Annotated in this window: 49 protein-coding genes (1 of these 49 running past the window's edge); 27 read left to right on the top strand and 22 right to left on the bottom strand. The window is 60.8% G+C overall.

The annotated features are described in order from the left end of the window. Positions 1-262 carry the 3' portion of an alpha/beta fold hydrolase gene (locus ACM6HV_RS02400; protein WP_414903341.1) on the top strand. It extends 569 nt beyond the left edge of the window, so 262 of the gene's 831 nt are visible here — the last part of the coding sequence; its start codon lies beyond the left edge, outside the window; its stop codon occupies positions 260-262. A gap of 129 nt (positions 263-391) precedes the next feature. Here ACM6HV_RS02400 and ACM6HV_RS02395 read toward each other — a convergent pair whose 3' ends face one another. Further along, complete coding sequence (locus ACM6HV_RS02395) at positions 392-784, bottom strand: GFA family protein (protein WP_414903339.1); 393 nt, start codon at positions 782-784, stop codon at positions 392-394. Positions 785-877: 93 nt separating this feature from the next. Between ACM6HV_RS02395 and ACM6HV_RS02390 the strand changes: the two genes are divergently transcribed. From ACM6HV_RS02390 to ACM6HV_RS02380, 3 genes are all read left to right on the top strand, one after another. Then, positions 878-1,546 (top strand): class I SAM-dependent methyltransferase, encoded by a 669-nt coding sequence (locus tag ACM6HV_RS02390; protein ID WP_414903337.1) that lies wholly within the window; start codon positions 878-880, stop codon positions 1,544-1,546. A gap of 216 nt (positions 1,547-1,762) precedes the next feature. Further along, complete coding sequence (locus ACM6HV_RS02385) at positions 1,763-2,266, top strand: VOC family protein (protein ID WP_414903335.1); 504 nt, start codon at positions 1,763-1,765, stop codon at positions 2,264-2,266. Between the two features lie 35 nt (positions 2,267-2,301). Further along, positions 2,302-3,135 carry an AraC family transcriptional regulator gene (locus tag ACM6HV_RS02380; protein ID WP_108182963.1) on the top strand — a complete coding sequence of 278 codons (834 nt, stop codon included), beginning with the start codon at positions 2,302-2,304 and terminating at the stop codon, positions 3,133-3,135. A gap of 15 nt (positions 3,136-3,150) precedes the next feature. Here the strand turns inward: ACM6HV_RS02380 and ACM6HV_RS02375 are convergent, their stop codons facing one another. Continuing rightward, positions 3,151-3,738, bottom strand: a complete 588-nt coding sequence (locus tag ACM6HV_RS02375) for a LysE family translocator (protein ID WP_145595564.1) — start codon at positions 3,736-3,738, stop codon at positions 3,151-3,153. 295 nt (positions 3,739-4,033) lie between these two features. Between ACM6HV_RS02375 and ACM6HV_RS02370 the strand changes: the two genes are divergently transcribed. Then, positions 4,034-7,729: a hypothetical protein gene (locus ACM6HV_RS02370; protein WP_414903332.1), complete on the top strand. Its 3,696-nt coding sequence runs from the start codon at positions 4,034-4,036 to the stop codon at positions 7,727-7,729. 42 nt (positions 7,730-7,771) lie between these two features. On the opposite strand, the gene ACM6HV_RS02365 is transcribed toward ACM6HV_RS02370, so the two are convergent. Next, positions 7,772-10,018: an ATP-binding protein gene (locus ACM6HV_RS02365; RefSeq protein ID WP_414903330.1), complete on the bottom strand. Its 2,247-nt coding sequence runs from the start codon at positions 10,016-10,018 to the stop codon at positions 7,772-7,774. After that, entirely contained in the window at positions 10,015-10,629 is a 615-nt protein-coding gene (locus tag ACM6HV_RS02360) for a biliverdin-producing heme oxygenase (RefSeq protein WP_414903328.1), read from the bottom strand. Before ACM6HV_RS02360 ends, ACM6HV_RS02365 begins: the two co-directional genes overlap by 4 nt. Before the next feature lie 274 nt (positions 10,630-10,903). Between ACM6HV_RS02360 and ACM6HV_RS02355 the strand changes: the two genes are divergently transcribed. Beyond that, entirely contained in the window at positions 10,904-11,524 is a 621-nt protein-coding gene (locus ACM6HV_RS02355) for a LysE family translocator (RefSeq protein ID WP_108182969.1), read from the top strand. Here ACM6HV_RS02355 and ACM6HV_RS02350 read toward each other — a convergent pair. Further along, the gene (locus ACM6HV_RS02350; protein WP_414903325.1) at positions 11,521-11,934 is read right to left on the bottom strand and encodes a VOC family protein; all 414 of its coding nucleotides are present in this window, start codon (positions 11,932-11,934) and stop codon (positions 11,521-11,523) included. The genes ACM6HV_RS02355 and ACM6HV_RS02350 overlap by 4 nt on opposite strands. A gap of 184 nt (positions 11,935-12,118) precedes the next feature. Between ACM6HV_RS02350 and ACM6HV_RS02345 the strand changes: the two genes are divergently transcribed. After that, complete coding sequence (locus tag ACM6HV_RS02345) at positions 12,119-13,201, top strand: bifunctional transcriptional activator/DNA repair enzyme AdaA (protein ID WP_414903323.1); 1,083 nt, start codon at positions 12,119-12,121, stop codon at positions 13,199-13,201. Positions 13,202-13,240: 39 nt separating this feature from the next. Then, positions 13,241-13,861, top strand: a complete 621-nt coding sequence (locus ACM6HV_RS02340) for a DNA-3-methyladenine glycosylase family protein (RefSeq protein ID WP_414903321.1) — start codon at positions 13,241-13,243, stop codon at positions 13,859-13,861. An 89-nt stretch (positions 13,862-13,950) separates the two neighbouring features. Here ACM6HV_RS02340 and ACM6HV_RS02335 read toward each other — a convergent pair whose 3' ends face one another. The 3 genes from ACM6HV_RS02335 to ACM6HV_RS02325 form a co-directional block, all read right to left on the bottom strand. Continuing rightward, on the bottom strand, positions 13,951-15,048 hold the full coding sequence (locus ACM6HV_RS02335) for an extracellular solute-binding protein (RefSeq protein WP_414903469.1): 1,098 nt from the start codon (positions 15,046-15,048) through the stop codon (positions 13,951-13,953). Between the two features lie 2 nt (positions 15,049-15,050). Next, positions 15,051-16,172 carry an agmatine deiminase gene (gene aguA, locus ACM6HV_RS02330; RefSeq protein WP_414903319.1) on the bottom strand — a complete coding sequence of 374 codons (1,122 nt, stop codon included), beginning with the start codon at positions 16,170-16,172 and terminating at the stop codon, positions 15,051-15,053. Between the two features lie 98 nt (positions 16,173-16,270). Then, positions 16,271-17,155 carry a LysR substrate-binding domain-containing protein gene (locus ACM6HV_RS02325; RefSeq protein WP_414903317.1) on the bottom strand — a complete coding sequence of 295 codons (885 nt, stop codon included), beginning with the start codon at positions 17,153-17,155 and terminating at the stop codon, positions 16,271-16,273. Between the two features lie 208 nt (positions 17,156-17,363). Between ACM6HV_RS02325 and ACM6HV_RS02320 the strand changes: the two genes are divergently transcribed. Beyond that, positions 17,364-17,852, top strand: a complete 489-nt coding sequence (locus ACM6HV_RS02320; protein WP_414903315.1) for a GFA family protein — start codon at positions 17,364-17,366, stop codon at positions 17,850-17,852. A 73-nt stretch (positions 17,853-17,925) separates the two neighbouring features. On the opposite strand, the gene ACM6HV_RS02315 is transcribed toward ACM6HV_RS02320, so the two are convergent. The 3 genes from ACM6HV_RS02315 to ACM6HV_RS02305 all read right to left on the bottom strand — a co-directional run bounded on the left by ACM6HV_RS02315 (position 17,926) and on the right by ACM6HV_RS02305 (position 20,667). Then, on the bottom strand, positions 17,926-19,212 hold the full coding sequence (locus ACM6HV_RS02315) for an ATP-binding protein (protein ID WP_414903313.1): 1,287 nt from the start codon (positions 19,210-19,212) through the stop codon (positions 17,926-17,928). Further along, positions 19,213-19,920 carry a response regulator gene (locus ACM6HV_RS02310; protein WP_027613172.1) on the bottom strand — a complete coding sequence of 236 codons (708 nt, stop codon included), beginning with the start codon at positions 19,918-19,920 and terminating at the stop codon, positions 19,213-19,215. Positions 19,921-20,052: 132 nt separating this feature from the next. Beyond that, complete coding sequence (locus tag ACM6HV_RS02305) at positions 20,053-20,667, bottom strand: tRNA-(ms[2]io[6]A)-hydroxylase (RefSeq protein ID WP_414903310.1); 615 nt, start codon at positions 20,665-20,667, stop codon at positions 20,053-20,055. Positions 20,668-20,826: 159 nt separating this feature from the next. Between ACM6HV_RS02305 and ACM6HV_RS02300 the strand changes: the two genes are divergently transcribed. Next, on the top strand, positions 20,827-21,690 hold the full coding sequence (locus tag ACM6HV_RS02300) for a universal stress protein (RefSeq protein WP_041067371.1): 864 nt from the start codon (positions 20,827-20,829) through the stop codon (positions 21,688-21,690). A gap of 49 nt (positions 21,691-21,739) precedes the next feature. Here the strand turns inward: ACM6HV_RS02300 and ACM6HV_RS02295 are convergent, their stop codons facing one another. Beyond that, complete coding sequence (locus tag ACM6HV_RS02295; protein WP_041067373.1) at positions 21,740-22,210, bottom strand: DUF1289 domain-containing protein; 471 nt, start codon at positions 22,208-22,210, stop codon at positions 21,740-21,742. A gap of 467 nt (positions 22,211-22,677) precedes the next feature. Here ACM6HV_RS02295 and acnB point away from each other — a divergent pair, with 467 nt between their 5' ends. Continuing rightward, positions 22,678-25,287 (top strand): bifunctional aconitate hydratase 2/2-methylisocitrate dehydratase, encoded by a 2,610-nt coding sequence (gene acnB / locus ACM6HV_RS02290; protein ID WP_047293641.1) that lies wholly within the window; start codon positions 22,678-22,680, stop codon positions 25,285-25,287. A gap of 161 nt (positions 25,288-25,448) precedes the next feature. Here acnB and ACM6HV_RS02285 read toward each other — a convergent pair whose 3' ends face one another. The 3 genes from ACM6HV_RS02285 to ACM6HV_RS02275 all read right to left on the bottom strand — a co-directional run bounded on the left by ACM6HV_RS02285 (position 25,449) and on the right by ACM6HV_RS02275 (position 28,884). Next, entirely contained in the window at positions 25,449-27,101 is a 1,653-nt protein-coding gene (locus tag ACM6HV_RS02285) for a SulP family inorganic anion transporter (RefSeq protein ID WP_414903307.1), read from the bottom strand. 80 nt (positions 27,102-27,181) lie between these two features. Beyond that, positions 27,182-28,462, bottom strand: coding sequence for an HAAAP family serine/threonine permease (locus tag ACM6HV_RS02280; RefSeq protein WP_041067380.1), 1,281 nt, complete (start codon positions 28,460-28,462; stop codon positions 27,182-27,184). Between the two features lie 251 nt (positions 28,463-28,713). Beyond that, on the bottom strand, positions 28,714-28,884 hold the full coding sequence (locus ACM6HV_RS02275) for a hypothetical protein (RefSeq protein WP_186448472.1): 171 nt from the start codon (positions 28,882-28,884) through the stop codon (positions 28,714-28,716). A gap of 473 nt (positions 28,885-29,357) precedes the next feature. On the opposite strand from ACM6HV_RS02275, the gene ACM6HV_RS02270 reads away from it, so the two are divergent. The 4 genes from ACM6HV_RS02270 (at position 29,358) to ACM6HV_RS02255 (ending at position 32,920) form a co-directional block, all read left to right on the top strand. Then, positions 29,358-29,741: a tautomerase family protein gene (locus ACM6HV_RS02270; protein ID WP_414903305.1), complete on the top strand. Its 384-nt coding sequence runs from the start codon at positions 29,358-29,360 to the stop codon at positions 29,739-29,741. A 195-nt stretch (positions 29,742-29,936) separates the two neighbouring features. Then, the gene (locus tag ACM6HV_RS02265) at positions 29,937-30,905 is read left to right on the top strand and encodes a 2-hydroxyacid dehydrogenase (protein ID WP_145595525.1); all 969 of its coding nucleotides are present in this window, start codon (positions 29,937-29,939) and stop codon (positions 30,903-30,905) included. A 157-nt stretch (positions 30,906-31,062) separates the two neighbouring features. Further along, complete coding sequence (locus ACM6HV_RS02260; RefSeq protein WP_108182993.1) at positions 31,063-32,130, top strand: phosphotransferase family protein; 1,068 nt, start codon at positions 31,063-31,065, stop codon at positions 32,128-32,130. 22 nt (positions 32,131-32,152) lie between these two features. Further along, a complete protein-coding gene (locus ACM6HV_RS02255; protein ID WP_414903302.1) occupies positions 32,153-32,920 on the top strand; it encodes an SDR family oxidoreductase in 768 nt (255 codons plus the stop codon). A gap of 1,040 nt (positions 32,921-33,960) precedes the next feature. Here the strand turns inward: ACM6HV_RS02255 and ACM6HV_RS02250 are convergent. The 5 genes from ACM6HV_RS02250 to ACM6HV_RS02230 all read right to left on the bottom strand — a co-directional run bounded on the left by ACM6HV_RS02250 (position 33,961) and on the right by ACM6HV_RS02230 (position 39,613). Then, complete coding sequence (locus ACM6HV_RS02250) at positions 33,961-34,218, bottom strand: DUF1652 domain-containing protein (RefSeq protein WP_041073283.1); 258 nt, start codon at positions 34,216-34,218, stop codon at positions 33,961-33,963. Between the two features lie 134 nt (positions 34,219-34,352). Next, positions 34,353-35,849, bottom strand: a complete 1,497-nt coding sequence (locus ACM6HV_RS02245) for a helix-turn-helix transcriptional regulator (RefSeq protein WP_041073285.1) — start codon at positions 35,847-35,849, stop codon at positions 34,353-34,355. Positions 35,850-36,035: 186 nt separating this feature from the next. Then, positions 36,036-36,929, bottom strand: coding sequence for a LysR substrate-binding domain-containing protein (locus ACM6HV_RS02240; protein WP_095668952.1), 894 nt, complete (start codon positions 36,927-36,929; stop codon positions 36,036-36,038). A gap of 6 nt (positions 36,930-36,935) precedes the next feature. Next, on the bottom strand, positions 36,936-39,149 hold the full coding sequence (locus ACM6HV_RS02235) for a molybdopterin cofactor-binding domain-containing protein (RefSeq protein WP_414903299.1): 2,214 nt from the start codon (positions 39,147-39,149) through the stop codon (positions 36,936-36,938). Next, positions 39,149-39,613: a (2Fe-2S)-binding protein gene (locus ACM6HV_RS02230; RefSeq protein WP_041073291.1), complete on the bottom strand. Its 465-nt coding sequence runs from the start codon at positions 39,611-39,613 to the stop codon at positions 39,149-39,151. Before ACM6HV_RS02230 ends, ACM6HV_RS02235 begins: the two co-directional genes overlap by 1 nt. Before the next feature lie 118 nt (positions 39,614-39,731). On the opposite strand from ACM6HV_RS02230, the gene ACM6HV_RS02225 reads away from it, so the two are divergent. The 9 genes from ACM6HV_RS02225 to ACM6HV_RS02185 all read left to right on the top strand — a co-directional run bounded on the left by ACM6HV_RS02225 (position 39,732) and on the right by ACM6HV_RS02185 (position 49,684). Further along, positions 39,732-40,622, top strand: coding sequence for a LysR substrate-binding domain-containing protein (locus ACM6HV_RS02225; protein ID WP_198758962.1), 891 nt, complete (start codon positions 39,732-39,734; stop codon positions 40,620-40,622). 332 nt (positions 40,623-40,954) lie between these two features. Then, a complete protein-coding gene (locus tag ACM6HV_RS02220; RefSeq protein WP_086792694.1) occupies positions 40,955-41,884 on the top strand; it encodes an amidohydrolase family protein in 930 nt (309 codons plus the stop codon). Between the two features lie 4 nt (positions 41,885-41,888). Continuing rightward, on the top strand, positions 41,889-42,794 hold the full coding sequence (locus tag ACM6HV_RS02215) for an amidohydrolase family protein (RefSeq protein WP_003224037.1): 906 nt from the start codon (positions 41,889-41,891) through the stop codon (positions 42,792-42,794). 289 nt (positions 42,795-43,083) lie between these two features. After that, positions 43,084-44,469, top strand: coding sequence for a UbiD family decarboxylase (locus tag ACM6HV_RS02210; protein ID WP_414903296.1), 1,386 nt, complete (start codon positions 43,084-43,086; stop codon positions 44,467-44,469). An 11-nt stretch (positions 44,470-44,480) separates the two neighbouring features. Beyond that, positions 44,481-45,110, top strand: coding sequence for a UbiX family flavin prenyltransferase (locus ACM6HV_RS02205; protein ID WP_414903466.1), 630 nt, complete (start codon positions 44,481-44,483; stop codon positions 45,108-45,110). Between the two features lie 102 nt (positions 45,111-45,212). Next, positions 45,213-46,253, top strand: coding sequence for a CobW family GTP-binding protein (locus ACM6HV_RS02200; protein WP_414903294.1), 1,041 nt, complete (start codon positions 45,213-45,215; stop codon positions 46,251-46,253). A gap of 248 nt (positions 46,254-46,501) precedes the next feature. Continuing rightward, positions 46,502-47,857 carry a nucleobase:cation symporter-2 family protein gene (locus ACM6HV_RS02195; RefSeq protein ID WP_145595507.1) on the top strand — a complete coding sequence of 452 codons (1,356 nt, stop codon included), beginning with the start codon at positions 46,502-46,504 and terminating at the stop codon, positions 47,855-47,857. A gap of 12 nt (positions 47,858-47,869) precedes the next feature. Continuing rightward, on the top strand, positions 47,870-49,258 hold the full coding sequence (locus ACM6HV_RS02190) for an amidohydrolase family protein (protein ID WP_414903292.1): 1,389 nt from the start codon (positions 47,870-47,872) through the stop codon (positions 49,256-49,258). Positions 49,259-49,474: 216 nt separating this feature from the next. Further along, entirely contained in the window at positions 49,475-49,684 is a 210-nt protein-coding gene (locus ACM6HV_RS02185; RefSeq protein WP_041073306.1) for a hypothetical protein, read from the top strand. Between the two features lie 114 nt (positions 49,685-49,798). On the opposite strand, the gene ACM6HV_RS02180 is transcribed toward ACM6HV_RS02185, so the two are convergent. Together ACM6HV_RS02180 and ACM6HV_RS02175 are read right to left on the bottom strand one after the other, a co-directional pair. Then, on the bottom strand, positions 49,799-51,082 hold the full coding sequence (locus ACM6HV_RS02180) for a Zn-dependent hydrolase (protein ID WP_414903290.1): 1,284 nt from the start codon (positions 51,080-51,082) through the stop codon (positions 49,799-49,801). 142 nt (positions 51,083-51,224) lie between these two features. Next, complete coding sequence (locus tag ACM6HV_RS02175; protein ID WP_414903288.1) at positions 51,225-52,709, bottom strand: NCS1 family nucleobase:cation symporter-1; 1,485 nt, start codon at positions 52,707-52,709, stop codon at positions 51,225-51,227. 624 nt (positions 52,710-53,333) lie between these two features. Between ACM6HV_RS02175 and hydA the strand changes: the two genes are divergently transcribed. The 3 genes from hydA to preA all read left to right on the top strand — a co-directional run bounded on the left by hydA (position 53,334) and on the right by preA (position 57,609). Then, entirely contained in the window at positions 53,334-54,773 is a 1,440-nt protein-coding gene (hydA, locus tag ACM6HV_RS02170) for a dihydropyrimidinase (protein WP_414903286.1), read from the top strand. Between the two features lie 193 nt (positions 54,774-54,966). Beyond that, complete coding sequence (locus tag ACM6HV_RS02165; protein ID WP_414903284.1) at positions 54,967-56,334, top strand: NAD(P)-dependent oxidoreductase; 1,368 nt, start codon at positions 54,967-54,969, stop codon at positions 56,332-56,334. Further along, a complete protein-coding gene (gene preA, locus ACM6HV_RS02160) occupies positions 56,335-57,609 on the top strand; it encodes an NAD-dependent dihydropyrimidine dehydrogenase subunit PreA (RefSeq protein ID WP_041073316.1) in 1,275 nt (424 codons plus the stop codon). Positions 57,610-57,671 lie beyond the last annotated feature (62 nt).

Below are 57,671 nucleotides of genomic sequence, written 5' to 3'. Positions count from 1 at the left end.
CGGCGGCGCCAAGGCGCATTACGACGGGATCGTCGCGTTCTCCCAGACCGATTTCACCGAAGACCTGAAAAAAGTCACCGTGCGGGTGCTGGTGATGCACGGCGAGGATGATCAGATCGTGCCGTACGCGAACTCGGGGCCTTTATCGGCGAAACTGCTGCCAAATGGCACGCTGAAGTCGTATCCGGGCTTTCCGCACGGAATGCCGACAACCGAGGCGCCGACGATCAATGCGGATTTGTTGGCGTTTATTCGCGGCTGACACACATCATTGTGGGAGCTGGCTTGCCAGCGATGGCGGTGGATCAGGCAACATCAATTGTGGATGCGCCGGCCTCATCGCTGGCAAGCCAGCTCCCACAGGGGACCGGGTGATTGGCTTGACTGCGTACTACGCCTCGGTACGGCCCGTCCCTTCGCGATCACGTTCGTAATGGTGCGCCAATGGCAGCGCCGGTAGCCAGGACTCGCGGCGGATGGTCCACAGCTCATAAGTCGGCTTGAACTGGTTCGGCGCGTCCAGCGAGCCGACATTCACTTCAATTTCATCCCCCGAACGTGCAAGTACCGGCGAACCACAGCGCGGGCAAAACACCCGCCCTTGATACTCGCCGAGAGTCCCGCTGACGGTCACCGCCTTCTCGGGAAATATTGCCGATGCGTGAAACAATGCGCCGTGATGTTTGCGGCAGTCGAGGCAATGGCAAATGCCGACGCGGTAAGGTTGGCCCGCAGCTTCGAAGCGCACATCGCCGCACAGGCAACCGCCGGTTAATGGGGTCATGGTGTCTATCCTCTGCCAGACTCTGTTCAGCCTTTGAACATAGCAGCCGTACAAGCGAACGCTCACAATTTGCCCTTTGCCGGAGACAGCGCCATGTCCTCCCCTGAATCCACCTTGTTACAGAGCTGGCACGCCAACGCTGATGCCTGGATCGAGGTGATCCGCAGCGGTGCCATCGAAAGCCGCCAGCAGGTCACCGATCAGGCGATCCTGCTGGCGATCATGGGCCGCCAACCGGAACGCGTGCTGGATCTGGGTTGCGGCGAAGGCTGGTTGTTGCGCGCGCTGGCGGATCGCGGCATTGATGCGGCGGGTGTCGACGGCGATGCAAGTCTGATCGAGGCGGCACGTGCGGCCGGTTCGACAAAGGTGCATGTCGCCCGTTACGCGGCGCTGGTCGACGCCGAGATTGATGTTGGCCGTGATTACGATTTGATCTGTGCCAACTTTTCGCTGCTGCATCAGGACATCATCCCGCTGCTTGCTGCGATGCATGCGTTGCTGGTTCCCGGCGGCGCCATCATCATTCAGACCCTGCATCCGTGGGTCGTGGCGGCCGGCAATTATCAGGATGGCTGGCGTGAAGAATCGTTCGCCGCGTTCAAGGGCCAGTGGCAGCCGATGCCGTGGTATTTCCGCACGCTGTCGAGTTGGTGCAACGCGCTGGACATGGCCGGGTTTCTACTGGTCAGCCTGCAGGAGCCGCAACATCCGCAAAGCCCGGTGCCGCAGTCGCTGTTGCTGATCGCCGAACGGCGCTGACCGGGGCAACTCGAGCCCCTTGTGGGAGCGAGCTTGCTCGCGAATGCGGAGTGTCTGACAGGCTCGTTGCCGCATGTGCCGACGCTTTCGCGAGCAGGCTCGCTCCCACAAAGTTTGGCGTCTAATGCTTCAGTTGTCGATCTACGGCACCGCCAGTCGACCAAGGACTGACTACGCTGTAAATCCCGCGTGTCTAACCTGCCGAGGATGACTGCCATGCAACGTTTCCAGAAAATCACGCCGTGCCTGTGGTTCGACGATCAGGCCGAAGCGGCTGCGAAGTTCTATTGCTCGATCTTCGATCATTCGAAAATTACCGGCCTCACCCACTACAGCAAGGTCGGCGAGGAATTCCACGGCAAGCCGGAAGGCGCGGTGATGACCGTCAGCTTCGAACTCGACGGCCACAGTTTCACGGGGCTCAATGGCGGGCCGATGTTCAAGTTCAGCGAGGCGATTTCGTTTCAGGTCAACTGCCAGAATCAGGAAGAAATCGACCACTTCTGGGGCAACCTGTCGGCCGGTGGCCCGGTCGAGGCCCAGCAATGCGGCTGGCTCAAGGACAAGTTCGGCGTGTCGTGGCAGATCGTCCCCGTGGCGTTCATGCACATGATGCTGGACCCCGACACCAGCAAATCGCAACGGGCGATGCAGGCCATGTTCACGATGAAAAAACTCGACATCGCCGAACTGGAACGGGCCTTTGCCGGCCAGAGCTAATACACTCCGGGTCTGGCCTGCCGGGAACCATAACGATGAAACACGCTGCCGCCAAAAACCCTCAAAAAGCCCCACGCTTCTGGCGGGACGATGCCCTGCCCTTCATCGAAGCGCGGGCCATCGCCGATGGTCGTGAGGTCTGCTACTCACGCCATTCCCATGCGCACTTTTCCATCGGCGCGATCACGGCCGGGCGCAGCATTTATGTGCATGAGCAATCGACATTCGAAGTCGCCGCCGGCACCGTGGTGCTGATGAATCCGGGCGACGTGCACGCCTGCAATCCGATCGATGATCAGCCGTGGTCGTACTTGATGTTGTATGTCGAGACGCCGTGGCTGACGGATCTGCAGCATCAACTGGGGTTCAGTGCGGAGCTTGAGTTTCGGCGGTTTTCCAATACTCATCTGGATGACCCGCGACTGTTTCGTGACCTGCGAGCGCTGTACGCCACACTGGTCGACGAGCAGCAGGACGTACTGCGCAAACACAGCGCAGCGGTGGAGTTTTTCAGCGATCTGCAACTACGCCTGAACCCGGCTGAACCACCGCAGCGTGAACCGAATTTCAAGCTCGAACGCGCTGCCGACTTCATCCGCGAACACTGCACCGACCTGCTCAGCCTGGAGGACATCTGCACGGCGGCACAGTTGTCACCGTCGTATCTGATCCGCGCATTCAAACAGCATTACGGCATGACGCCGCACGCGTTCCTGGTCAACCAGCGCATCCAGTTTGCCCGTGAACGCCTGCGCAGCGGCCAGCTGATTGCCGATGTTGCACTGGAAGCAGGGTTTGCCGATCAGGCACATTTTCAGCGCGCGTTCAAACAGCATCTGGCCGCGACACCCGGCCAATATCGCGGCTGACCATCGACTTCGGGCTCACGGCAACAGCAGATAAACCGCGCTCGCCGCCAGCAACAAGGCCATCAAGCGATTGAACAGGCGCATCCCCGCCGGATTGCCCAGATACCCCCGCAAAAACGTTCCGGCGTACACCCAGCAACCGACCGACAGATAACAGATCACCAGATACACTGCGGCGAACTGCCAGACCAGCCGCGCCTCGCCATCGGCGACAAACGCGCCCATCCCTGCCACACAGGCCAGCCACGCTTTCGGGTTGAGCCATTGCATCACCGCGCCGTACAGCATCGACGGCGCCCGCCCCGTTTCGCCGGCATGCAACTGGCCGTCATCGGCCGCCAGCTTCCAGGCCATGAACAATAGAAATGCCACCCCGGCCAATTGCACCACCCGGGTCAGGAATGGCCACAGTTTCAGGACTTCATGCAGGCCCAAACCCATCAGCACCAGCAATAGCACAAAGCCCAGCGTCGCCCCCGCCACGTGCCGCTGACTGGCCCGAAAGCCGTACTGCGCCCCGGAACTCAGCGCGACGATATTCACCGGCCCCGGGGTTATGGATGCCACCAGCGCAAACGCCGCCATCGACACAATCAGACTCATTACGCACCTGCTGCAATTGGGGAACAAGGCGCCAACAGTAAACAGTGCCGCCGGCTCGCGTATTGAACAAAATCACCCACGACCCGCGCCACAACTCAGGCACTTGAAGCCGGAGAAGAAGTTTCTGTTGCCACTTAATACTTCAAGTAGACATCTCGATACTTTTAATAACAACCTGAAACTTAAAATGAAACACCAACATTGCGCGACGTTTTATATTCCCGACCACTTCACAACCAGCCAATTTAACTTGGCTGGCTGCTGCGCTAAATAACCCGAACCAGAAGAAGTCAATATGGATATTAATCGCAACCTATTTGCAACTGCCCCAGCATCGGCCGACGAAGCTGAACGACTGAACATCGCCGAGGCTCTGGAGAACCGAAACTTCCTTCGACAAGCCTTTCGTGCTGAAGAAGACTTCATGCAACTCGCTACGGAAGTTGTTTCGGGAAGCCGTTTCGACAGTGAACATCTCGCCGGCAAATTATTGCTGCGTTCACTCAGCAAACATCCAGAATTCATTGAATTCATTGCCTCCTTCGACCTGCCTGCCGATCACTTTTTTATGGTCAGAAGCAATGGTGAAGTTTACGCCGCCTATGAAGAGTTCGGCGCTACGGGTTTTTACATCCACTACACCATCATTACCGATGAACTGTATGAGATCGAATCTTTACGGAACGATATCGAACTCTTGTCGAAAACCGCATGGCGTTCTGGCGGCATTATTTCCTCCAGCGCCACCGTGCCACTGCGCAACTGGCTTGCATTTCAGGAAATCGATCCGCCCAACGACTACGCAGACCTTGCAAACCTGATCGACTACCTGAACTTTAAAATGCCCGCGCCGCCAAAATTCGCTAACTACTGGGGTATTTCCGAAGAGACTCAGGATGTCGCCCTGATAGTCGAGCCGGAGCAGTATCCTGTGATCATGCAGGTCGTGCGAAAGTTGATGGCTGACTCGGGGCGGTATTCCGAGCCGTTGATCAACTACCTGACGGATGTGCTGCTCAAGAAGAGAAGCGGCGCCTTGCTGCAGGAAGATCCGCGACTGGCGTGGGAAATTCTGATGCAAACGAGCGAGGCAAAAAGTCTGGCTCAGAGTTGTTTCGATGCACTTCTGATCGAGGGCAAGGCACACACGGTAACGGAGGTCACCCGCAGCCGGTTGCTGCTCGCCGCGGTCGTGCTGGACCTGGACATGGGCTCGGATGAGCGGGTCGAAACTCATCGAAGTCTGCGTTATGAATCGCTGTATGTGCATGAAACCCCGGCGCAGGCGCGGACACGTCTCAAAGGCCATTTTGAGCAGATCAACCGCGTCAGTCCGTTCGCCGCTTACCTGGCAGTGGAACTGGTGCTGGCGGGGCAATCACCGGAGTTTCTGGTCGTTACCCCGCCGACACTGCTGATCGGTTCACCAGGCTGGGTCATGTTGCGCAAGGCGGTCATGCTGACAGAAAGGATCGCTCCCGGCTTGTCGCGCAAACTGTCTTATGAGCAACTGATGAAGTTTGCCGCACTTGCGCCGCTCAGCGATGCACAACGCGCCCTGCATCAATTACTCAATCTGCAGTGCGTGCTGGATTGGGCAAACATCAACGAGGTGATGCTCCGTGAAGACTCGGCATTATCGGAAGAACAAATCGCAACAGCGGCAGTGAATCACTACAACACATATGCCGATGAACTGGAGGCGGCACTGAAGTCTATAACCACTGCGCCGGTCAGCCGAAGGAACCTGGCGCAGCAAACGCTGTTCGATGCCGACATCAACCACCATCAGGAGGTATTTCGTTCACCGCACAATAAAGGGGGACTGATCAGCGACACGGTGATCAATCTTTACCTTGCCGACCAGTTACACCGTAAAAACCTCACCAGCACATCGACCCGGCGCAATTTGCACGACGTGCATCCGACATTGGCCAGCCTTGCGCCAGTCAATCAATTGTATGCCGCAAAGATCAAGGGGCAGCACGAAACCTTCAAGTCGGGAATCAGCACGATGATCCGGCTGGCATTTTCCCGCCTCGGCCTGAGTGATCGAGAAGCACTGACACAGGGCGCATTAACGCTCTATCTGGTGCGCGGCAACCGCAATATCCCCGGGCACAGCGCCGACCACTTCTCGCCGCACGGGGTGGTCATCCTGTGCCGCCACAAATCGAAAAACCATTGCTATGAGTTGTTCCCGTTACAAGGACTGTGCCGCAAAAGCGATCGCCTGGCCGAGGCTTTCGCCAGCGGTCATGTATTTAACGAAGACACAGCAAGCTTCGACGGAGCGACCAACGGCAAGAACGGGAACTTCCCGCGCCTTACCTATCTGGAAAACATCATTACCGAGCACGCGGCGTACTTCCAGGGTGCAACGCCTTCCCAGAGCGAACAAGCAGACATCAATAAACTACTGCCGCGCCGCCACTGGGAACTGGCCGAACATGCAGATGTTCACGAGTTCGGCATGCTGCTTGATCGGTTTGGTCAATTTGCGCCATACGACAAAGAGTCAGCCTGGTACACATCGCCAATGGAAAGTTACCAATCGCCGAGGCTGAAAGACATTGCCGACTTCATTGCGCAAAAGAACCCGCCGATCACCTACGACGAATACTACCGGATGGGCTATGACCAGACTGAATACGAGGAAAAGCAGGAAGCGTACGAGCGCGTTGCCAACATCATTCTGAATATCTTCATTCCATTCAGAGGCTGTATCCAGCAACTGACTTCGGATGATCCGGATAAACGCAGCGGGGCCGCCTTCAGCTGCGTCATCGACGCCCTTGCTGTGTCCTTCGTCTTTATCGGAGCGGCCGGTGCGCTGGCAAAGGCAGTGGCAAGCAGCACCAAGCTGCTGAGCCTGGGGCGCGTGGCCGGCAGTGTTCTGGTGTCAATCTTCAACCCCGTTGACGGTGTTCCCCAAGTGATCGTCGGCGCCGGGAAGCTGGCAGGCAAAGGCGCGCTGAAACTCAGCCAGGCTGGCAGTTCGATCAGCATGACAGCCGCCCGCCAGTTGCGTCGACTGACGACCGCCAGCAGTGGCTCCTACGACCTGGTCAAAGCGTTGAGCAAGTCCGGGGCGGCGGCCGAGATTCGCATGACCCTGCCGACGGTGGCTCATGCGCGGGCACTGTTCAAGGATGACGCTCTGGAAACTGTCGAACAGATCGTCACACGACTGAGTCAGGACGTTGTATCCGTCCCCAAGGGCAGCAATGCGACAGAGCTGCAGCATCTTTTCAATACTGCAACGAGGGAAGCGGCTGCGCCGTCAAAGGGATTCCAGCAACTGGAATCGTTAATAGGCCACGCCGCAGCGAACAACGTATTAATCACGTTCACAAAAAACAAAGGGCCCCGGTTCGATGGAACGAAGTTCACCACAAAAGCCCATGACTATTCCGACACACTCGGGTTCATGGCCGAGCTTGAATCAAAGAAAGTCATCTACCTCAATAATCATCAGCAAAACGTCTTGAAGCTGGATCTTGGCAAGCCGCCCTACACCGACGTGATGCCAGAATCGTCGTTCAACCCGCAGGGTTTCTCCGACAATGCGCAGCGAGCCGGGGCGTGGATGGTCAAAGGCTCGACCTCCGACAACGACCTGACGCACATTGTGGCGATCCTGCGTGAGTATGCGGGCAACAACAAATCCCTGACCGACGCGACCGTGGTTAAAGAGATCAACGCTCGACTGGTTCCTGAATTGGCGGGGTCTGTGCGCGATGTCGGACAGCCAACAAAATATGGTGGCACCATTAGCGGTTTTGCTGCTCTGGAACGACATCTGAAAACGCTCGATGCCGCCCATGAGCACTTCGACAAACACTTGCTGGCGGCCATCGCCGGGTTTCAAGGCTTCGGCGACGGCAATGGTCGTACCGCCAGCGCGGTGTATGCGATCAGCCAGCTGCGCAACCAGCGATTTGTACCGATGCCGAAACACGTGTTCATGTCGTTGAGCGATCTGGGCTGACCACTCAAAATCCGTGCCCCGTTTAACGAGGCACGGATTTTCTCATTCACCGGTAAGCATCGCCGGCACGGTGAACCGAAACTCCGTGCCCTCACCCGGCTCACTGCTGGCCTCGATGCGTCCGCCGTGAGCTTCAACAATCCCCTGCGTGATGTACAGACCCAGTCCGGTTCCGGTCGGGTTGCCCTCCTTCACCGTCCAGTATCGGTCAAACACCCGCGCCAGGTTTTCCTTGGGAATGCCTTCACCGGTATCGCGCACGGTAAACACGATTTCCTTGCCGTCAGACTTGGCCAGCACGCCCACCGAACCTTTGCGCGGGGTGAACTTGATCGCGTTGCCGATCAGGTTCGACAGCACCTGAAACAGGCGCTCCGGGTCGGCATGGATTTTCAGGTCGGGGTCGGCCTGGAACGAGATGCTGATGTCCTTGTCCAGCGCCAGCGGCCCCAGCAGGGATTGCGTTTCCTCAAACATCTGCCCGACGTCCAGGGTCTGCGGGGCGATGGTGTAGCGCCCGGCGTCGATTTTCGAGGTGTCGAGCAAGTCTTCGAGCAGCGTGTTCATCCGCCCGGCGGCCTGCTGCATGGTGTCGATCGCGGTGGAGATGCGCCGCGAGGTGTGCGGGCCATCTGAGCTGAAGGTCTTCTGCATCATGCCGCAGAGCATGGAAATCACGGTCATCGGATTGCGCAAATCGTGGGAAACCACTGCCACCAGCTCATCCCGGGCGCGCACCGCTTCCTGCTCGCGGCGTACCTGCCGGGCCAGGTCGTTTTCCAGTGCGGAGCGGCGCAGGTCATTGGCCGCAAACAGATCCCCGTGGCTCCACTTGGTGGAGATCCCGGCCATCTCGACTTTCCAGATTTCGAACGAGGTGCGCGGGCGCAGACGCAGGCCGGCATCGGAGTTTTCCAGGTCCAGCGGCTTGCGCGGATCACCGCTCCAGTTGATGTTCTCCTTGACCTCGGGGCGGAACCACAACACGCCGTTGTCCACCGGTTTGGGCAGGCTCATGGCGAGCACGCCGCTGGCCACTTGCTGAAACTGCGCGGCCGGCGGATAGACGCTGGCCAAATGATGACTGGCGAACACCGGCTCGCCGGTTTCCTGCAGCCACTTGTGCAGGGCGCGAATGTCTTCCGGTTCCGGGCAGTTCCCGTAACGGTGCAACTGCTTGTCTTCGATGATCGCAATGCCCCCGGCCCCGGCCAGTGCCATCAACACTTGCGGCTGTTGCGCCAGGCCATCGAAGACGTTTTGCGGCGAGTCGATCATGGCCTGATTGAGCAACGCCAGCGCCTCGACCTTTTCTTCACGCTGACGGCTGAGCTCCAGCGCCTCCATCGCGCTGATCTGCAGCGACAGCACCTGACCGATGGTCTGACAGGCGCTGCGCAATTCGTGCGGCACATGCAGCGGCTGGCGGTTGCCACAGCTGATCAGGCCCCAGAGTTTGTCACCCTTGAGCAGCGAGATGCTCATCGACGACAGAACGCCCATGTTTTTCATGTACTGACAATGAATCGGCGAGACACTGCGCAGGGTGGCGAAACTCAGGTCCAGCGGGGTCTGGGTGTCCGGGCGCAGCTTGGGCACCAGCGGCACTGGCTGATAATCGGCATTCGGGATGATCCGCAGCCAGTTGGTGCGATACAGCTCGCGCGCTTGCTCGGGGATGTCCGAAGCCGGGAAGAACAGGCCGTTGAACACTTCCATCGACGGATCGGACGCCTCGGCGATCACCTGACCGTGGCCCTCCTCCTCGAAGCGGTAGATCAGCACCCGGTCGTAACCGGTCATCGCCTGGATTTCCTTGACGCTGATGTCATACAGCGCCTGCAATGTGGTGGCTGCCTGCAAGCGCTGGAGCATGCGTCCCAGATGGGTCTGGTTGCCGGCGACGTTACGCGGCTGGAAGTTTTCGACGTGGATTTCCAGTTCCAGAATCAACACGCCTTGATGACGGTGCAGCAGACCTTCGAACGCGGTGCCGTTGAGGCGGAAATGCAGCGGTCCGGCATCGGCGAACACCGGTTGCTGTAGCGCTTCGCGCACAGCGGCGGCAGGCGCTTCACCCAACAGACTGTGCAGCGGCTGGCCGATCAGCTCCTGCGCCGGACGTGCCAAGAGGGTCTCGACGTTGGCGCTGATCTGAATGATTTCCAGCGCCGGCTCGCTCAGGGTCAGCAGCAGGCCATGGGGCTGGATGGCACCCGGAAAGCGGATCGGTTCGTCGGCACAGTTGGCCAGCAGTTCTTCAAAGGCTTCTTGGTCTTGCGGGTTCATGCCAGTACCTCCCGGCTTTCGAGCCAGCGCTCGAAACAACTGAATGTGGATTGGGCCGCCGCAACCACGGCTTCACGTTCATCCGCACTCAGCGGTCGACTGCCCAGGTAATCAATGAAATCGCGCCAGCGGCGGCCGGTGGCAGCGCCGTAAACGTCGAGGAATGCCGCGCCGTTGTCGGCGTCCAGACGCAACCGCGAAGCGATTTCGCGACGCAGGATCTGCCCGCCGAGGGTTGCCCCTTCCAGCACGTACAGCACACCCAGGCAAGTCGGCCCGGAGTCGATCACGGGCAACGTCTGACACTGTGGCAAACGGGCGATGGTCTCGGTCGTCAGACTCAGAGCCTGCAAATCATCGAGCAAAATCTGCGATTTGAGGCGTGGCGCAAGATCGAAATCCACCGGGATCGCGCCGCTGTCGAGCAATGCGTTTTCCAGTGGCCGATAAAAGCCGTAATAAGCCTGCATCAACCGTACGAAAGCGTTGGAATCGAGGGTATTGGAGAAAAAAGGAAGACGTTTTTCCAGTGCGATGTGCAGTTCGGCAGTGCCGGCTCGCAGATCTTGCAGCACCGGCGGCACATAAACTTCACGGGCCTTTGCTTGCATGTAAATCGCTCTTGGTGGGGCCGCTTCGGGGCCGGCAGGGTGTTTGCAGCTTTGGACGAATATTACACGGCAAACGCCTTTTTCTGACTTGGCGCATAGATTTTTCTGACGAAACCAGCGCCTTCAGACTTTTGAGAGTTCCGCCCAATCGGAAAAGTTCGACTGGATTGAAGGTACTGCCAAGGCTGTACCGCGACAGCGCCGCGAGACTGTATGGGTCAACGCGGCCGCCGCCTGTGATAAAAATGCGGCATCGCTTCTGGAGCCCAAACCCATGGATCTCGCCACGCTTACGCTGTTTCTGCCGGCCTGCTTTGCCTTGAACATGGCCCCCGGGCCGAACAATTTGCTGTCGGTCAGCAATGCCACCCGCTATGGCTATCGCCGGGCCTGCGCCGCCGGTATCGGGCGGATTATCGCGTTCGCCGGGATGATCGCCCTCGCCGGCGCCGGATTGTCAGTGGTGCTGCAGACCTCGGAATGGCTGTTCCATGCGATCAAGATCATCGGCGCGGCGTATCTGCTGTACCTGGCCTGGCAACTGTGGCGCGCCAATCCCGAGGCCGAGCAGCAAATGGCGGGAGCGTCGGTGGGATTCTGGCGCCTGGCGCGTCAGGAGTTTCTGGTGGCGGCGGGCAATCCGAAAGCGATTTTGCTGTTCACCGCGTTCCTGCCGCAATTCGTCGACCCGAGCCGCCCGGTGCCGGCGCAATTCGCCGTGCTCGGCGCACTGTTCCTGCTGCTGGAATGGATCGCGATCGGCGCCTATGCGTGGATGGGCCTGCACATGCGCCGCTGGTTCGCCGAGCCGCGCGGCAAACGGGTCTTCAACCGTTGCTGTGCAGGTCTGCTGTCGGCGGCCGCTTCAGTGCTGTTGTTCGCCAAGCGCGCTTAAGCCTCGGACGGGCCTTTGAGTTCGACCTGATTGCCGTCCGGGTCGAAGCAATACAGCGACAGGCCGTAGCCTTCGGCGCCGAAGCGTCGGGCGGCTTTTTCCACGGTCAGACCGTGTGCCTGCAAGTGCTTGGTCAGCGCAAATTCATCGAACGGCTCGATGCGCAGGCAGAAGTGATCGACGTTGCGCCGCTCGGTACCGGCCGCCCCGCCGCCCTTCCTGCCCAGCTCGCCTTGCAAGTCGACGAGATCGATCATTGAAGTCCCGGCGCGCAGGTGCACCAGACCCAGCGGCTCGTTGTGCCTGACCACCTCGGCACCGAAGACCTGGCGGTAAAAATCGATACTGCGCTGCAGATCGGCGACCCGCAGGACGATGTGATCAATATGTTGAATCGAAAACGGATGCATGAACTCGACACCTCACCCACTCTGTAGGAGCTGCCGCAGGCTGCGATCTTTTGCTTTTGATTTTAAGAAACAAGATCAAAAGATCGCAGCCTGCGGCAGCTCCTACACGGTAGTTCAGAGGTTCTGGAAATTCACTGTCGATTTTTCGGTGGAGCCATCGAAATCCTGGATTTAAGCTCTGGCCATGAACATACAAACCGCACTGCTGCCGCCCCACGCCGAGATGGTTCGCGCCATGCTCGAACGCGACACCGCCTACGAGGGGGTGTTCTTCACGGCCGTGAAAACCACCGGGATCTTCTGCCGCCCCAGTTGCACGGCGCGCAAGCCGAAGCCGGAAAACGTCGAATTCTTCGCTCATGCCGATGAGTGCCTGAGCGCCGGTTATCGCGCCTGCCTGCGCTGCAAACCGCTGGACGCCGCGGCCATCGCACCCGATTGGGTGCAGCGCCTGCTCAAAGCCGTCGATGCCGACCCGGAGGTGCGCTGGAGTGACGCCCAGTTGCTGGCCGAAGGCATCGAACCGCTGAAGCTGCGGCGCTGGTTCAAGCAGCACTTCGGCATGACCTTCCATGCATGGCTGCGCACGCGCCGGCTCGGCATGGCGCTGGGTGGCATTCGCCAGGGCGCCTCGATTGATCACGCGGCATTTGATTCCGGCTATGAATCGCTCAGCGGTTTTCGTGACGCATTCCAGAAATCCTTCCACATCACCCCGGGACGCGCGGCCAACAGTGAACCGCTGCTGTTCACCCGCCTGACCACACCACTGGGGCCGATGATCGCCATGGCCGAACGTCGGGGACTGGTGTTGCTGGAGTTTCTCGACCGCCCGGCGCTGACCCGCGAGGTTGAGGAATTGCAGGCCCGTCACGGCTACGTGGTCGCACCGGGGCACGATGCCCATCTGCAGCAGATCGAACAACAACTGAAGGAATATTTCGCCGGCACCCGCAGCTCCTTCAGCGTGCCACTGCACCTGCCCGGCAGCACGTTCGACCGGCAAGTCTGGAACGAGCTGCTGAACATTCCCTTCGGCCACACCAGCACCTACGGTGCCATCGCGGCACGTTTGGGCAAACCCGGCGCCAGTCGCGCGGTGGGGTTGGCCAACGGGCACAATCGGTTGTCGATCGTGGTGCCGTGCCATCGGGTGATTGGCGCGGATGGCTCACTGACCGGCTATGGTGGTGGGCAGCCGCGCAAGGCGTTTCTGCTGAGGCTGGAAAACGCTGCGGTGCAGATCACACAACCCCTGGCGCTTTGAACACTCTCTCCAAAGGATGGCGATGTTCGCTGAAAGATCATGACTGAGTGCTATCAAGCGGCAAGCGAACATCTGGCCGCACTTGACCCAGACTGGCAGCGCCACATTGCCGCCGTCGGCCCCTGCCTGCATCAACCGCATCCGACGCGTGATCCGTATCAGTCGCTGGTGCGGGCGATTGCCTATCAGCAACTGCACGCCAAGGCCGGGGACGCGATTGTCGGGCGCCTGGTGGCGTTGTTTCCCGGGCAGACGTTTCCCCGGCCTGAACAGATTCTCGCGACCGACTTTGATCAACTGCGCGGCTGCGGCTTTTCGGCGGGCAAGATTGCAACGATTCAGGGCATCGCCCAGGCAACGCTGGACGGCGTGGTACCGGACTACCCCACCGCGCTGGCGATGGACGATGAGGCGCTGATTGAACGTCTGGTCAGCCTGCGCGGGGTTGGCCGCTGGACGGTGGAGATGCTGCTGATCTACAGCCTGGAACGCATGGATATTTTGCCAGCGGATGACTTTGGCGTGCGCGAGGGCTATCGCCGATTGAAGGGGCTGGAGGTGCAGCCAACGCGCAAGCAAATGATCGAGATCGGCTTGGCGTGGAGCCCGTATCGGACGGTGGCAGCCTGGTATTTGTGGCGCGTACCCAAACCCCTGTAGGAGCTGCCGCAGGCTGCTCCTACAGGGGAATGCGTTGCAAAGGTGGGAGCGAGCCTGCTCGCGAAGGCGCCAGTTGATTCAACCTCAAATCAGAGACCTGACTTCAACTTGCTGAACGCCCGAATCAAAGCCCGATTGAACGCCTTGCCATTGTCGTTCTTGCGGTACAGCGAAGCCCGCACCGCCGCCGACGGGTACGTCCCCGGATCATTGCGGATCGACGCATCAACCAAAGCATCCGCCGCCGTGATCGCATTGGCGTAGTGGATGGTGTCAGTGATCGGCGCGATCACCTCAGGCGTCATCAGATAATCCATCAACGCCAGCCCGGCCTGCGGATGCGGCGCATCCTTGGGAATGACCATGGCGTCAAACCAGATCAACGTGCCCTCTTTGGGGATGCGGTAGCTGAGCTGGAACGGCTTGTTCGCCGCTTGCGCCTGCCCTGCTGCAATCGCCACGTTGCCGTTCCACGACATCGCCACGCAGGTGTTGCCGTTGGCCAGGTCGCTGATGTTCAGGTCGTTGTCAAAGTAACGGATGTACGGGCGGATCTTCGCCAGTTGCTGCTCGGCGAGTTTCAGGTCATCGAGGTTCTGCCGGTTGATGTCCAGACCCATGTACTTCATGACCGCCGCGAACACTTCGTTCGGATCGTTGAGCAGACTTACCCCGCAATCGGCAAATTTCGCCACCACGGCCGGGTCAAACAGCATCGCCCAACTGTCGGTCGGCGCCTGCGGCAGACGCTGCTTGATCGCCTGCTCCTGATAACCCACACCCGTGGTGCCCCAGGCGTATATCCCGGCGTAGCGGTTGCCCGGATCGAACACCGCCATGTGCTGGCGAAACTCCTCGCCGACCCCGGCAAAGTGCGGCACTTGCGCCTTGTCCAGCGGCTGGATCGCACCACTCTCGATGGCCCGCGACAGGTGCTGGCCGGCGGTCAGCACCAGGTCATAACCACTGCGCCCGGTGAGCAGTTTGGTTTCCACGGTTTCCAGCGAATCGAAGTGATCGGCGACCACCTGAATGCCGGTCTGCGCTTCAAAATTCTTCAGCGTATCCGGGGCCAGGTACTCGCCCCAGATGTACAGATTGACCACCGGTCTGGCGGCATCGGCGGCCTGCACACACAGGGGTGCAAGCACCAGCAATAACGCTTGAGTCAGTTTGTGCAGGCCCATCATCACACCCCCTTCTTGTAAGGCGTGCCAGCGTATTGCGGCATGGTGATGCACGCGACGTTGCCGCCGCCGAGGAGGATTTCCCGGGAGTTTTCGATGCCGACAATCTGGTGCTGCGGGAACAGTTCGGCGAGCGTCGCCATGGCCACCTGATCGTTGCGATCACCGAACAGCGGCACCACGATCGAACTGTTGCCGGCGTAGTAGTTGATGTACGACGCGCAGATTCTGGTGCCGGCCTGACGGGTATGGGTGCTGTCCTGCTGATCGAGGCCTTCGGCTTCCTCGGCGGTCCATTCCAGCACGTCCGGTTGCGGGAGTTTGTGCACGATCAACTCGCGACCTCGGCTGTCGCGGGTGCTGCGCAGGATGTCGTAGGCCTCCTGATAGATTTCCCATTGCGGGTCATCGCGGTTGTCAGTCCATTGCAGCACCACTTCGCCGGGGCGCACGAAGCACGCGAGGTCATCGACATGGCCATCGGTTTCGTCGAACTTGCAGCCGCGTGGCAGCCAGATCACCTGTTCGGCGCCAAGGTAATCGGTCAGGCGCCGAGTGACCTCGGCCTTGCCCAGATGCTGGTTGCGATTGCGGTTGAGCAGACATTGCTCAGTGGTGAGGATGCTGCCCTGACCGTCACTCTGGATGCCGCCGAGTTCGGCAATCAGCGGTGCGCGGTAACGGTCGAAGCGTTCGATTTCGAGGATCTTGCTGGCGATCTGGTCGTCCTTGTCCCACGGGTAATACAGGCCACCGTCGAGGCCGCCGTAGGCGTTGAACTCGAAGTCGACGCCACGCACTTCGCCGCTTTCATCATTGACCACAAAGCACGGGCCGCTGTCGCGAAACCAGGTGTCGTTGCAGGTCATCTCGACCACGCGCACTTGCGGCGGTAATTGCCGGCGGGCGGTGGCAAATTGCGCGGCGGAGGCGCAGACCGTGACCGGTTCGCTGTGGGAGATCGCGGTGACGATCTGCACCCAGACTTTCTGCGCCGGTTTCGCGCCGTTGCGCCACACGTCGGTGCGCTCCGGCCAGCCGAGCCAGCAGCCGGATTTGGCTTCGAATTCGCCGGGCAGACGGAAGCCGTCGTGTTTGGGGGTGGAGTCGAGCAAACGTGCCATGGTCAAACCTCGTCTTGGGTGGGGAATGACCACAGGCTAAGGTCGCGGACGGCAGGCTCGCCAACGATGATTATTGCGGAACCGTTGAATTCAACTCATCAATCGCTCAGCTGATCGTTGAACCATTCGAGCATCTGCGCCACCGCCGGACGCTCCAGCCGCAGCCGTTCGCAAACCAGCGCGTATTGGCCGAGCGCGGTCATGCTCGCGCTGAACGGCCGCACCAGTCGCCCGCTCAGCAGGTCCTCGTGCGCGGTGAGGTTGTCGCCCATCGCCACGCCCTGCCCCTGCGCCGCCGCTTCCAGCGCCAACCCGGCATGGGCGAAATACAACTGACGCTGCGGGCGCAGATCGCCGGCGTGGCTGGTGAGCCACGTTGTCCAGGTCTTGCCATCCTGATCGTCGTGCAGCAGGCAATGGCGCACCAAGTCCTTCGGCGACTTCAGAGCGCCCTGGTTGAACAGCCCGGGGCTGCACACCGGGAAGAATTGCAGCGCCGGCAACGGCCGCACGAAGTAGGAACTGCTGTCTACAGGTCCGGTGCCGTAGGTGATCGCCAGATCGATGTCCTCGCCGGGCGCGCTGGCGTCGATCGGCTGTTCGTAGAGATGCAGAGTGATGTGCGGATAGCGCGCATAGAAATCAGTGAGGCGGTTCATCAGCCACTTCTGCGCCAGTTCGGCGGTGACCGCCAGACGCACGACCGCCAGCGACGATGGATCGCGCAGTTCATCGCAGGCCTCGCCGATCAATTCGAAGGCCTGCTGCAGGCTCTGCATCAGGCGCCCGGCGGCGATGGTCGGGCGGATCTGCCGGCCTTCGCGGATGAACAGCGAGACGCCGAGCTGCTCTTCGAGCTGACGGATCTGGTGGCTGACCGCGCTGTCGGTGACGCACAGCTCGGCGGCAGCCCGGCCGAAATGCGCGTGGCGGGCGGCGCATTCGAAGGTTCTGAGGGCGGCCAGTGAGGGGAGTCTTCGCATCGGTTGGGGTGCCTTTTTTGGGGACATGCTGACCGGGCCTTGAGCGGGCGTCCAGTGGCTCCGCGTTATCGTTCTTCGCGAGCAGGCTCGCTCCCACATTTTGAAATGCGTTCTCCTGTGGGAGCGAGCCTGCTCGCGAAAGCGTCTGCATGATCGCCACAAATCTTCTAGGCTCAACCGCACCCCTTCAGCCAACCGGAGGCCCCTCATGCACCTCGAAGGCTCTTGCCACTGCGGCGCCGTCACCTTCAGCCTGACCAGCGCCCATCCCTATCCCTATCAACGCTGCTACTGCTCGATCTGCCGCAAGACCCAGGGCGGTGGCGGTTACGCGATCAACCTGGGTGGCGACGCGGCCAGCCTCAAGGTTCAGGGGCGCAAGCACATCACCATCTACCACGCGAAGATGAAGGACGAAGGAGACAAACGTGCCCATCGCAGCACGGCCGAACGGCATTTCTGCTCACAGTGCGGCAGCGGTTTATGGTTGTTCAGCCCGGAATGGCCGGAGCTGATCCACCCGTTCGCCTCGGCCATCGATACCCCGCTGCCGGTACCGCCGCAGCACACACATTTGATGCTGGGGTCGAAGGCGTCCTGGGTCGAGGTGGATGCCAAGCCCAAAGACCAACAATTTGAGGTGTATCCCGAGGAGTCGATTGCGCAGTGGCATGAGCGGTTGGGGCTGGTCAAATAAGTACAGTCTTGTGATGTGATTGATGGCCCTATCGCTGGCAAGCCAGCGATAGGGCCGGAACTGACAGCACAAATCAGTCCAGATGCGCCAAGGTCATCCGGAACGACGCCCCACCCCACACCGATTCCCCGACCTCGACCTGCCCGCCATGGGACTGCGACACCCGACGCACCAACGCCAGCCCCAACCCAAAGCCACCGGTACGCCGGTCGCGGCTGGCATCCAGTCGCGAGAACGGTTCGAAAATTTTCTCCCGGCCTTCCACCGGCACCCCCGGGCCATCGTCGTTGACCCGCACTTCGTAGTAATCGCCGCTGCGCACCAGCGTTACTTCGACCCGCTGCTCGGCATAACGAATGGCGTTGCGCAGCAGATTGATCACCGCCCGCGCCATGAACCGCGGCTCGATGCGCACGGTGTCGAGCCGGCAGTCACCAATCAGCAACTGCACCCCCGCCGCTTCCGCCTCCAGCGCAACGCTGCCGACCACGCTGTCGAGCCAGTTGGCCGCTTGAATGTTTTCGCGTTTGATCACCGTCGCACCGCGTTCGAGGCTGGCGTAGGTCAGCAGTTCGGAGACCATTTCTTCCAACTCGCCGAGGTCGGCGTACATGTCGGCGATCAGTTCGCGGTTCTGGCTGGCGTCCGGCTGTTGCTTGAGCTGGTCGAGTTCAAACGACAGCCGCGCAATTGGCGTACGCAATTCGTGGGAGACCGCGTTGGTCAGCTCGCGCTGATTGGCGATCAGGCTCTCGATACGCGCCGCCATCAGGTTGAAGTGTTCCGCCAGATCGCGGATGTTCGAGCGTTTCGACAGTTGAATGCGCACCGACAGATCGTTATCGCCAAAGCGCTCGGCGGCCAGACGCAGTTTTTCCAGATCGCGCCAGTGCGGGCGTACCCAGAAGAACAGGACGATGCCGATCAGCACCGCGAGCATCGCGTAAGCCACCGCGATGTAGAACGGCATCAGGCTCGGTTCGGGCGGCAGCTTGATGCTGAGCAGTTGCGAGCCACCGTCGATGTTGCTGATGAATTGGGTGTAGTTGTCGCGGATCACCAACAGGTTTTGCGCCAGTTCGGCCTTTTCCTCGGTGCTGAGGTCCAGTTGATCGGCTTCGATCAGCTTCAGCGACAAGCCGTAGTGCGGGCGCAACGCTTCCAGCTGCTGTTCACGCGCCGCGCCTTGCTGATCGCGCATGTGCTCGACCAGTGACCACGCCTGCCCGCGCACCGCCTCACGGTTGTAGGCCTGCATCTGGTTGTCGAGCAACGCGTTGAAGGTGTGTTCGACAGTTTGCAGGGCCAGGACCAGGCCCACCGTCATCACCAGAAACAGCCCGAGGAATAACCGCAGCATCTACAGCTCCCACGCGAATGGATTGAACAGGTAACCCTTGCCCCACACGGTCTTGATGCACACCGGCTCACGGGGATTGTCCTTGAGTTTGTTGCGCAACTTGCTGATGTACACGTCGACGCTGCGATTGAGCCCATCGAAGGCGATACCGCGCATGCGGTTGAGGATGTCATCGCGGGACAGGGTTTTGCCGGCGGCGCTGGCCAGCAGCCACAGCAGCTCGAATTCCATGGTGGTCATTTCGATGATCTCGCCAGCCAGCCGCACTTCGCGGCAGCTGCGGTCGATGCTCAAGCGGCCGAACTCCAGCGCACTGACCACGCCGGCCTCCGGCATCTGCCGACGCTGCAAGGCGCGTAGCCGAGCGAGCAATACCGGCGGTTTGATCGGCTTGATCACGTAATCGTCGGCGCCGGACTCCAGGCCGAGAATGTGGTCGAGGTCGTCTTCCTTGGCGGTGAGGATGACAATCGGCGTGTCCGACACGCTGCGAATTTCCCGACACACGTGCAGCCCGCTCTGCCCCGGCAGCATCAGGTCGAGCACCACCACTTTTGGCTGGAATTCGAGAAACGCGGCCACCGCCAGATCACCGCGATGCACCGCGCGCACCTCGTAGCCATGCTGCTCGAGAAAGTGCGCAATCAGCGTGGCCAGACGTTCATCGTCTTCGACCAGCAGGACTTTGCCAAAACCCAGGTTATCCATAACGACCGTCTGCCAACCCATGTGTGAAATGGTCGACAGTATGGCGGCAATCGTCGGCGAGGCGTTGTTTCGGGCAGCAAAAACCGGCCGCAGGGGCCGGTTTTCGGTGATCTTTCATACTCTTAAGAGTTTTTAACAAGTAGGAGCTGCCGGCACACCACTGTGGAAGCGAAACTCTTCATCCGGCGACTCGATCAGTTCCTGCTCGGCAGCACGCACCCTGTCGATCACCTGAGCGATGTCCTTCGCGTCGCCGTACTGGTAAGCCAGTTTCAGATAACCCTGGAAGTGCCGCGCCTCGCTTTTCAGCAGGCCGAAATAGAACTTGCCGAGTTCTTCGTCCAGATGCGGCACCAGCGCTTCGAAACGCTCGCAACTGCGCGCTTCGATGAATGCGCCGACCACCAGCGTATCCACCAGTTTCACCGGTTCGTGGCTGCGCACCACTTTGCGCAGTCCCGAGGCGTAGCGCCCGGCGTGCAGCTGGCGCAGCTCGATCTTGCGGCGTTTCATGAGGCGCATGACCTGTTCGTGGTGCACCAGTTCTTCCCGGGCCAGACGCGACATCATGTTGATCAGGTCGACGTGGGAATGGTACTTGGCAATCAGGCTCAGCGCGGTGCTGGCGGCCTTGAACTCGCAGTTCTTGTGGTCGATCAGCAGGGTTTCCTGATCGGCCAGTGCGGCCTGGACCCAGGCGTCGGGCGTGCGGCAGCCAAGGAATTCGTGGATTTCGGGAAGGATCATGAGGCTCACGGTAAAAGGTGTACGAGCAAAGGCCGCCGATTATACCGGCCTGCCCGCAGACCACCAGTCGCAGGCGTTGATATGCATCAAGTCGCAGGCGCATGAGCAGCAACTATAGTTGTGCAACGCCGTGCCTTTTCTTTGCTGGAGACTCCGCTCATGCAAGCCATTCGCAGCATTCTGGTGGTCATCGAACCCGAACATTCGGAAAGCCTGGCGCTCAAGCGCGCCAAGTTGATCGCCGGCGTGACCCAGGCCCATCTGCACCTGCTGGTGTGTGACCGCAAGCACGACCACGCCGGCATGCTTGGCGTGCTCAAAGCCGCACTGTTGGCGGATGGCTACAGCGTGACCACCGAACAGGCGTGGAACGAGAGCCTGCATGAGACCATCATCGACGTGCAGCAGGCCGAAGGTTGCGGGCTGGTGATCAAACAGCACTATCCCGACAGCGCGCTGAAAAAGGCCCTGCTGACCCCGGCCGACTGGAAACTGCTGCGCCACTGCCCGACTCCGGTGCTGTTGGTGAAAACATCCACCTCCTGGAAAGACCGCGTGATTCTTGCGGCTGTGGACGTGGGCAATGCCGATGGCGAACACCGGCATTTGCACACCACGATCATTGATCATGGCTACGACATTGCCAGCCTGGCCAAGGCGCATCTGCACGTGATCACGGCGCATCCGTCGCCCATGCTCTCGGCCGCGGATCCGACCTTCCAGCTCAAGGAAACCATCGAAGCGCGGTACCGCGAGCAGTGCAAGGCGTTTCAGGCCGAGTTCGATGTGGACGACGAGCACCTGCATATCGAGGAAGGCCCGGCGGATGTGTTGATTCCGTTCATGGCGCACAAGCTGCAGGCGGCGGTGACCGTGATCGGCACCGTGGCGCGCAGCGGGTTGTCAGGCGCGTTGATCGGCAATACCGCTGAAGTGGTGCTGGATGCACTGGAAAGCGACGTGCTGGTGCTCAAGCCGCAGGAGGTTGAGGATCATCTGGTGGAGTTGGCGGTGAAACACTGAGGATTACGGTGCCTGAACCGGCGCCTTCGCGAGCAGGCTCGCGAAGCTTCTAGGCGCCGAAGGCGTCTTTCAGAAAGCCCGGTGCGATATAGCGCTGATAATGCGCTTCCGACAACAGGAAGAATTCCCGATCAATGGCATCGCGCAGTTCCGGCAGGTTCCAGTCGCGAAACTCCGGCAGCAACACCATCCCGTAGGCCTCCAGATTAATGATCACCCGCGCCCCGCGAGCGATCAGCTGATAGGCCCAGCAATATTCCGACTGATGCGGTACAAAGCGGATCTTGCGCTGTTCCAGCTGCTGGCGCAGACGCGCCGAATCGAAGATCTCGACCTTGCTCGCCATCACTTGTGACAGCAATTGCTCCAGACGCAACCACACCGCACGCTTTTCTTCCTCGCCGTAACCATTCCAGTGGATCACTTCGTGGTGGAAACGCTTGCAGCCACGGCACACCAGATCTCCGTAAACAGTGGAGCAGAGGCCGACGCAGGGGGTCTTGATGGTCTGATTGGGCATAAATTGGCAAAACACTGAAACGCGGAACAGGTCGGCATGTTAGCCCTTTGTCGGCCATTGATCACCCCTCAAACGTCAGGGGCAAGCGCTGGATCGCGGTTTGGCGCGCCCGGGCACAACGCCACCAAAGTCCAATAGAGCGCGACTTACCTTTAAATTTTTTTTGCCGTAGAATCAGCCAGCCTTTTAAGGCGCCAATGTCCGTTAGAAGCTGTTTTCAAAGCGTCACGAGCACAGTCGTTCCTTCAGAGCGGTGTTGGCGAAGGGTTTTTCCAGCGGGGAAAAGCCCAACGCCAACCCTCATCAGCTCCCCGTTCTGCAGGCGTAAAACTTTGAAAGCAGCTTCTGTAAGGAATTGCCGGTAATTCTGGCCTAACGACTCACAACGTCGTGCGGTGCATGAGTACGGCAATTTCGGGATGAGCGTCCCGGACACCCATTTGGGACCACTGATGAGGGTAATAACTGTGCTTGAAGCCTACCGCAAACATATCGAAGAGCGTGCAGCCCTGGGTATCGTTCCCCAGCCGCTTAACGCCGAACAAACTGCAGGCCTGGTCGAGCTGCTGAAGAATCCTCCGGCTGGCGAAGAAGCTTTCCTCGTTGACCTGATCACCAATCGCGTACCACCAGGAGTGGACGAAGCCGCTTACGTCAAAGCCGGTTTCCTGTCGGCCCTGGCCAAAGGCGAAGTCACCTCCCCTCTGCTGGACAAGAAGCGCGCTGTAGAACTGCTCGGCACCATGCAGGGCGGCTACAACATCGTGACCCTGGTTGAACTGCTGGACAACGCCGAACTGGCGCCAGTGGCTGCCGAAGAACTCAAGCACACCCTGCTGATGTTCGATGCCTTCCACGACGTGGCTGAAAAAGCCAAGAACGGCAACGTTCACGCCAAAGCCGTGCTGCAATCCTGGGCTGACGGCGAGTGGTTCAAGAAGCGCCCTGTGCTGGCCGACAAGATCAGCCTGCGCGTGTTCAAGGTCACCGGCGAAACCAACACCGACGACCTGTCCCCGGCACCAGACGCCTGGTCGCGTCCTGATATCCCGCTGCACGCCCTGGCCATGCTGAAAATGGCCCGTGACGGCATCGTTCCGGACGAGCAAGGCAAGACCGGCCCGATGAAGCAGATCGAAGAAATGCGCGGTCAAGGCTTCCCGATCGCCTACGTCGGTGACGTGGTCGGTACCGGTTCCTCGCGTAAATCGGCAACCAACTCGGTGCTGTGGTTCTTCGGTGACGACATCCCTTACGTGCCGAACAAGCGCGCTGGCGGTTTCTGCTTCGGCAGCAAAATCGCTCCGATCTTCTACAACACCATGGAAGATGCCGGCGCACTGCCGATCGAGTTCGACGTGTCGAACATGAACATGGGCGACGTGATCGACCTGTACCCGCACGCCGGCAAAGTCTGCAAGCACGGTACCGACGAAGTCATCACCACCTTCGAAATGAAGACCCCTGTGCTGCTGGACGAAGTCCGTGCCGGCGGTCGTATCCCGCTGATCATCGGCCGTGGCCTGACCGAGAAGGCGCGCGCCGAACTGGGTCTGCCTGCGTTCGACCTGTTCAAGAAGCCGGAAGCACCGGCTGAAAGCACCAAGGGCTTCACCCTGGCGCAGAAAATGGTCGGCAAGGCGTGCGGTCTGGCAGAAGGCAAAGGCGTTCGTCCTGGCACCTACTGCGAACCGAAAATGACCACCGTAGGTTCTCAGGACACCACCGGTCCAATGACCCGTGACGAACTGAAAGACCTGGCGTGCCTGGGCTTCTCCGCTGATCTGGTGATGCAGTCCTTCTGCCACACCGCGGCGTATCCGAAGCCGATCGACGTGACTACCCACCACACCCTGCCTGACTTCATCATGACCCGCGGCGGTGTTTCCCTGCGTCCGGGCGACGGTATCATCCACTCGTGGCTGAACCGCATGCTGCTGCCGGACACCGTCGGTACCGGTGGTGACTCGCACACCCGTTTCCCGATGGGCATCTCGTTCCCGGCCGGTTCCGGTCTGGTCGCGTTCGCCGCTGCCACCGGTGTCATGCCGCTGGACATGCCGGAATCGATCCTGGTGCGCTTCAAAGGCAAAATGAAACCTGGCATCACCCTGCGTGACCTGGTTCATGCCATTCCTTACTTCGCCATCCAGAACGGTCTGCTGACCGTCGAGAAGAAAGGCAAGAAAAACGCCTTCTCCGGCCGCATCCTGGAAATCGAAGGCCTGGAAGGTCTGACCCTGGAACAGGCATTCGAACTGTCCGACGCCTCGGCCGAACGTTCGGCTGCCGGTTGCACCATCAAGCTGTCGAAAGAGTCGATCACCGAGTACCTGCAGTCCAACATCACCCTGCTGCGCTGGATGATCGGCGAAGGCTACGGCGATGCACGTACCCTGGAACGTCGTGCGCAAGCGATGGAAGCCTGGATCGCCAACCCGCAACTGATGGAAGCCGATGCCGACGCCGAATACGCCGAAATCATCGAAATCGATCTGGCCGACATCAACGAGCCGGTACTGTGCGCGCCGAACGATCCGGACGACGCCCGTCTGCTGTCCAGCGTCGCTGGCGAGAAGATCGACGAAGTGTTCATCGGTTCGTGCATGACCAACATCGGTCACTTCCGCGCTGCCGGTAAACTGCTGGATCAGGTCAAGGGTCAGCTGCCAACCCGTCTGTGGCTGTCGCCGCCGACCAAAATGGACGCTCACCAACTGACCGAAGAAGGCTACTACGGCATCTACGGCAAGGCCGGCGCGCGCATGGAAATGCCAGGCTGCTCGCTGTGCATGGGTAACCAGGCACGCGTTGAGCCGAACAGCACCGTGGTCTCGACGTCGACCCGTAACTTCCCGAACCGTCTGGGCGACGGCGCGAACGTCTACCTGGCTTCGGCCGAACTGGCATCCGTGGCTTCGATCCTGGGTCGCCTGCCGACCGTCGAGGAGTACATGGAATACGCTGGCAAGATCGACAGCATGGCGGCCGATGTTTACCGCTACCTGTCCTTCGACCAGATCGCCGAGTTCCGTGAAGCGGCTGCGAACGCCAAGATTCCGGTCGTTCAAGCCTAACGCTGCAACGCAATGAAAAAACGCCGCCCATCGTGAGATGTGCGGCGTTTTTTTTATGCGTGCTCTGTTCCACATCATTCCTTGTAGGAGCTGCCGAAGGCTGCGATCTTTTGATCCTGCTTTTTAAGATCAAGAGCAAAGATCGCAGCCTTCGGCAGCTCCTACAGGGAGGCGTCAGGTTTAAAGGCTTGCTGCACCGCCCCATCGACGCTCAGCCCGCTGAGTATCACCCCGTTGGCCGTTACCTCCGGCAACGCCTCCAACGCGACCAGCGCTTCCTGTTTGAGCCGCGCCAGAATCAGCCGCTTGCCCTCCTGATGCACCCGCAGGAAAAACGCCTGCATCGCCTCGATACTGGTGCCGTCCAGGTCCGGGGTTTCCTCCAGACTGAGGATCACCGTGTGCAGCGGCACTTGCGAATGACGAATCAAATGCAGCGCCGCACCGAGAATCCGCTCCACATTGGCAAAGAACAATGCCTCACTGGGCCGCACAATCAGCACTCCCGGCTCAACCGTCGCCGTTGGATGTCGCTGCAAATCGACAAAATCGTGCCCGCCGTCGATTCGCCCGAGCACCTGAATGTCCGCCGCCGACATCTGTTTGAGCATCAGCAACACGCTGATCGCCACCGACACCAGCAAGCCGTCGAGAATGCCCAGCACCAGCACCGCCCCCACCGCGCACATCACCAGCAGCCGATCCCGGCGCCAGACGAAGTAGCGCCCCAGCGGCTGCAGACTCAAGCCACGCGCCAGCGCATGAATCACGATGGCCGCCAGAATCGGCTCCGGCGTCAGGGCGATCCACGGCAATACCGTCAGCACGATCACCAGCACCACCAGCGCCGCCACGCCACCGGCCCAGCGTGACGTCGCCCCGGCTGCCTCGTTCGCCGACGTCGCCGAATACCCGGCCCCCGCCGGCATGCCATGGAACAATCCGGACAACAGATTCGAGGCCCCCAGCGCCAGCAGATCACGGTTGGAGGTCACACGATCACCGTGTTTGAGGGCGAACGCACTGATCGAGCCGTACGACTCTGCATACAGAATCATCACCAGCGCGAACCCCACCTCCCCCAGCCGCAGCCAGTCGGCAAACGGCAGCACCGGCAGGTTCGGTACTTCCATGCTCAGGTCGATCAAGCCGATCAACTTCACACCGTGGGCCGGCAGGTTCAACCATTGTCCGGCGACGATACCGATCACTACCACCAGCAAACCGCCGGGCACCCGTGGAAAACGGGAGAACAGGCTCAACAACAGCAGAGCCACCGCAGCGACAGCCGCCGCCGGCCAGTTCCATTGCGGCAGTTGTTCGAGCAATTGCGGGGCGAAGCGCACCAGATTGGCGTCGGTCAGGTGCACGCCGACCACGCTGGCGACCTGTTTGAGGATGATCGTCAGCGCCAGGCCGAAGGCGAAACCGCGCAATACCGGTTTGGCGATAAACGAGGTGACGCTGCCGAAACGAAAGATCCCCGCCAGCAAGAACAGCCCACCGGTGACCAGTACCAAGCCGACCGCCAGCGTCGCGCGTAACTGCGGGTCGCCATTGGCCATGGTCGCGGTGGTCGCCGCCAGCACCGCCGCTGACGAAGACGTGGCCGAGACAATGGCAAAGCGGCTGGTGCCAAACAGCCCGTAGCAGAGCAATCCGGCAAACAGGGCAATCACGCCGGCCTGCGGCGCCAGCGCGGCGATGGTCGAATAAGCGACCGCTTCGGGCAAGAGCAGCCCGGCAATCGACAGGCCGGCGAGGATGTCACGCCAGCGATTGGTGGGTTCTACCGGTTGGGCCGTACTCGACAATCCACTGTCTCCAGACGAAAAAAAGCCGCTGTGCGCATCACGCACAGCGGCCACTGTAGCTGAGTCTCCGGCGCTTTGGCTTACGCCGTCAGCGAATAAATCAACGCCGAAATCGCCACCAGACCTACGGCGGTGACAAACACGTTCGACGCCTGACCGCGATAGCGCGCCATCGCCGGTACTTTGCGGATCGCGTACATCGGCATCAGGAACAGAATCGCAGCGATCACCGGGCCACCGATGGTCTCGATCATCCCGAGAATGCTCGGGTTCAGGGTCGCGACGATCCAGCACACCACCAGCATGAACGCCGCCACGATGCGATCCAGCGCCTTGGCGCCCGGACGCTTGCCGCTCTTGACGATCAGGCCCTTGAGGCCTTCGCTGGCGCCGATGTAGTGACCGAGAAACGACTTGGAGATCGCCACAAACGCAATCAACGGCGCCGCGAACGCGATGGTCGGGTTGCTGAAGTGGTTGGCCAGGTACGACAGGATCGACAGGTTCTGCGCCTTGGCTTCGGCCAGTTGTTCCGGCGACAGGGTCAGCACGCAACTGAAGACGAAGAACAGCACCATCACCACCATCAACAGGTGGGCGCGGCAGAGGATCTGCGAGCTGCGCTGATCAGCGTTGACACCGTAGCGACGCTTCTGATCCACCGCAAACGCCGAGATGATCGGCGAGTGGTTGAACGAAAACACCATGACCGGAATCGCCAGCCACAGTGTGTGCAGCAACGCCGACGGTGCCGGCACTTGCGAGGCGGTGGTGAGAATGCCGCCGTTCCAGTGCGGAATCAGGTACACCGCGAGGAACAGCAGCGCAACGATGAACGGATACACCATCAGGCTCATCGCCTTGACGATGGCCTGCTCGCCGCAACGCACAACGGCGAGCAGGCCGAGGATCAACACGAACGACAGCAGCGCGCGCGGTGGCGGCGTGATGTGCAGTTGGTGTTCAAGGAAACTGGCGACCGTGTTGGTCAGGCCGACGCTGTAGATCAGCAGGATCGGGAAGATGGCGAAGAAGTACAGCAGGGTAATCAGCGCACCGGCCTTGATGCCGAAATGCTGCTCGACCACGTCAGTGATGTCGGCGCCTTCGCGACCGGAGAGGACGAAGCGGGTCAGGCCTCGGTGGGCAAAGAACGTCATCGGGAAGGCCAGCAGCGCGAGGATCACCAGCGGCCAGAAGCCACCCAGACCGGCGTTGATCGGCAAAAACAGGGTACCGGCGCCAATGGCCGTCCCGAACAGTCCCAACATCCACGTGGTGTCATGGCGATTCCAGCTCGACAGTTCAGCTGGTGCTGCCGCTTCATAGCGTTCGTCGACGCTATTGGCCTGATCATTCATCCGGTCGGATCTCCGCATTCCGGTCACTTGCCACTCGGTCGGGACGCGTCGGAAAAAACCGACAGACATGCTCCGGCCGAAACAGGGGCGCGATTCTCCGTGATAAATGAGCAGAAGCAAAGACTTAGCTGAGGAATGGTTGTACGGAGCAGATCAGCGGGTTGTCGTTTTCGGGAAAATAGCTGTCGGCTTCGGATACGTGAAATGTCGTTTTTCGACAAGTTTCAGCGACAACTCCACCGGCAAGACGATCAGATTGATCGAGCGAGGAGAAATCCGAGTGACATGCAAAACAGGCCGAACGCCAGCATTCCCCAGATTGGGTACATATCGCCCTTGTTTTTGATGCGCATTCTTTCTTCCCACTCATCGTGCTCACGTTCCAGCTCTTCCATTCTGGCTTTACGATCATAGGTACTCATGTGAATTTTCCTTTTTGGGGTCATGGTCTGACAGTTGTGGAACGCGAACATCAGAACTTGAAGAAAACGCCTGCTACTGCGGTGATTGCTGTCACCACCCCAGCCAATACTGCGAGCGGATACAAATCCTTCTCTCTATTAAGCTTTTTTCTCCTCCGCCGTTAGCTTTTTTCTCTCGGCTACAAGCTTTCTTGACTCATTCTCCAGCCTGTCGAGTTCCAGATTTTCCAGATCGTTCTTGAGCATTCGCCTTCCTTAGCTATTGCAGTCACTGCCCGAGCTGCTTTGTGCCTCATGATTGCTTGTTCATCATCATTCGGGTAGCAGACGCATCTGCCAAATTCGTAGGCAAAATCCGCGAAAAACGTAGGTAGCCTCGTACAAAAACAACGGCGAGCACATCACCCCAAATTTTCAATCTGGCCGACATGTTCTAGCGTGAGAGGAGTCCCCTGCCCACGGAGTCTTTGCCCATGCCCCTCGTCCGCGTCGAAATCAAACAGCACTCTGATCCCACCTTCGCCAAACGCATCGGCGAGCAGATCTACGCCGCCATGCGCAGCACCATCAACGTGCCGGAGCACGACAACTTCCAGATCCTCAACGAGCACGACGGCGAGCATTTCATCTTCGATCCGCAGTACCTGGGCATCCAGCGCAGCGATGGGTTGGTGATCATCCAGATCACCCTCAATGAAGGCCGGACGCTGGAGCAGAAAAAAGCCCTGTACCAGACCATCGCGCACAGCCTGAACAGCCAACTGGGCATTCGCCTGGAAGACGTGTTCATCAATCTGGTGGAGGTCAAAAAGGAGAATTGGTCGTTCGGCAACGGCATCGCCCAATACGCCAGTTGACTGGACTCGTTGGCGCCTTCGTGCAGCCGATCAACGATACCGGGGCGAGCTTCTGACGAAGCGCCCGCGCGCTCCCCGTTTCAGCTCCTACACTGGCTGAAGCGGGGCTGCGGCCGTGATTGCCAAACTGCTCTGGAATCAGCACTCTGACACGATATTCGCGACCGAACCGCCATTGATCACAGGAGCCGCGCAATGCCCGCCACCGTTCTGGTACTGGTTGAAACCATCAATGACTATCTGCCGATTCTCGAGCATCAGGGCTTTCATCTGATCCTCGCGCCAACCCCTGCCGAACGCGCGCAAGCCATCGCCACCCACGGGGCACGGATCGACGCTGTACTGACTCGTGGCCCGCTGGGCCTGACCGCCGAGGAAATCGCCGCCCTGCCGGCGCTGAAGATCATCACCGTGATCGGTGCCGGTTACGAACACGTCGACCTGCAGGCCGCCAGCGATCGCGGGATTACCGTGACCAACGGCGCCGGGGTCAACGCCTCGTCGGTGGCCGACCATGCCCTGGCCATGCTGCTGGCACTGGTACGCGACATTCCGCGCTGCGACGCGGCGGTGCGCCGGGGTGAATGGCCGAAGATCATGCGCCCGTCGCTGGCCAATAAACGCCTGGGGATTCTCGGCCTGGGGGCGGTGGGCATGGCGATTGCCAAGCGTGCTCACCTTGGTTTCGACATGCAGATCAGCTACCACAACCGGCAGCTGCGCAGTGATGTGCCCTATGCGTTCTGCTCCACGCCGACCGAACTGGCGCGGGCCTCGGATTTTCTGATCGTCGCCACGCCGGGCGGGATTGGCACCCAGCATCTGGTGACGCGCCCGGTACTTGATGCTCTGGGCCCGACCGGTTTCATCGTCAATATCGCCCGGGCCAGCGTGATCGCCACGGCGGAGTTGATCAGCGCACTCGAGCAACGACGGATTGCCGGGGCTGCGCTGGACGTGTTCGATCACGAACCGCAGGTGCCCGATGCGCTGAAAACCCTGAACAATGTGATTCTCACGCCGCATGTCGCCGGTCTGTCGCCGGAAGCCACACAAGGTACGGTGGAACTGGTGGGGAAAAACCTGATGGCATTCTTTTCGGGGCAACCGGTGCTGACGCCCGTCATCCTGCCACCGAGACTCAACAACCAGCGCGTGCATTAACAAGCGCCGGCAGTGCCCTGCTGCCGGCGCCTATTCGAAACGCTGATTATCCTGCAACACGCTAACCTATAAGACCGCTGCGCGCTTGTGGCCGCCCTGGTGCGCCATTAGATTAGCCAATGATGTCTGGCCTCCAAAATAAGCAGAAGGGATAAGCATGGCGCTTACTGACCAGTCCACCCGTATCCGCTCTGGCGAAGAACTCGATGCCAGCCTGATCGACCCGTACCTCAAGGCGCACATTCCGGGCCTGACCGGCACGCCGCAGATCAGCCAGTTTCCCGGCGGTGCGTCGAACCTGACGTACCTGCTGGAATACCCGGACCAGGAATTTGTCCTGCGCCGTCCGCCGTTCGGCCACAAGGCCAAATCCGCCCATGACATGGGCCGCGAATTCCGCATCCTCAATCAACTGCGCGACGGTTTCCCCTACTGCCCGAAAGCCTACGTGCACTGCACCGACGAGTCGGTGATCGGTGCCGAGTTCTATGTGATGGAGCGGGTCAAGGGCATCATCCTGCGCTCCGACCTGCCGCCAGAACTGGGCCTTGATGCAGCCAGGACCGAAGCACTGTGCAAGAGCTTCATCGACCGTTTCGTCGAACTGCACCGGGTTGACTACAACGCCTGCGGCCTCGGCGATCTGGGCAAGCCGGAAGGTTACGTCGCCCGTCAGATCAAGGGCTGGAGCGAACGTTACGAAAAAGCCCTGACCCCGGATGCGCCGCACTGGGAAAAGGTCAAGGCCTGGCTCAATGACAAGATGCCGGCCGACCATCCGACCTCAAGCATCGTCCACAACGACTACCGTTTCGACAACGTGATCCTCGACCCGGACAACCCGATGCAGATCATCGGCGTGCTCGACTGGGAACTGACCACCCTCGGCGATCCGCTGATGGACCTGGGCAACACCCTCGCCTACTGGATTCAGGCCGATGACCCGGCCCCCGTGCAACTGATGCGCCGCCAGCCCAGCCACGCTCCGGGCATGCTGAGCCGCCGCGAGTTCGTCGATTACTACGCCGAACGCTCGGGCATCCGCATCGACAATTTCGACTTCTACTACACCTACGGCCTGTTCCGCCTGGCCGGCATCGTGCAGCAGATCTACTACCGCTTCTACCACGGCCAGACTCAGGACAAACGCTTCGCGCAGTTCATTCACATGAACAAACTGCTGGAGCACATGAGCCTGCAGGTCATTGCAAAATCGAGCCTCTGACGGCCCACACCAAGGAACCCCCATGTCCAAGACTCAGTTGTTCGACCTCGACGGCAAAATCGCCTTCGTCTCCGGCGCCAGCCGCGGCATCGGTGAAGCCATCGCCAAACTGCTGGCCCAGCAAGGCGCCCACGTGATCGTCTCAAGCCGCAAGCTCGAAGGTTGCCAGCATGTCGCCGACGCGATCATTGCCGCTGGCGGCAAAGCCACCGCCGTGGCCTGCCACATCGGTGAAATGGAACAGATCAGCCAGGTATTCGCCGGGATCAAGGAACAGTTCGGCCGCCTCGATATCCTGGTGAACAACGCCGCGACCAACCCGCAGTTCTGCAACGTGCTGGACACCGACCTGAGCGCATTCCAGAAGACCGTCGACGTGAACATCCGCGGCTACTTCTTCATGTCGGTAGAAGCCGGCAAGCTGATGCGCGAAAACGGTGGCGGCAGCATCATCAACGTCGCGTCGATCAACGGTATTTCACCGGGGATCTTCCAGGGCATCTATTCGGTGACCAAAGCGGCAGTGATCAACATGACCAAGGTCTTCGCCAAGGAATGCGCGCAATTCGGCATCCGCTGCAACGCCCTGCTGCCGGGCCTGACCGACACCAAATTCGCTTCGGCCTTGGTGAATAATGACGCGATCCTCAAGCAGGCACTGACGCAGATCCCGCTCAAGCGCGTGGCCGATCCGAGTGAAATGGCCGGGGCGGTGCTGTATCTGGCAAGTGATGCATCGAGCTACACCACCGGGGTTTCGCTGAATGTGGATGGTGGGTTCCTGTCCTGAACCAGACTTGCCTGTGTAGGAGCTGCCAAAGGCTGCGATCTTTGACTTTGAAGATCAAGATCAAAAGATCGCAGCCTTCGGCAGCTCCTACACAGGATTGAGCTCAGGCAATGACCTTATGCACCGCCAGCAAAGCCGCCCCAAGCTACTGCGTGACACACCGGGTGGTGGTGATATGGCGCGTGACCTGCTCGTCAACGTACATATCGCCAGACACCTGAGTGTTCTCCAGCGTCTGACAGGTACGCACCGGCGGTGGTGGTGGCGCAGCAGGAGGCGGTGGCGGAGGACTGGCGCAGCCGCTCAATAGCGCGACAGAGAAAGCCAGCGACAACGGCAGATACACGCGTTTCCCAGGATTATTCATAGGACGACCCGCGGTGAATGGAAGAGCCACTTCCGCTATCGCGCACGAATACCGCGGCTGACGGAAGACCTGACCACTCATTCTTTATAGCCGAACACCCTGCAAGCGCCAGTGAAATGGAGGGGGATGAGGGAATTGGCTGTCGATTTTGTGGAGCAGAATCTGTGAGGGAGGGTTACCTCAGCAAGCAATTTATTGACCGGAAGGCCGCCATCGCTGGCAAGCCAGCTCCCACAGTGAAATCGGGTGCCATCAGTTAGAGATTGGTCGGCTGGCAGGCCGCCTTCGCGAGCAGGCTCGCTCCCACAACTTTATTCGTTCACACCCCACGCGGCGAAGCCGCCCCACTCAACACAATGAGCGTTAGCTCGAGTACCGCTCTTGATCTGAGGGCCCGTCGGCAGGCTGAGTGGAGGGATTTATCCGGGGTGGGAGCGCAGCGACCGTTTGGCGCAGCCAAACACAGCGAGAGGAGGTGCAGCGAAGCAAACCGTAGGCGCTGCCCCCCGGATCAATCCCGGAGCGAAGGAACCCGAGCCTGAGCGAGGGCCGAACGTCAGGGTAAAGCCCTTTGGTTACTTTGGGGCTTTTGCCAAAGTGACCCGCCGTAAGGGCGGAACCCTGATCAGCAACACCCGCAGTAACGGATCCACACCCAAAACAGCCAAAAACCCTAAGCCATATCCGGATCCCGAGCAGCCCGCAAAGAATTACTCTCCAACTCATACCGCAACTCATCAATCAACGCCGCCACAGCCTCCGGCGTACGCAACTCATTGAGCTTCAACCCGCTGATCACCAGATCCACCTGTCCCGACTCCCGGTGATACAACTTCACCGTCAGCGAATGATCCCCATCCACTGAACACTCGCACGCCAATGGCGAGAAACTCTGCTCAAGGCTGGCGCGCAACTGCGCAAGATTCATCATGGAGCTTGTTCCTTTAGCTGTTTCGAAGGGAGACGATCCCAAGCCAACAGGCTTGTATCGCACCCCACCAGACTAAGAACTGCCCCACCACGCCAGAACCTGCATTTGCACCTCATCGATTAGTGCATTTGCACCTACCGCTGCCCCTTGGCGCCGCGTTCGCCGGAAAACAGACCCCGCTCCCGCGCCCACACAATCGCCTCGCTGCGACTGTGCACATCGAGCTTGGAATACACCGTCGCCACATGATTGCGCACGGTATTGGGTGCCAGCTTCAACCGGGCGGCGATCTCCTTGTCGGCCAACCCCTCGCAGATCAGCCCCAGCACGTCGCGCTCACGCGCCGTCAGGTCAGTGAACGACACGCTCGGCAGCTGCGGCGAGTTGACCTTCTTCACATTCGCCAGTTTTTCGATCAGCGTCCGGCTGAACCACGAAGCATCCTTCATCACCTCTTCGATCGCCGCCACCAGCTCCAGCTCGGTGCGCTTGCGTTCGGTGATGTCCATCAGCACCAGCAGATAGCACGGCGTGTCCTGAATGTTCACGGTGTCAGCCGACACCGCGCACTCCAGCAGCTCTGCATCCTTCCTGCGCACGCGCACGTCGACCCGATCAATCCGACCGCTTTTGGCCAGGGCGTTCAGCAGCCGGGCCCGCGCACCATCGTCATCGATGAAATGCAGCTGGGTCACGGTTTTGCCCACCACCTCGTCGCTGTCGTAGGCGAGGGTGTCGAGGAACGCCTGATTGACATCAATCACCTGCTGCTCGTCAGCACTGCAGATCAGAATCGGCACCGGGGTCAGGCGGAACGCCTTGGCGAAGCGTTCCTCACTCTGACGCAGCGCCACTTCCGCCTTGTGCCGCAGCTCCATGTCGACGAAGGAAAACAGCATGCAATCCTCATCATTGAGCACCAACGGTTGCCCGGCGACGATCACTTGCTTGCTGCCGCCATCGGGCAGACGCAGTTGAGCCTGCATCTGTGGAATGGTCGCCACATCGCGCAGACGCTGGATCGCCAGATCCTTTTTCTCAGCCTGATCGAAGACATCGATTTCATAGGCCGAGGTACCGATCACCTGATCGCGGGTGTAACCGGTCATCTCCAGAAACCCCGGATTAACCTTGATGTAACGCAAGTCGCTGAGGCGGCAGATCACCGCCGGCGCCGGGTTGGCATTGAAGGTCTTTTCGAAGCGCTGCTCGGCATTGGCCCAATCGGTGACGTCGCTCATGATCAGCACCAGCGACTCCGGCTGCCCTTCGCGGTCGGTCAGTACCATGCTGCGCACACTGTGCACCCAGACGCGTTCCGGGTCATCCATGGCAGACATTTCGACCAACAGGTCGCTGAATACCTCACACCGTGCGACGCGGCTGATCGGATAGTTCTCGGGCGGCAACAGGTGGTTGTTGCGATAACGCAGCGTGAAACGCTTGGCATACTCATCGGCATTAGTGCCCAGCTCGCCGATCCGGCTGACACCGTGCATGGCCAGTGCTGCCTCGTTGGCCCAGAGGATGCTCTGATCGAGCTCCAGCAGAATCACCCCGTCGGACAGCCCGGCGATAATCTGCTGCAACTGGCGACGATTGGTTTCAGTGGTCAGGACTTCCTGGCTCATTGGATCTCCACAGGGAATGCGCGTGTGAAGATTACGACCGCAGGCGTTCGTGATCGTGCCGAACATAAATATGCGCCCCACCACAGTCCCCTGTGGGAGCGAGCTTGCTCGCGAATACGGTATTTCTTTCAAAGAATCTGTCGGCTGACACACCGCCTTCGCGAGCAAGTTCGCTCCCACAAGGGATCAAGGTTGATCTGAGGTTTCCACCAGCTCGCGCAACGTATCGAGAAACAGCCTGAGCACCGGCGAAGCATCATCGGCGCGGTAAGTCGCGTACAGCGGCACTTCCGGCAGCGCCGGCGTCAGCCTGCGAAACACCAGCCCTGCCGGCGCCAGTTGCTCGATCGAAGCCGGCAGCAGCGCCACTCCGAACCCGGCGCGCACCAGGCTGAGCAGCGTCTGTACTTCGATCACCTGCTGGCGGATCTGCGGGGTGAACCCGGCCTGAACGCAGCACTGATAAAGGAAGTTGGCAAACCGCGACTGCTTCAGTTCCAGCGCAACGAACGGTTCCTGCGCCAGATCCGCCGGAGCCAGTACTTCGCGCCTTGCCAGCGGATGATCAGCCGGCATCACCACGTGAATCGGCTCGTAGATCAGCAACTCGTTACGCAGCAACGGATCGTCATAACCGACCCGAAACACGCAGGCGTCTATACGTTTCTCTTTCAATGCCTTGACCTGCGCCGCCGGGGTCATTTCATGCAGGCGCCAGTTCACCTGCGGATAGCGCTCACGAAACAGATGCAGGGCCTTGGGCAGCACGCCGACCATCACCGAACTGATCATGCCGATTTCCAGTTCGCCGAGTTGCCCGCGCCCGGTCTGGCGGGTCAGGTCCAGTGCCCGTTCCAGTTGTTCGAACACCAGCGGCGCCTGCTCCTTGAGCATCTGCCCCGCGGCTGTCAGCTCGACCCGGTGATGACTGCGCTCGAACAGCGGCGTGCCCAACTCCTCCTCCAGCAGACGAATCTGCTGGCTCAGCGGCGGCTGGCAAATGTGCAGGCGCTCCGCAGCCCGACCGAAATGCAACTCATCGGCCAGGGCCATGAAGTACCGCAGCAGGCGCAGGTCCATGGCGGCTTACCCCAGGCTCAGCGGTGTCGACCGTTGGCGCACGCCGGTCAACGCAAACAAGGCGTTGGCAATCGCGGGTGCCACCGACGGACTGCCCAACTCGCCGACGCCACCGGGTTTGCCCGGCTCGCCATCCAGCACCACGATATCGGTGGCCGGCATGTCCGACATGCGGGTCACGCGGTAGTCGTGAAAATTGCTCTGCACCACCCTACCCTGTTGGATGTCGAGCCGGTCGAACAACGCATGACCCAGGCCCCACATCAGGCCGCCGTAGATCTGCTCCTCGACGCCGCCGGGCGACACGGCCAGACCGCAGTCGACCACACACGTCAGCTTCTCGACTTTCGGTTTGCCATCGACCGTCGCGACCCGCGCCACCACGGCGATAAAACTGCTGTAACCCTGAAAGGTCGCAATGCCCAGCGCGGTGCCGGGCGGCAACGGCTGGCCCCACCCGGCGCGTTCGCCAGCCTGTTTGAGCACCGCCACATGCCGTGGCCGCTCCTGCATGTTCGCCAGTCTGAAGGCCAACGGATCGGCGCCCGCCGCGTGGGCCAGTTCGTCCATGAAGCTTTCGATGGCGAACACGTTGGGAATGAAGCTCACCGAGCGATACCAGCCGCTGGGCACCTGGCTTTCGTGCTTGACCCAGTTCAACTGCAGATGCGGCGGACGATAGGCGAAGTCCCACGCGGTGATCGCTTCGGTGGTGCTGTAATCCATGTGATCCGGGCGTTCGAAATAGCCCGGCTCCCACTGCTCCGGCGAGGCCGGTGACACCGCGTGCAGTTGCAGTGCGTTGAGTTTGCCTTGGGCATCCAGCGCACCTTTGACCCGGTGCAGCGTCGCCGGGTGATTGAAGAGTGCGTGCATTTCGTCTTCGCGGCTGTTGAGCAACTTCACCGGCACGCCGGTCTGTTGCGCCAGATACGCCACCTCGAACAACCAGTATTTGGCTTCCCGCGCACCGAAGCTGCCGCCGGACACCAGCTCATTGATAGTGACCTTGTTCTTGTCGATGCCGCATACGCTTTGCGCCGCTTCCAGCGCCGAAGACGGCACCTGCACGCCGCCCCAATAAGTGATCGAATTGTCCTGCACGTGCGCGGTGATGCAGATTGGCTCGAGCGGGTTCTGCACCTTGTACGGCATGCGGTAATCGGCTTCGATCAGCTGCGCCGCGACCGTCCATTGCGCATCGACATCACCACGCGTCATGGCCTTGATGGTTTGGCTGTTCGGGTCGGAAATAGCGGCCGCTTGCGCCGTGACCAGTTCCGCGCTGTCGAACCCGGCCAGTGGCGAATCGCTCCATTTGATCTCCAGCACTTTGCGGCCCTGCTGCGCCGCCCAGAACGTGTCGGCCAGCACCGCGACGCCTTCCAGATTGCCGCCGAGCACGTCCGGGCGCCCGGGGATTGCAAGCACCTGGCGCACGCCCGGTACCTGCAATGCCGCCGCCGAATCGACGCCGAGCACTTTCGCCCCGACTACTGGCGCGCGCTGAATCACCGCCACCAGCATCCCCGGCAACTGCACGTCGATGCTGTACTTGAAGCGCCCGCAGACCTTGGCCGCGGCATCGCGCTTGTGCCGCAGTTTGCCGATGTACTTGAACTGCGCCGGATCCTTCAGCGAGACCTTTTCCGGCACCGGCAGACGCGCCGCCACGCCGACCAGTTCGCCGTAGCCGAGGCTGCGTTTGCTGGGCAGATGAACCACCCGGCCTTCTTCGGTGCTGCAGCTGTCGGGGCTGACCTTCCATTGCTTTGCCGCCGCCGCGATCAGCAGCGCCCGCGCCGTGGCCCCGGCCATGCGCAAGCGCTCGTATTCGAGAGAAACACTGGTGCTGCCGCCGGTGGAAAAGACTTTCCAGACCGGGTGAATGTAGGTCTCGAAGAACGGATCTTCCGGGGTGATGACCTGCACGGTCATCGGGTTCACATCCAGCTCTTCGGCCACGCACGCGGCCAGCGCGGTTTGCGTGCCAGTGCCGGAATCGTGCTTGTGCACCACCAGTTTCATCGTGCCGTCGGGGAAGATCCGCACCCAGGCGTTGGGCTCGAATTCCGTGGCCGGCGCCGGGGTTTTCGAGTCGCTGGCGGCGCTACCGGATGGCAGATACAGAGCAATCGCCAGGCCCGAAGCGACCGTCGCTGCTTGCTTGAGAAACACCCGGCGGGACGGTTCGAGCAAGGTGTCGTCGCGCAGGCTCATCACGCCTCCTTCGGCGCGTTCGCCGCGCGCTTGATCGCTTTGTTGATCCGCCCGTAAGTGCCGCAACGGCAGATATTCCCCGACATCGCATTGCGGATCGAATCGTCGGTCACTGCCGCGCCAGTGTTGAGCAGCGCGGCGGCGGACATGATCTGCCCGGATTGACAGTAGCCGCATTGCGGCACATCTTCGGCGACCCAGGCCAGTTGCAGCGGATGACTCTCACTCGGCGACAAGCCTTCGATGGTGGTGATGCTGTGACCCGCGACGGCGGCCAGCGGCAACTGGCAGGAACGCACCGCGACGCCGTCCAGATGCACGGTGCAGGCACCGCACAGGCCCATGCCGCAGCCGAATTTGGTGCCGGTGAGTTTCAGTTGATCACGCAGTACCCATAACAAGGGCATGGAGGGGGACGCTTCATCCAGCTCGCGTCGTTCGCCGTTAACCGTGAATGCGATCATTGTCAGGCTCCAAAAGAGCGGCCCGTCTTTGTGCGGGCCTGGTGACCGATTATTGGAACCCCGGGCAAACCGCGGCCAGCGACGATTTCTGCCAACCGCTGTAAGCAGGACTAACAACATGTACAAGCGATACCCGTCGGTGCAGTCCATGAGCGCGTTCATCCACGCGGCGCGCAGCGGCAGTTTTTCCAGTGCCGCGCGCAAACTTGATCTGACTCACAGCGCGATCAGCCAACAGATCCGCGCCCTCGAAGACTTCATCGGCCAGCCGTTGTTTGTGCGTGAAGGCGGCGGCAGCAACCTGACCGATGCCGGGCAGTTGTTTGCCAGCGTGCTGGCGGACGGGCTGGCGCAGATCGACCGGGCGCTGTCCTCGGTGAAAAACCGCAGCGTGGCGCAACGTCTGACATTGGACGTCGACAGCGAACTGGCACAAAGCTGGCTCAATCCGCGCCTGCCGGAATTGCTCGACGGACTGCCGGATTACGAGGTGACGCTGTTGTCGATGCCGCGCAGTGATCGCAGCAGCTTCGAGCGGGTGGATCTGGCGTTGCGTTACGGCTATGGCGATTGGGATGACTGCGAGATGACGCAGATCTGCGGCGATCGGGTGCTGGCGGTGGCTTCGCCGGCGTTGCTTGAGCGCTGTGGTTTGCAGTTGCCGTTGAGCCCGGCGCAGATTCTTGAACTGCCGTTGTTGGGTTATACGCGGCGCTCGTGGATACCGTGGCTGGATGCGGCCGGAATGCCCCCGGTGGAGCCAGCGGCGCGGGTGATTTTCGATAATGCGGCCAACCTGATTGCGGCTGCCGAAGCCGGGGTTGGCGCCGGGCTGGTGCGCGGTTTGCTCGCCGCCGATGCATTGCGCAGTGGGCGGCTGGTGGCGTTGAACGAGGCGCAGATTGCTGCGCATTACAACCTCTACGCGGTGTGGCCGCATGGGCAGGCTGAGCGGGTGGCGCCGGTGGTTGAGGTGATCAGGCAGTTGGCTTTGCATACGCAGCACTGACGCCTTCGCGAGCAGGCTCGCTCCCACAGTTTGACCGCATTTCTCCTGTTGGAATGCATTCCCCCTGTGGGAGCGAGCCTGCTCGCGAAGGGGTCGGCACAACCACCACAAAAACTCAAACCATATCGCCCAAGTATCACCACCGCGCCCAATTAATATTGTACGAACCCCTCCCCCCTTTCCAATACTCGCCCTCAGCAACCACCCACCCGGGCCGGATGCGAACAGGCGAGGGAATGCGCGAGTACTGCGCATAGAAATGGCCGATAGCCCGGGGCGTGGATGCCGAGAGCCGCAAGGCTCCCTTCCCCGCTATCAGGAGATCGACTTCAATGATCATCGATATCAGCTGCTATCCCACGGATCTCGTGGACCTCGCCTGGAGGCATGACGGTGACCCGTTCACCGGCGAGCGTTTGCTGGAGATGATGGATGGCCCGTACATGGTCAACGGCAAACCTCGCCGGATCGACAAAGCCTTCATCCAGCCGCCGCAGGGCAACACCATTTACACCTGGACCGACGGCGAACTCTCGGGCCGCGAATCCATCGACGCCTACATGGCCTACACCCTGAAAATGGTGCAGACCTACCCCGATCGTTTCATCGGCTGCTTCGTCTACAACCCGCGCTGCGGCGTGGAAAACGGCGTCGAGGCGATCGAGCGCTACGTCAAGCAACACGGTTTCAAGATGGTGCAGATGCAGGCCAACATGCACGCCTACCGGCCTGATCGTGCACTGGACTGGGTGCGCCCGTGCTTCGAGAAATGCGCCGAGCTGGGGATTCCGGTCAAGCTGCACACCGGCGACGGGCCGTACAGCATCCCGTCGGAATGGGTGCCGATGATCAAGGAATTCCCCAACGTGAATTTCATCATGGCCCACTTCGGCGTGCAGACCGGCGGGGTCTACGTGTTCGAACCGATGCAATGGGCGATGGAGCTGCCCAACGTGTACTGCGAATCGGGCTGGTGCCTGCAATCGCGGATCGTCGAGTTCGCCAAGGTCTTGCCAACGCACAAAATCCTGTTCGGCACCGACACCCCGCCGAACGAACCGGGCATGTGGCTGCGCCTGCTCGAAGTGCTGTGCCACGAGCCGCCGCAGGGCCTGAACCTCGACGAGGACACCCTCGAAGAGTATCTGGGCAACAACACCGCGCGGATGATCGGCCTCGAACCGACCCCGCCGCCGCGTTCCGTTTCCGAAGCAGAGGCGCAACTCAAGCGCCCCGTCACCACGCAACTGGCCAGGAGCTGAACCGATGATCATCGACACCCATCTGCACCCCACCAATCTGGTCGACGAAGCCTGGCGCCACACCGGCGAACCGTTCACCGGCGAGCGCATGCTCAAACTGATGGACGGCCCGTACATGATCAACGGCAAGCCACGCCGCATCGATATGGGTTTTATCCAGCCGCCACCGGGCAACACCGGTTATCGCGACGGCAACCGCCGGGGCCGCGAAGGCGTGCGTGACTACATGTCGTACGTCGCCGAACTCTGTGTGAAGTACCCGGACCGCTTCATCGGCAACTTCAACTTCAACCCGCGCTGGGGACCGGAAAACGGTGCGGCGGAGCTGGAATTCCACATCAAGGAATACGGCTTCAAGATGCTCAAGCTGCACGCCAACATGCACGGCTATCGCCCGGATCGGGCGCTGGACTGGCTGCGTCCGGCGATGAAAGTCTGCGCCAAGTACAACATCGTGGTGCTGATCCATACCGGCGACGGCCCGTACACCATTCCGACGATGTTCTACCCGATCATCCGCGAGTTCCCGATGGTCAATTTCATCATCGGCCACTTCGGCATCCAGACCGGCGGCAACTACTCGTTCGAGGCGTTCTGGATGGCGATGGACACGCCGAACGTGTACTGCGAATCGGGTTGGTGCTTCCAGTCGCGGATCGTCGAATTCGCCAAGGAACTGCCGCGCAACAAGATCGTGTTCGGCACCGACTCGCCGCCGAACGAACCGGGCATGTGGCTGCGCGAGCTGGAGGTGTTGTGCTCACCGGCGCCGCAAGGTCTGGGCATCGATGAGGATCATCTGGAGGACTACCTGGGCAACAACATCGCCCGTTTGTGCGGGATCGAGCCGACGCCACCGCCGAAGGATCTGGTTGAGGCGGATATTCGCCTGACGACCACGTACCTCTGATACCGCTGTTCGCTGAAGCCATGCTGAACCCTTGTGGCGAGGGAGCTTGCTCCCGCTGGGTGGCGAAGCCGCCCCGCTTTTTCCCAAAGAGCTTGGGCCTGCTGCGCAGTCCAGCGGGAGCAAGCTCCCTCGCCACAGGAATCTCCTCAGCACCTAAGTGAACAGTAGAGGCAACACAGCGACTTTACAGGCACGAAGATGACCCGGCGTTCCCTCGACCGGCAGGCCAACGGCTGCTCGATCGAACGCCCTCTCACCCCTGCGTGCCTGCTTTTTACGAGGTGAAACCATGACCCGTTCGACGCTCGGCGATTCTCAGGATTTTCACGTGTTCATCGATGCCTATCGCCGTAAGTACCCGGACGATGTGCTGACCATCACCCAACCCGTTTCTGCCGATCAGGACATCACCGCCCTGGTCGATGCCCTCGCCGCACAGGGTCGCGATCCGTTGCTGATCTGCGAGAACGTCTGCGGCCTCAAGGTGCCGGTGGCGACCAATCTGTTCGCCTCCCGCACCCGCATTGCCCGATTGTTCGGTGTCACCCCGGCGCAATTGCACGAAACCTTTCAGCGCCGCGCCAACCAGCCCATCGCCCCGCGCTACGTGGAAAGCGGCCCGGTGCTCGATGAAGTGTTCGAAGGCGAAGCCGTGGATCTGGCGCTGCTGCCGATGCTCAAGCACTTCGACAGCGATCGCGGGCCGTACATCACCAACGCGATCATCATCGCCGAGGACCCGCTGACCGGCATTGCCAACATGAGTTATCACCGCTCGATGCGCCACGCCCGACAGTCTTTGGCAACCAGCCTGCACTCGCGTGGACACCTGTGGCGGATGCTGCAGACCGCCCGTGAGCGCGGCGAAGAATTGCGCGTGGCAATGGTGGTCGGCGCGCATCCGTTGTTCATGCTCGCGGCGGCAGCGCGCTTGCCCTACGGCAGCGATGAACGTGCCGTCGCTGGCGGCTTGTTCGGTGCGCCGCTGGAACTGGTCAAGACCCCGCGCTACGGCATCGGCGTCCCGGCATACGCCGAGTTCGTTCTCGAGGGCGCCATTGACCCGACGGCCTACGCCGAGGAAGGCCCGTTCGGCGAGTTCAGCGGTTATTCCTCGGATCGTTCGACCAACAATGTGCTGCGCGTCGATACCCTGTTGCGGCGCAAGGATGCCTGGCTGGTAGACGTGATGGGCGGCCGCTACGCCGAACACCTGACCCTCGCCCGACTGCCCCGCGAAGCGGAAATGAGCGAGAAACTCAAGGCGCGTTTCCCCGCCGTCACCGCCGTGCATTACCCGAACTCCGGCACCCACTTTCATTGCTACGTGGCGCTGGATCAAAGCCGTGACGGCGAAGCGCGGCAAATCATGCTGGCCCTGCTCGGCTGGGATCCTTATCTGAAAAGCGTGATCGCGGTGGACAGCGATATCGACATCACTGACGACAGCCAGGTGTTGTGGGCGCTGGCCACGCACTTCCAGCCGCATCTGGATATTTTCGTGATCGATGGCTTGCCCGGCAGTCCGCTGGATCCGTCGTCATCGGTCAACGGCACCACTTCGCGCATGGGGCTTGATGCCACACGCGGTTCAGGCTTCGACGGGATCAAGGCGCAGCTGGATCAGGATGTGCTTGAACGTGCGCGGGTGTTGCTCAAAGGCCTTGCATCGTGAGCCGCCAGCGGATGGTTGTAGGCATCAGCGGTGCGTCCGGCTTCATCTATGGCGTGCGTCTGCTGCAATTGCTCGCCGAACTGGACATTGAGAGCCACCTGATCATCAGCCGCGCCGCGCTGCTGACCATGGCCCACGAGACCGACTACAAACTGGCCGATGTCACTGCGCTCGCCAGCCACTACCACCGCGCCGATGACGTCGCCGCCGGGATCGCCAGCGGTTCGTTTCGCTGCCTGGGCATGGTGGTCGCGCCGTGTTCGATGCGCACCCTGGCGGAGATTGCCACCGGCACGTCTTCCGGGCTGATCGGCCGCGCCGCCGACGTCACCCTCAAGGAACGCCGCACCCTGGTGCTGATGGCCCGCGAAACCCCGCTGACCCTCGCCCACCTGCGCAACATGACCGCCGTGACCGAGATGGGCGGAATCATCGCCCCGCCGGTGCCGGCGTTCTACGCCCGGCCCGAAAGCCTGGCGCAAATGGTCGATCACAGCCTCGGCCGGGTGCTCGACCTGTTCGGCCTGGATGCCGGCGTTGCCCGCCGATGGAAAGAACACACAAATCCCAATGTGGAAATGAATACCTGTGGTGAGGGGATTCATCCCCGACCGACTGCGCAGCAGTCGCAAAACCTGTGAATGAGGTTTTCCTGACACAGCGCAATTGCAGATTTTGGGGCCGCTTCGCGACCCATCGGGGATAAATCCCCTCGCCACAAACGCCAATCAAAGGAGCTCCAGATGAACACCCCCTTCAACGCCCCAACCCGCAACACCAAAATCCCCGTGACCATCCTCACCGGCTTCCTCGGCGCCGGCAAAACCACCCTGCTCAATTACATCCTCAAGGAAAACCACGGACGCAAGATTGCCGTGATCGAAAACGAGTTTGGCGAGGTCGGCATCGACGGCGATCTGGTGCTCAGCTCGGAGACCGAAGAAATCTACGAAATGGTCAACGGCTGCGTGTGCTGCACCGCCGAGGTTCGTGAGGATCTGGTGCGCATCGTCCGCGAACTGGTGGCGCGCCCGGTGCGCCTCGATCACATCCTGATCGAGACCAGCGGGCTTGCCGATCCGTACCCGGTGGCGCAGAGCTTTTTCATCAATGACCCGATTGCCGAAGACGTCGAACTCGATGCCATCGTGACCATGGTCGACGCCAAGCACATCGCCCAACACCTGGAAGATTTGCAACTGGATGGCGTCGACAATCAGGCGGTGGATCAGATCGTCTGCGCCGACCGCATCGTCATCAACAAGGTCGATCTGGTCAGCAGCGACGAGGTGGAAACCCTGCGCGGCAAGATCCGGGGTTTGAACGCCACCGCAGATCTGGTGACCTCCACTCATGCGCAGATCGACCTGACGAAAATCCTCGGCATCGGCGCCTTCGAATGCACGCAGAAGCTCATGGAAATCGGCGCTGAACCTGAGCATCACGACCATGACCACCAGCATGAATCGGAAGACCACGAACACGACCCGAGCGTGTCATCGGTGGGCATCGCCGTCGACGGTGCGGTCAACCTGATGGCGTTCCACCACTGGATCAGCGAACTGCGCTCGTCCCAGGCCGACAACCTCTACCGCATGAAAGGCGTGCTCGCCGTGGCCAACGAAGACCAACGCTACGTGCTGCAAGGCGTGCACAGCCTGGTGGAGTTTCGCGCCTCGACCGCCTGGGGCACGGAGCCCCGCTCGAGCAAGATCGTGTTCATCGGCCGCGACCTGGATCGCGCGGCGCTGAACCAGGGCTTTGCCGCCTGCCTGGCAGGCTGAACAAGGCCTCGGAGCCGGTGGATGGCGGCTTCGGGCACGAATGACTGATGTTGATCAGCGAAACGCTGCAAAACCTGTGGGAGCGAGCCTGCTCGCGAAGGCGGTGGGCCATTGAACAGTGATGTCGGCTGACACAACGCTTTCGCGAGCAGGCTCGCTCCCACAAGGGATTTTCAGTGTTCCTGAAACCTGAGGCATCAGACGAATACCCCTCTCTACCGCATAAAAACAGCCAGAGGTGATTCCCCATGTCGTCAGCCACTCCTTCCTCCACCGTGCACCCCGTCGACCGCGTTTTGCCGGTGCGACAGATGCTCACCCTTGGCCTGCAGCACATGGCCGTCTCGTACATCGGCGCCATCGCCGTGCCGTTGATCGTTGCCAGCGCCCTGAAAATGTCCCACGCCGATACCGTGGTGCTGATCAGCACCACGCTGTTCTGCTCGGGCATCGCCACCCTGTTGCAGACCGTCGGTTTCTGGAAATTCGGCGTGCGCCTGCCGATCCTGCAAGGCGTGGCGTTCAGCAGCGTCGGTCCGGTGATTGCCATCGGCAGCAACCCCGAAGTGGGCTTCCCCGGGGTCTGCGGCGCGGTGATCGGTGCCGGGATTTTCACCCTGCTGATGGCGCCGTTCGTGGGCCGATTGCGGCGGTTTTTCCCGCCAGTGGTCACCGGTTGCATCGTCACCGTGATCGGTCTGCAGCTGTTTCCGATCGCCTATGAATGGGTCGGTGGCGGGCGCAACGCGAGCAACTTCGGCGCGCCGGCCTTTCTCGCCGTGGCCGTGGTGGTGCTGCTGACCATTCTGCTGGTCAATCGCTACGGCAGCCCGCTGCTGCGCAACATGGCGGTGCTGGTGGGCATGCTGGTCGGCGCCGGTCTGGCTTACGGTCTGGGCATGGGCAATTTCCACAGTGTTGAAGAGGCGCCGTGGCTGACCGTGCCCTACCCGTTCTACTTCGGCCTGCCGACGTTCAGCCTGATCCCCATCGCGACCATGGTGGTGGTGATGATCGTGCAGATGGTCGAGTCGATGGGGCTGTTCGTGGCCATCGGCGACATCGTCGACAAACCGGTGGAAGACCAGCAAGTGGTCAACGGCCTGCGCGCCAACGGCCTGGCCAGCACCATCGCCGGGATGTTCGCTGCTTTCCCGTTCATTGCCTTCATGGAAAACGTCGGTCTGGTGATCCTGACCGGCGTGCGCAGCCGTTGGGTGGTCGCCGTCAGCGGCCTGCTGATGTGCTCGATTGCGCTGGTGCCCAAGGCCGGGGCGATCATCGCGTCGATGCCGACGGCCGCACTGGGCGGTGCCGGCATTGCCATGTTCGGCGTGGTCGCGGCGGCGGGTATCCAGACCCTGGCCAAGGTCGACTACGAACGCAATCGCTACAACGTGTTGATCGTCGGTTTCACCATCGCCGCCGCGCTGGTACCGGTGCTCGCCCCAACCCTGTTCAAACAAATGCCCGAGTGGTCACAGCCGTTCCTGCACAGCAGCGTGGTCATCGCCTGCCTGGTGTCGGTGCTGCTCAACGCGGCGCTCAACGGCGTCAGCGTGCCCGACACCACACCCGGCAAATCCGCCTCGCACATTCTCTGACTGGAGCCTGCCATGACTCAACTTCAAAACATCCTGATCAAAAACCCGCTCGCGGTGATGACCGGCCTGCGCGGTCCGCGTGCCCGGGCCGGCGCGGTGGACATTCGCGTGATCAACGGACGCATCGCCGAAATGGCCGCCGACCTTGAGCCACACCCCGGCGAACGGGTGATCGATGCGCGCAACAGCGTGGTCTATCCGGGCTGGATCAACACCCACCATCACCTGTTCCAGAACCTGCTCAAAGCCGTGCCCGAAGGCTTGAATCAGGATCTGCAAGGCTGGCTGGCGAGCGTGCCCTACCCGCGTTTGAACCGCTTTACCCCGCAATTGGCAAGGATCGCCGCCCGCCTGGGCATGGTCGAGTTGCTGCTGTCGGGTGTGACGACATGCGCCGATCACCACTATCTCTACCATGCCCACGGCACCACCGAGACCGGGGATCTGTTGTTTGATCTGGCCGATGAGTTCGGGCTGCGCTTTGTGTTGTGTCGCGGTGGTGCGCTGGAATCCGCCAGCGCGCACCCGGGCTTCTCGAAAACCGCGCTGCAACCGGAAAGCCTCGAGCAAATGGTCGGCGATATCGAGCGGCTGAAATCGCGGTATCACCAGGACAGCCCGGATGCCCTGCGCCGGGTCGTCGTCGCGCCCACCACGCCGACCTTTTCACTGCCGCCGACCCTGCTGCGCGAACTGGCACACACCGCGCGCGGCCTCGGTTTGCGCCTGCACACGCACCTGTCGGAAACGCAGAACTACGTGAATTTCTGCCGCGAGAAATACAACTGCCTGCCGGTGGAATTCGTCGCCGAACACGAATGGCTCGGCCCCGACGTGTGGTTCGCCCACGCCGTGCACCTGCAACCCGGCGAAATCCGCATGCTCGCCCAGACCGGTACCGGCATCTCGCATTGCCCGGTGAGCAACGCGCGCCTGGGCAGCGGCGTCGCACCGATTCCGCAAATGTATGAGGCCGGCGTACCGATCTCCCTCGGCGTCGACGGCGTCGCGTCCAACGAATCCGGGAGCATGGTCGGCGAAGCCAACACCGCGTGGCTGATCCACCGCGCCGAACAAGGCGCCTCGGCGACCACCGCCGAAGACGTGATTCACTGGGGCACGGCGGGCGGTGCGCAGGTGTTGGGACTGGACGCGGTCGGTACGCTGGAAATCGGGCAAGCGGCGGATCTGGTGATCTACAGCCTTGATCATCCACGCTTCTTCGGTTTCCACGATTGCGCGGTTGCCCCGGTGGTGGCCGGTGAACCGATTACCGTGAAATACAGCCTCGTTGGCGGCCGGATCGTGGTGGATAACGGCGTGATTCCGGGGCTGGATATTGAGCGGATGCGCGCCGAGGCATGGGAAGGTGTGCAGGCGATGATGAATATCGAGGATTGACTTGCAGGCGATACAAAAACCTGTGGGAGCGAGCCTGCTCGCGAAAGCGGAGTGTCAGCCGCTGAACTGTTGGGCTGATCCACCGCGTTCGCGAGCAGGCTCGCTCCCACAGGGATTGCGCTGTATTCGCGAACTCGGGGTTTGTCGACTAACGTTAATTCCTCATCGGATTGAGCCCCTGCCAGCTACACCGGGCTCTTGATCAAGGAGAGACTGATGACGTCGCGTCGCAACATCGAACAGACTTATCGCACCTGGTCCAGCCCGATTCTGCTGGAGCTGAAAAAGCGTGAACACCAGATGGCGCCGGTCGAGCGTCAGGCACTGGAGAATGTTTTGGTCGAACGAAGGTTGCTGGATGTCGGCAACCCCAACGGCCCTGACCGACGTCAGGGCACTGCAAGTAAAAATGACCGGCCCGGATGATCAAACCAATTCGTTCCTACAGGTGGCCACTAAAAGATCGCAGCCTTCGGCAGCTCCTACAGTTTGAATGCAATCCAACTGTAGGAGCTGCCGCAGGCTGCGATCTTTTGATCTTCAGGCCGCGCGCTGCCCCTCCGCCACCATCGCCGAAGCCGCGAGCATCGCCCGCAACAACACCGCACACCCGGCCGCCAGATCATCCGGCGCGGCATTCTCGATTTCGTTGTGGCTGATGCCGCCTTCGCACGGCACGAAGATCATTCCGGCCGGGCCGAGTTCGGCGAGGAAGATCGCGTCGTGGCCGGCGCCGCTGACGATGTCCATGTGTGACAAGCCCAGGCCTTTCGCCGCGCCGCGCACGGCTTCGACGCAGCCCTTTTCGAAGTACAGCGGCGGGAAGTCGGCGGTCGGGGTCAGTTCATAGGTCAGGCCGTGTTCTTCGCAGGTCGCGTCGATGACCTGCTTCACTTCGGCAATCATCGAATCGAGGCGCTCTGGCTGCAGATGGCGGAAGTCGAGGGTCATGCGCACTTCGCCGGGGATGACGTTGCGCGAGCCGGGATAGGCTTGCAGGCAACCGACGGTGCCGCAGGCGTGGGGTTGGTGGCCGAGGGCGGCGCGGTTGACCGCACCAACGATGACCGAGGCGCCGACCAAGGCGTCCTTGCGCAGGTGCATCGGCGTTGGCCCGGCGTGCGCTTCGACGCCGCGCAGTTTCAGGTCGAACCACTTCTGCCCAAGGGCGCCGAGTACCACGCCGATGGTTTTCTGCTCGTCTTCGAGGATCGGGCCTTGCTCGATGTGCGCTTCGAAATAGGCGCCGACCTTATGCCCGCTGACTTTGCGTGACCCGGCGTAACCAATGGCGTTGAGCGCTTCGCCGACGGTGACGCCTTCGGCATCGACCTTGGCCAGGGTTTCTTCGAGGGTGAATTTTTCGGCGAACACGCCGGAGCCCATCATGCACGGAGCAAAGCGCGAGCCTTCCTCGTTGGTCCAGACCACCACTTCCAGCGGCGCTTCGGTTTCCACGCCGAGGTCATTGAGGGTGCGCAGCACTTCGACCCCGGCGAGCACGCCGAAGCAGCCGTCGAACTTGCCGCCGGTGGGCTGGGTGTCGATGTGGCTGCCGGTCATCACCGGCGGCAGGTTCGGATTGCGCCCCGGGCGACGGGCGAAGATATTGCCGACTTCATCCACCGTGACGCTGCACCCGGCGTCCTTGCACCACTGCACGAACAGGTCACGGGCCTGGCGATCGAGGTCGGTCAGGGCCAGGCGACAGACCCCGCCCTTGACCGTCGCGCCGAGCTTGGCCAGTTCCATGAGCGAGGCCCAGAGGCGGTCGCGGTTGATGTGCTGATGGGTGGATTGCAGAACGTCTACGGCTGCGTTCATGTTGATCTCCTCAGGCAGTTTCTTATGAATTTATTCAGATACATCTCTGGCGTGAGTCAGGCCGTCTTCGCGAGCAGGCTCGCTCCCACAAGGGATCGCATTCCAAATGTGGGAGCGAGCCTGCTCGCGAAAGGGCCATCCCTCACACCGAAGATTTCACAACAGACGGGTTGCTTCGCATCGAACACAACCCGTAATAAATCACCCCGCCCAGCGCCGAACCGGTAAACCAGCCATAACTGTAAAACCAGCTGAACGCATCGCTACCCAGCGACAGCAGGGTCAGCACCACGGGCACGCCAAACGCGGCAAACCCGGCCCAGTTCCACGCCGGATACACGTCATCGCGGTACAGCCCGGCCAGGTCCAGTTGCTGTTTCTTGATCAGGAAGTAGTCCACCACCATGATCCCGGCGATTGGTCCGAGCAGGCTCGAATAGCCCAGCAGCCAGTTGGAATACACGGTTTCCAGGCTGACATCGGAAACGATCAACCCGAGCTTTTTCAGCAGCTCGTGGGCCATCAACGCCAGCCCGACGAAGCCGGTGAGCAACACCGCTTTGGTGCGGTTGATCACCTTGGGCGCGATGTTCTGGAAGTCGTTGGTTGGCGAAACAATGTTCGCCGCCGTGTTGGTCGACAGCGTGGCGATGATGATCAGCGCCATGGCCACCGCCACCCATAGCGGGCTCTGGATATGGCCGATCAGGCTGACCGGATCCGACACGGTGACACCGACCAGTTTCACCGACGCGGCAGTCATCACCACTCCCAGCGAAGCGAACAGGAACATGGTCAGCGGCAGACCGAAAATCTGCCCGAGTATCTGGTCCTTCTGGCTCTTGGCGTAGCGGCTGAAGTCAGGAATGTTCAGCGACAGCGTGGCCCAGAAGCCGACCATCGCCGTCAGCCCCGCAGCGAAGTAACTGACCACGCTCGCACCTTCGGGGCGTTTCGGTGGAATCGCCAGCAGCTCGCTCATCGACACATTGGGCATCGCCCACACCAGCAGGCCGATGCCCACCGCCACCAACAACGGTGCGGACAGGGTTTCCAGCCACTTGATCGACTCGGCACCACGGATTACCACCCACAGGTTCAGCGACCAGAAGATCATGAAACCGATCACCTCCCCCGTTCCGCCGAGGGATTTCCAGCCGTCGAAGATCGAGCCAAGAAACAGGTGAATCGCCAATCCGCCAAACATCGTTTGAATCCCGAACCAGCCACACGCCACCAGCGCACGAATCAGGCACGGCACGTTGGAACCGAGCACGCCGAATGACGAGCGCAGCAATACCGGGAACGGGATGCCGTACTTGGTGCCGGGAAAGGCATTGAGGGTCAGCGGGATCAGCACGATGACGTTGGCCAGCAAAATCGCCATCAGCGCTTCGCCGACGGTCAGGCCGAAATACGCCGTCAGTACGCCGCCGAGGGTGTAGGTCGGCACGCACACCGACATGCCGACCCACAGCGCGGTGATGTGCCATTTGTTCCAGGTGCGTTCGCGCACCTTGGTCGGTGCCATGTCGTGGTTGTAACGGGGACTGTCGAGGACGTCGCTGCCGGCTTCGAGTTCGAACAAGCCGTCGCGCTCGGTCACTTGCGATCTGTTCTGTTGCATGGCCGCTCCACTGTTCTTCTGATTATTTTTTTGCTCATCAGGCGGCTGCACACCAGGGTGCGAGCCGGACGATGGCCGGAGGAACTGACAACTTTCTTGCACCGGCCATGGTGTCAGCGGCGGCATCAATAAACGTGCCGGGTACTCCGTCTGACGCTCAGGCGGTGTTACAAACGCATTGCAACTTTCTGATATTCCACGCTTTTAATTATTCACCGGAGGCGTCCGCGAAAACCTGTCTGCATGCTCAGGCTAAACGTTTGCCAAGTTGTCCGAACTGTCAGGGCTCAATCTGGTGCACTGCACTTTTTTTCATTACGGGCGATCAACCGCAGCTCAACTTCAAGCAGCTGATTTCACATAGGAAATCTTGCTCATATTTCCATCCTGTCAAGTGCGTCAAAATGGTGAACAGCCTCACCATTTTGGTGATTTCTATTTTTTATCGTTATTTTTCAACAACTTAAAACGGTAATAAGCTTATAAAAAATAATCTTGATCAATTTGATAACTGCGACTAGCTTCTATTCCTGACAGCACTGACAGGAATATACCGATCAGCGTTGAACACCAATAAAACATTGAGAACCGGCACAAGTCGGTCATGCCTGCGAGGAACTCGGAATGTCTCTGTTGATCCGTGGCGCCACCGTTGTTACCCATGATGAAAGTTATCGCGCCGACGTCTATTGCGCCGACGGCGTGATCAAAGCCATTGGTCAAAACCTGGATATTCCCGCCGGTGCCGAAGTGCTCGACGGCAGCGGCCAATACCTGATGCCCGGCGGCATCGATCCACACACCCACATGCAATTGCCCTTCATGGGCACCGTGGCCAGTGAAGACTTCTACAGCGGCACTGCCGCAGGTCTGGCTGGCGGTACCACGTCGATCATCGACTTCGTGATTCCCAATCCGCAGCAGTCACTGATGGAAGCGTTTCATCAGTGGCGCGGCTGGGCCGAGAAGTCGGCATCGGACTACGGCTTTCACGTCGCGATCACCTGGTGGAGCGAGCAGGTGCGCGAGGAAATGGCCGAGCTGGTCAGCCATCACGGGATCAACAGCTTCAAGCATTTCATGGCTTACAAGAACGCAATCATGGCCGCCGACGACACGCTGGTGGCGAGCTTCGAGCGCTGCCTGGAACTCGGCGCCGTGCCGACCGTGCATGCGGAAAACGGCGAACTGGTTTATCACCTGCAACGCAAGTTGATGGCCCAAGGCATTACCGGGCCGGAAGCGCATCCACTGTCGCGGCCCTCGCAGGTGGAAGGCGAAGCGGCGAGCCGGGCGATTCGCATAGCCGAGACCATCGGCACGCCGTTGTACCTGGTGCACGTGTCGACCAAAGAAGCGCTGGATGAAATCACTTACGCCCGCAGCAAGGGCCAACCGGTATACGGCGAGGTGCTGGCCGGGCATTTGTTGCTCGACGACAGCGTCTACCAGCACCCGGACTGGCAGACCGCCGCCGGTTACGTGATGAGCCCGCCGTTCCGCCCGCGCGGGCATCAGGAGGCCCTTTGGCATGGCCTGCAGAGCGGCAATCTGCACACCACCGCCACTGACCACTGCTGCTTCTGCGCCGAGCAAAAAGCCGCCGGGCGCGACGACTTCAGCAAGATCCCCAACGGCACCGCCGGCATCGAAGACCGCATGGCGGTGTTGTGGGATGAAGGGGTCAACAGCGGCCGTTTGTCGATGCAGGACTTCGTCGCCCTCACCTCCACCAATACCGCAAAAATCTTCAACCTCTACCCGCGCAAAGGCGCGATTCGCGTCGGCGCCGACGCCGACCTGGTGCTGTGGGACCCGCAAGGCACTCGCACCATTTCCGCCAAGACCCACCATCAGCAGGTGGACTTCAACATCTTCGAAGGCAAGACCGTGCGCGGCGTGCCGAGCCATACCGTCAGCCAGGGCAAAGTGGTCTGGGCCGACGGCGATCTGCGCGCCGAGCGCGGCGCCGGGCGGTACATCGAACGGCCGGCGTATCCGGCGGTGTTTGATTTGCTGAGCAAGCGGGCTGAGATGCATAAGCCGACGGCTGTGAAACGCTGAAATCCAGGCCTTCGGCCTTCGCGAGCAAGCTCGCTCCCACATTTGAAATGCATTCCCCCTGTAGGAGCTGCCGAAGGCTGCGATCTTTTGATCTTGATCTTTAACACCAAAATCAAAAGATCGCAGCCTTCGGCAGCTCCTACAGGGAATTGGCCAATGCCCGATAGAGGCAGTTACCGTGAGGCAAAAAACCGTGATCGAGACCCTGAACCATCTTCCGCACCCGCACGAAAGCGCGGCCGCCCTCGCCGGCCATTTCACCGATCTGGCGCCACCGCTCAACGCCCGGCAAGCACACCTTGAAGCCTCGCGCTGCCTGTATTGCTACGACGCGCCATGCGTCAATGCGTGCCCCAGCGAGATCGATATTCCGTCGTTCATCCGCAACATCCATCAGGACAACGTGCCCGGTGCGGCGCAGAAAATTCTATCGGCGAACATTCTCGGCGGCAGTTGTGCGCGGGTCTGCCCGACGGAAATCCTCTGCCAGCAAGCCTGCGTGCGCAACAACGCCCAGGAATGTGCGCCGGTGCTGATCGGCCTGCTGCAACGCTATGCCGTGGACAACGCGAATTTCACCGAGCACCCGTTCCAGCGCGCCGCCGCCACTGGCAAGCGCATCGCCGTGGTCGGCGCCGGGCCAGCGGGTTTGTCCTGTGCCCACCGCAGTGCCATGCACGGCCACGACGTGGTGATTTTCGAAGCACGGGAAAAGGCAGGCGGCCTCAATGAATACGGGATCGCCAAGTACAAACTGGTCGACGACTACGCGCAAAAGGAGCTGGATTTCCTCCTGCAGATCGGCGGCATCGAAATCCGTCACGGGCAGAAACTCGGCGAGAATCTGACCCTCAGCGAGCTGCATCAGCAGTTCGACGCGGTGTTCCTCGGCCTCGGCCTGAATGCCAGCAAACAGCTCGGCCTGGCCCACGAAGACGCCCTTGGCCTGCTCGCCGCCACTGACTACATCCGCGAACTGCGCCAGGCCGATGACCTGACGCAACTGCCACTGGCCGAACGCTGCATCGTCCTCGGTGCCGGCAACACCGCCATCGACATGGCCGTGCAAATGGCCCGTCTCGGAGCGCGTGACGTGAATCTGGTGTATCGCCGGGGTGCGGCGGACATGGGCGCGACCGGTCACGAACAAGACATTGCCAAGGCCAATCAGGTACGCCTGCTGACCTGGGCGCAACCGGAGGAAGTACTGCTCGACGAACAGGGTCATGTGCGCGGCATGCGTTTTGCCCGAACAGATCTGGTCGACGGTCGCCTGCAAACCACGGGCGAAACTTTCGAACTGGCCGCCGACGCGATCTTCAAAGCCATCGGCCAGGCCTTCGACAGCAGCGCCCTCGCCGACCCGCTGGCCCGTGAACTCAAGCGTCAGGGCGAACGGATTCAGGTCGACGACAACCTGCGCACCAGCATTCCCGGCGTGTATGCCGGCGGCGACTGCACCAGTCTCGATCAAGACCTCACCGTGCAAGCCGTACAGCACGGCAAACGCGCCGCCGAGGCGATCAACGCGCAACTGATGCTCAACGTGGAGGCTGCGTAAATGGCCGATCTCTCGATAGTCTTCGCCGGTATCAAAGCGCCCAATCCGTTCTGGCTGGCCTCCGCGCCACCGACCGACAAGGCCTACAACGTGGTCCGCGCCTTCGAGGCCGGCTGGGGTGGCGTGGTCTGGAAAACCCTCGGCGAGGACCCGGCAGCGGTCAACGTCTCCTCGCGCTACTCGGCACACTACGGCAACAACCGTGAAGTGCTGGGCATCAACAACATCGAACTGATCACCGACCGCTCGCTGGAAATCAACCTGCGCGAGATCACCCAGGTGAAGAAAGACTGGCCGGACCGTGCGCTGATCGTCTCGCTGATGGTGCCGTGCGTCGAGGAATCGTGGAAACACATCCTGCCGCTGGTGGAAGCCACCGGTGCTGACGGCATCGAGCTGAATTTCGGTTGCCCGCACGGCATGCCCGAACGCGGCATGGGCGCGGCGGTGGGTCAGGTGCCGGAGTACGTCGAGCAGGTCACTCGCTGGTGCAAGACCTATTGCTCGTTGCCGGTGATCGTCAAGCTGACGCCGAACATCACCGATATCCGCGTCGCCGCCCGCGCGGCCCATCGCGGTGGCGCCGATGCGGTGTCGCTGATCAACACCATCAACTCGATCACCAGCGTCGACCTGGAACACATGGTCGCCCTGCCCACCGTCGGCAGCAAAAGCACCCACGGCGGTTATTGCGGCTCAGCGGTCAAACCGATTGCGCTGAACATGGTCGCCGAGATCGCCCGTGATCCGCAGACTCAAGGCCTGCCGATCTGCGGCATTGGTGGTATCGGCAGTTGGCGTGACGCGGCGGAGTTCATGGCGCTGGGCAGTGGCGCGGTGCAGGTGTGCACGGCGGCGATGCTTCACGGCTTCCGGATTGTCGAGGAGATGAAGGACGGGCTGTCGCGCTGGATGGACAGTCAAGGTTACGCCAACATCGCCGAGTTTTCCGGGCGTGCGGTGGGCAACACCACTGACTGGAAGTACCTCGACATCAACTATCAGGTCATTGCCAGGATCGACCAGGACGCGTGCATCGGTTGCGGGCGCTGCCACATTGCTTGCGAAGACACGTCACACCAGGCGATCAGCAGCCTCAAGCAGGCCGACGGCACGCATAAATATGAAGTGATCGATGAGGAGTGTGTCGGCTGCAACCTGTGCCAGATCACCTGCCCGGTAGCGGACTGTATCGAGATGGTGCCGATGGAAACGGGCAAGCCGTTTCTGGACTGGAATCATGATCCGCGCAATCCCTATCATGTCTCTCCTTAAGGTCGGCGGCGTCTGACCCGACGTTTTCGCGAGCAGGCTCGCTCCCACATTTGGGATGCATT

Origin of the sequence: Pseudomonas sp. IT-P260 (genome assembly GCF_949768395.1) — a bacterium.
GTDB classification, from domain to species: Bacteria; Pseudomonadota; Gammaproteobacteria; order Pseudomonadales; family Pseudomonadaceae; genus Aquipseudomonas; species Aquipseudomonas parakoreensis.
Note: the sequence above shows the minus strand (reverse complement) of the source record. Positions and strands in the feature narration are given on the sequence as shown.

What these genes read in the sequence shown, in the direction of transcription:
- ACM6HV_RS02345 (WP_414903323.1), top strand. Translation starts at nt 12,119, where the DNA reads ATGAACATACAAACCGCACTGCTGCCGCCCCACGCCGAGATGGTTCGC.
- ACM6HV_RS02380 (WP_108182963.1), top strand. Translation starts at nt 2,302, where the DNA reads ATGAAACACGCTGCCGCCAAAAACCCTCAAAAAGCCCCACGCTTCTGG.
- ACM6HV_RS02385 (WP_414903335.1), top strand. Translation starts at nt 1,763, where the DNA reads ATGCAACGTTTCCAGAAAATCACGCCGTGCCTGTGGTTCGACGATCAG.
- ACM6HV_RS02295 (WP_041067373.1), bottom strand. Translation starts at nt 22,210, where the DNA reads ATGCCCAATCAGACCATCAAGACCCCCTGCGTCGGCCTCTGCTCCACT.
- ACM6HV_RS02370 (WP_414903332.1), top strand. Translation starts at nt 4,034, where the DNA reads ATGGATATTAATCGCAACCTATTTGCAACTGCCCCAGCATCGGCCGAC.
- ACM6HV_RS02275 (WP_186448472.1), bottom strand. Translation starts at nt 28,884, where the DNA reads ATGAGTACCTATGATCGTAAAGCCAGAATGGAAGAGCTGGAACGTGAG.
- ACM6HV_RS02245 (WP_041073285.1), bottom strand. Translation starts at nt 35,849, where the DNA reads ATGAGCCAGGAAGTCCTGACCACTGAAACCAATCGTCGCCAGTTGCAG.
- ACM6HV_RS02235 (WP_414903299.1), bottom strand. Translation starts at nt 39,149, where the DNA reads ATGAGCCTGCGCGACGACACCTTGCTCGAACCGTCCCGCCGGGTGTTT.
- ACM6HV_RS02200 (WP_414903294.1), top strand. Translation starts at nt 45,213, where the DNA reads ATGAACACCCCCTTCAACGCCCCAACCCGCAACACCAAAATCCCCGTG.
- ACM6HV_RS02360 (WP_414903328.1), bottom strand. Translation starts at nt 10,629, where the DNA reads ATGCAAGCAAAGGCCCGTGAAGTTTATGTGCCGCCGGTGCTGCAAGAT.
- preA (WP_041073316.1), top strand. Translation starts at nt 56,335, where the DNA reads ATGGCCGATCTCTCGATAGTCTTCGCCGGTATCAAAGCGCCCAATCCG.
- ACM6HV_RS02205 (WP_414903466.1), top strand. Translation starts at nt 44,481, where the DNA reads ATGGTTGTAGGCATCAGCGGTGCGTCCGGCTTCATCTATGGCGTGCGT.
- ACM6HV_RS02375 (WP_145595564.1), bottom strand. Translation starts at nt 3,738, where the DNA reads ATGAGTCTGATTGTGTCGATGGCGGCGTTTGCGCTGGTGGCATCCATA.
- ACM6HV_RS02255 (WP_414903302.1), top strand. Translation starts at nt 32,153, where the DNA reads ATGTCCAAGACTCAGTTGTTCGACCTCGACGGCAAAATCGCCTTCGTC.
- ACM6HV_RS02180 (WP_414903290.1), bottom strand. Translation starts at nt 51,082, where the DNA reads ATGAACGCAGCCGTAGACGTTCTGCAATCCACCCATCAGCACATCAAC.
- ACM6HV_RS02260 (WP_108182993.1), top strand. Translation starts at nt 31,063, where the DNA reads ATGGCGCTTACTGACCAGTCCACCCGTATCCGCTCTGGCGAAGAACTC.
- ACM6HV_RS02220 (WP_086792694.1), top strand. Translation starts at nt 40,955, where the DNA reads ATGATCATCGATATCAGCTGCTATCCCACGGATCTCGTGGACCTCGCC.
- ACM6HV_RS02340 (WP_414903321.1), top strand. Translation starts at nt 13,241, where the DNA reads ATGACTGAGTGCTATCAAGCGGCAAGCGAACATCTGGCCGCACTTGAC.
- ACM6HV_RS02335 (WP_414903469.1), bottom strand. Translation starts at nt 15,048, where the DNA reads ATGGGCCTGCACAAACTGACTCAAGCGTTATTGCTGGTGCTTGCACCC.
- hydA (WP_414903286.1), top strand. Translation starts at nt 53,334, where the DNA reads ATGTCTCTGTTGATCCGTGGCGCCACCGTTGTTACCCATGATGAAAGT.
- ACM6HV_RS02305 (WP_414903310.1), bottom strand. Translation starts at nt 20,667, where the DNA reads ATGATCCTTCCCGAAATCCACGAATTCCTTGGCTGCCGCACGCCCGAC.
- ACM6HV_RS02310 (WP_027613172.1), bottom strand. Translation starts at nt 19,920, where the DNA reads ATGGATAACCTGGGTTTTGGCAAAGTCCTGCTGGTCGAAGACGATGAA.
- ACM6HV_RS02190 (WP_414903292.1), top strand. Translation starts at nt 47,870, where the DNA reads ATGACTCAACTTCAAAACATCCTGATCAAAAACCCGCTCGCGGTGATG.
- aguA (WP_414903319.1), bottom strand. Translation starts at nt 16,172, where the DNA reads ATGGCACGTTTGCTCGACTCCACCCCCAAACACGACGGCTTCCGTCTG.
- ACM6HV_RS02210 (WP_414903296.1), top strand. Translation starts at nt 43,084, where the DNA reads ATGACCCGTTCGACGCTCGGCGATTCTCAGGATTTTCACGTGTTCATC.
- ACM6HV_RS02325 (WP_414903317.1), bottom strand. Translation starts at nt 17,155, where the DNA reads ATGCGAAGACTCCCCTCACTGGCCGCCCTCAGAACCTTCGAATGCGCC.
- ACM6HV_RS02175 (WP_414903288.1), bottom strand. Translation starts at nt 52,709, where the DNA reads ATGCAACAGAACAGATCGCAAGTGACCGAGCGCGACGGCTTGTTCGAA.
- ACM6HV_RS02270 (WP_414903305.1), top strand. Translation starts at nt 29,358, where the DNA reads ATGCCCCTCGTCCGCGTCGAAATCAAACAGCACTCTGATCCCACCTTC.
- ACM6HV_RS02390 (WP_414903337.1), top strand. Translation starts at nt 878, where the DNA reads ATGTCCTCCCCTGAATCCACCTTGTTACAGAGCTGGCACGCCAACGCT.
- ACM6HV_RS02230 (WP_041073291.1), bottom strand. Translation starts at nt 39,613, where the DNA reads ATGATCGCATTCACGGTTAACGGCGAACGACGCGAGCTGGATGAAGCG.
- ACM6HV_RS02240 (WP_095668952.1), bottom strand. Translation starts at nt 36,929, where the DNA reads ATGGACCTGCGCCTGCTGCGGTACTTCATGGCCCTGGCCGATGAGTTG.
- ACM6HV_RS02185 (WP_041073306.1), top strand. Translation starts at nt 49,475, where the DNA reads ATGACGTCGCGTCGCAACATCGAACAGACTTATCGCACCTGGTCCAGC.
- ACM6HV_RS02265 (WP_145595525.1), top strand. Translation starts at nt 29,937, where the DNA reads ATGCCCGCCACCGTTCTGGTACTGGTTGAAACCATCAATGACTATCTG.
- ACM6HV_RS02195 (WP_145595507.1), top strand. Translation starts at nt 46,502, where the DNA reads ATGTCGTCAGCCACTCCTTCCTCCACCGTGCACCCCGTCGACCGCGTT.
- ACM6HV_RS02365 (WP_414903330.1), bottom strand. Translation starts at nt 10,018, where the DNA reads ATGAACCCGCAAGACCAAGAAGCCTTTGAAGAACTGCTGGCCAACTGT.
- ACM6HV_RS02315 (WP_414903313.1), bottom strand. Translation starts at nt 19,212, where the DNA reads ATGCTGCGGTTATTCCTCGGGCTGTTTCTGGTGATGACGGTGGGCCTG.
- ACM6HV_RS02355 (WP_108182969.1), top strand. Translation starts at nt 10,904, where the DNA reads ATGGATCTCGCCACGCTTACGCTGTTTCTGCCGGCCTGCTTTGCCTTG.
- ACM6HV_RS02320 (WP_414903315.1), top strand. Translation starts at nt 17,364, where the DNA reads ATGCACCTCGAAGGCTCTTGCCACTGCGGCGCCGTCACCTTCAGCCTG.
- ACM6HV_RS02280 (WP_041067380.1), bottom strand. Translation starts at nt 28,462, where the DNA reads ATGAATGATCAGGCCAATAGCGTCGACGAACGCTATGAAGCGGCAGCA.
- ACM6HV_RS02350 (WP_414903325.1), bottom strand. Translation starts at nt 11,934, where the DNA reads ATGCATCCGTTTTCGATTCAACATATTGATCACATCGTCCTGCGGGTC.
- ACM6HV_RS02215 (WP_003224037.1), top strand. Translation starts at nt 41,889, where the DNA reads ATGATCATCGACACCCATCTGCACCCCACCAATCTGGTCGACGAAGCC.
- ACM6HV_RS02300 (WP_041067371.1), top strand. Translation starts at nt 20,827, where the DNA reads ATGCAAGCCATTCGCAGCATTCTGGTGGTCATCGAACCCGAACATTCG.
- ACM6HV_RS02225 (WP_198758962.1), top strand. Translation starts at nt 39,732, where the DNA reads ATGTACAAGCGATACCCGTCGGTGCAGTCCATGAGCGCGTTCATCCAC.
- ACM6HV_RS02395 (WP_414903339.1), bottom strand. Translation starts at nt 784, where the DNA reads ATGACCCCATTAACCGGCGGTTGCCTGTGCGGCGATGTGCGCTTCGAA.
- ACM6HV_RS02250 (WP_041073283.1), bottom strand. Translation starts at nt 34,218, where the DNA reads ATGATGAATCTTGCGCAGTTGCGCGCCAGCCTTGAGCAGAGTTTCTCG.